The organism is Streptomyces sp. 7N604, assembly GCF_052245475.1.
Lineage (GTDB): Bacteria > Actinomycetota > Actinomycetes > Streptomycetales > Streptomycetaceae > Streptomyces.
Genome location: NZ_JBQQBX010000008.1, coordinates 114,085 through 171,755, shown reverse-complemented (window position 1 = coordinate 171,755; position 57,671 = coordinate 114,085). Strand labels below are relative to the sequence as shown.

Below are 57,671 nucleotides of genomic sequence, written 5' to 3'. Positions count from 1 at the left end.
GACCGAGCTGACCTTGTCCTTCGAGGACAGCGTCGAGATCAACGGCTCCGCCAAGGACGTGTACGACTTCATCAATGAGGCCCACCGGTGGAAGCAGCGGCTGCCGCACGTCGCCCACGTGGACCTGAGGGAGGACACCCCCGGGCTGCAGGTGCTGCGCATGGACACCCTGACCAAGGACGGCTCGTCGCACACCACCGAGTCGGTGCGGGTCTGCTTCCCGCACCACAAGATCGCCTACAAGCAGACCACGCTGCCCGGCCTGATGAAGCTGCACACCGGCTACTGGGAGCTGACGGAGGACGACAACGGCGTCACCACCGCCACCTCGCAGCACACGGTCGTACTCAACACCGAGAACATCACCAGGATCCTCGGCCCCGACGCGGGGGTCGCCCAGGCGCGTTCGTTCATCCGCAACGCGCTCGGCACCAACAGCCGGGCCACCCTCGGCCACGCCAAGGAATACGCGGAAGCGCGGCGCTGAACGATGTCCAGGCAGCCCACGACATCAAGCGCCGCGCTGGAGGCCGACCTTGACACGGACCTCGACGCCGACGTCATCGTCGTCGGTGCCGGCCCCGTCGGCCTGCTGCTCGGTGTCGAGCTGCGCACCGGCGGGGCCCGGGTGACCGTGCTGGAGCAACTGGCCGAGCCGACCACCGAGTCAAGGGCCTCGACGCTGCACGCCCGGACCATGGAGCTGCTCGACGAGCGCGGCCTGCTCGACCAGCTGGGCCCACCGCCGCCCGGCGGCACGGGCCACTTCGGCGGCATCCCGCTGGATCTCACCGTGGCCGACCCCGCCCACCCGCACGCCGGGCAGTGGAAGGCGCCGCAGACCCGGATCGAGGCAGTGCTGCACCGGAGGGCCGTGGCGCTGGGCGCCGAGGTGTGGCGCGGGCACCGGGTCACCGGCCTGGCCGAGCGGCCCGGCTGCGTCGAGGTGGAGGCCGTCGGGCCCGACCGGGTCCCGCTGCGGCTGCGCGCCGCCTTTGTGGTCGGCTGCGACGGAGAGAAGAGCACGGTGCGGCGCCTGGCCGGCTTCGACTTCCCCGGCGCGGACGCCACCAAGGAGCTGTTGCGGGCGGACGTCGCGGACATCGACATCCCGGGCCGCCGCTTCGAGCGGCACCCGCACGGACTGGCCATCGCCGCCCGTGGCCCGGACGGTACCACCCGGGTCATGGTGCACGAGTACGGCAGCACGCCCCGGCACCGCTCCGGAGAGCCGGACTTCGCCGAGGTGGCGGCGGCCTGGTGGCGCGTCACCGGTGAGGACATCGGGCACGGTGCCCCGGTGTGGGTCAACGCCTTCGGCAATGCCCGCCGCCAGGTCACCGAGTACCGCCGCGGCCGGGTGCTGCTGGCGGGGGACGCCGCGCACGTTCAGCTGCCCGTCGGCGGGCAGGCGCTCAACCTCGGCCTGCAGGACGCCGCCGACCTCGGCCGGAGGCTCGCCGCACAGTTCGGTGACCGGCCTGACGAGGCGCTGCTGGACGGATACCACGCCACCCGCCACCCGGCCGGGCAGCGCGCGCTGAACAACATCGAGGCACAGGCCCAGCTGCTGCTCGGCGGGCCCGAAGTGGACGCCCTGCGCGCCGTCTTCGCCGAACTGCTGCGGCTCGGCCCGGTGCCACGCCACCTCGCCGCGATGATCAGCGGCCTCGAGAACCCGTACCCAGCCCGGCCGCACGCCCCCGCCCGGCAGCACATCATCACCACCGCCACCACGCACAGGAGGACTACCATGGGCACGCTCACCGGCAAGACCGCGCTCGTCACGGGCTCCACCCGGGGCATCGGCCGGGCGACGGCGGTGCGGCTGGCGCGGGAGGGCGCACTGGTCGCCGTGCACGGCTCGAGCAGCCGCGAGGCCGCCGACGAGGTCGTTGCCTCGATCGAGAAGGACGGGGGCCGGGCGTTCGCCATCCAGGCCGAACTGGGCATCACCGGCGGCGTCCACGAGTTGTTCCTCGCGCTCGAACAGGGCCTTAAAGAGCGCACCGGTGCCACCGACCTGCACATCCTGGTCAACAATGCCGGGGTGATGGGCGGCGTGGCACCGGAGGACGTCACCCCAGAGCAGTTCGACCGGCTCTACGCGGTGAACGCCAAAGCCCCCTTCTTCATCCTGCAGCGCGCCCTGGGCAACATGCCCGACGGCAGCCGGATCATCAACATCTCCTCCGGGCTGACCCGCTTCGCCAACCCGCAGGAGGTGGCGTACGCGATGACCAAGGGAGCCATCGACCAGCTCACCCTCCACTTCGCCAAGCACCTCGGGCCCCGCAACATCACCGTGAACAGCGTCGGACCCGGCATCACCAACAACGGCACCCCGGTCTTCGACATCCCCGAGGCCGCGGCCCAGATGGCGGCGCTGTCCGCCTTCAACCGGGTCGGGGAGACCGACGACGTGGCCGCCGTGGTGGCGTTCCTGGCCGGCGACGACGCCCGCTGGATCACTGGCTCCTACCTGGACGCCAGCGGCGGCACGCTGCTCGGCGGCTAAGCGGTCAGACACCGGCGCCCGGAATCCCCCGCCGGAGCGCCGGCGGGCCGGCCGCGGCGTTCTCCCCGTACAACCGCCGCGGCCGGCCCATCTCGCTCTCGCCCGACCACACCCGACCTGCGCACACGGCGGTGGCCACCGATATGACAAGGACGCTGTCCCACTCGCACACCCCGCACATCGCGCCCGGGCCGCACCCCAGACTGTGGGTGCTGCTCTGCGTGCTCGCCGGCAACATGCTCCTTGACGCGCTCGAGGTGTCGGTGGTGCTCGTGGCACTGCCCACCATCGCCGACGACCTGGCGCTCTCCCTGTGGGACGTGCAGTGGGTGATGAGCGGCTTCGCCCTGGGCTTCGCGGCGCTGCTGCTCCTCGGCCCGCGCGTCACGGCCCGCTGGGGCAGGCGCCGCGTCTACCTCGCGGCCCTGCTGGTGTTCGCCGCCGCCTCACTCGTCGGCGGCCTGACCGACAGCGCGGCCCTGCTGATCACTACCCGGGTGGTCAAGGGCGTGTGCGCGGCGCTGACCGCCCCCACCGGTCTCGCCATCATCAGCACCACCTTCCCCGAGGGCCCACAACAGCGCCGGGCTGTGTCGGTCTACTCGCTCTTCGGCGCCGCCGGGTTCACCGCGGGACTGCTGCTCTCCGGCGTTCTGACCGGGGCCGACTGGCACTGGACCATTCTGTTCCCCGCCCCGGTGGCGCTGGTGCTGCTGCCCTTCGCGGCCCGGCTCATTCCCGAGGAGGCCAAGGACCAGGACGCCGCCGTGCGCCGCGCCGCACCGCCGCTGTTGAGGGCCGCGCTGCTGTGCAACGGTCCTCTGACCCGGTCGGCACTGGGGGCCGCCACACTCAACGGCACCTATCTGGGCCTGCTCCTGCTCACCACCTTCGTGCTGCAGAACGAGCACGGCTTCACGCCCTGGCAGACCGCGCTGGCCTTTCTGCCCGCCTGTCTGCCGCTGGCAGTCTCCGTGCTGTTCGCCGGGCGGATGGTGGCCCGGTTCGGCGCGCCCCGGCTGATCGCCCTGGGCGCCCTCGCCCCGGCGCTTGGCTACGGGTTCCAGCTGGTGCCGCTCGGCAAGGACGGCTACGCGACGGGGCTGCTGCCGACGCTGCTGCTGGTCGGCGCCGGGTTCGTGCTCGCCTTCGCCGCGCTGAACATGCAGGCCACCGCGAGTGTGTCCGCCGCGGACCGGGCGCTGGCCGTCCCGCTCTATCAGACCGGGGTGCAGCTGGGCGCGGTGCTGATGCTGTGCCTGGTCGCGGCGGTGCGCGAGACCTTCCCCGGCGAGCGCCCGGCATTGCTGCTCATCACCGCTGTCGGCGGCCTCGGGTTGCTCGTCGCAGTCAGTGGACTGCGCTCATCACACAGCACACGAAAGGGACCTTGACGATGACGACACTGAGCCAACGGGCCGCCACCACACGCGACGGCCGAACCCCGGCCCCCGACCTCGAGGCGCTGCGCAACGCCGACGTCGACGAGCGGATCCGGGTCATCGAGGACTTCATCTGCCAGGAGCTGACCCGCGTCCTGGACATACCGCCCGCCTACCGGGTCGACGCCCGGCGTCCGCTTCACACCCAGGGAGTGGGCTCGATCATTGGACTGCAGCTCAAACGGCTGCTCGAGCTGGCGCTCGACGTCGAGGTGGGCGTGCTACAGGTGCTGCGGACGGAGAGCGTGGCCGAGCTGGCCGCCAAGCTCGCCCTGCTGATGGAGGATCCGCTGGGAGGTCCCGGAGAGGAGGCCGCCCTCTCCGTCGGCGGTCTGCGATGAACCCAGGCTGGCCGGCGAAGGGCCGGCTCGACCTGTGGATGCTGCGGCAGCCGTGGACGGAGCTGCCCGGCGACCCGCTGGTGGTGTCCGACCTCGACGAGCGGGAAATGGCGCGCGCGGATTCGTTCTGCCGTGCCCATGACCGGCTGCTGTACCTGTCGGCGCACATCGCGCTGCGGCGGTTGCTCGCCTCGTATCTGCGGATCCCGCCGGGCGAGGTGCGCTTCACCCGCGAGCCCTGCCCCGGCTGCGGTGCGTCGCACGGCCGGCCCGCCGTGGCCGACTGTCCGGCCCCGCTGCACTTCTCGCTGTCGCACAGCAACGGGCTGGCGCTCTTCGGCGTGGCTACGGAGCCGGTCGGGGTGGACGTGGAGAAGTTCCCGGGCGAGGAGACCGTCGAGCTGTGCAGCCCGGCGCTGCACCCGGTCGAGCAGGCCGAGCTCCAACGCCACGCACGGCCGGACCGGCTGACGGCCTTCGGGCGGCTGTGGACCCGCAAGGAGGCGTACCTCAAGGGCATCGGGACCGGGCTCAGCCGTGACCTGACGGCCGACTACCTCGGCGAGGGCGGCACCGCGGCGCCGCCCTACCCGCCGGAGTGGACCGTGCGCAATGTGCCCTGCGGCTCCAGTCACACCATCCATGTCGCCGCCGCCGCGGTGCGCGGCGACGTGACCTGGCCCACCACCATCCGCTGGCTGCCCGCCGACTGCCTGTACGCCGAGGACGCTGGGGCCGTCATCGACGCGATCGCGTCGCCGCGCTGGACCGCACCGGCGCCCGCAACGCAGGCCGGCTTGCCGGCCTGATCTGACGGAAGGATCCAGACAGGGGAGTGCCGAGCATGACGCAAGAGCACCTGGACGAACTCAACGCGATCAAGGAAGAGGCCCGGCAGGGCCCGGACCCGGCGGCGACCGAACGTCAGCACGCCAAAAGCAAGCTCACCGCCCGTGAGCGGATCGAACTGCTACTGGACAAGGGGTCGTTCCAAGAGATCGAGCCGCTGCGGCGGCACCGGGCGACCGGCTTCGGGCTGGAGAACAAGAAGCCCTACACCGACGGCGTGGTCACCGGGTGGGGCACGGTGGACGGCCGGACCGTCTTCGTCTACGCGCACGACTTCCGGATCTTCGGCGGTGCGCTCGGCGAGGCGCACGCGGACAAGATCCACAAGCTGATGGACCGGGCCATCGCCGCCGGGGCACCGCTGGTGTCGCTGAACGACGGCGCGGGCGCGCGGATTCAGGAGGGTGTCACGGCACTCGCCGGATACGGCGGGATCTTCCGCCGCAACACCAGGGCGTCCGGGGTCATCCCGCAGATCAGCGTGATGCTGGGTCCGTGCGCGGGCGGGGCCGCGTACTCGCCCGCGCTGACGGACTTCGTGTTCATGGTCCGCGACACCTCGCAGATGTTCATCACCGGGCCCGACGTGGTCAAGGCGGTCACCGGCGAGGACATCACGCACAACGGGCTGGGCGGCGCCGACGTGCACGCCGACACCTCCGGCGTGGCCCACTTCGTCTACGACGACGAGGAGACCTGCCTGGAGGAGGTCCGCTACCTGCTGTCCCTCCTGCCGTCCAACAACCGCGAACTCCCGCCCGCCGTACCGGCCGACGACCTGGCCGACCGTCCCACCAAGGCGCTGCGGGAGCTGGTGCCGTTCGACGGGAACCGGCCGTACGACATCCGCCAGGTCATCGAGGAACTCGCCGACGACGGAGAACACTTCGAAGTCAGCGCCTCCTGGGCGGCCAACATCGTCTGCTCACTGGCCAGGCTGGACGGGCAGGTGGTGGGCTTCGTCGCCAACCAGCCGCTGTCCATGGCCGGGGTACTGGACATCAAATCCAGTGAAAAGGCCGCGCGCTTCGTGCAGTTCTGCGACGCGTTCAACATCCCCCTGGTCACCCTCGTCGACGTGCCCGGCTTCCTGCCCGGAGTCGATCAGGAGCACGAAGGGATCATCCGGCGTGGCGCGAAGCTGCTGTACGCGTACTGCAATGCGACGGTGCCGCGGATCTCGGTGGTGCTGCGCAAGGCGTACGGCGGCGCCTACATCGTGATGGACTCGCGGTCCATCGGCGCCGACATCGCGCTGGCCTGGCCGACGAACGAGATCGCGGTGATGGGCGCCGAGGGTGCCGCGAACGTCATCTTCCGCAAGCAGATCGCCGCGGCTGACGACCCCGAGGCGGTGCGCCAGCAGCGCATCAAGGAGTACAAGGCCGAGCTCATGCACCCGTACTACGCCGCAGAGCGCGGACTGGTCGACGATGTCATCGACCCCGGCGAGACGCGCGAGGTGCTGATCCGTTCGCTCGCGATGCTCCGCGCCAAGCATGCCGAGCTGCCGCACCGCAAGCACGGCAACCCGCCGCAGTGACAGGGGAGGTGGCCGTGGCACAGCACGCGACCGAGCCGGAAGAGCACCAGCTCATCCGCATCGCCAAGGGCAATCCGAACGCCACCGAACTCGCCGCGCTCACCGCGGTGCTCCTGGCCCGTACCGCCGCCGTCGGAGCCGACCCCGACGACCTCTCCCGCCCCCGGCGTGCGGTGGCCCACTGGGCGCGCCCGGAGCGGGAGCCCGGCTTCACCGGCCCGCGCACCTGGCAGCGCCGGGGCGACGGGGGACGGGATCGTGCTCCTTGACCTCAACCCGAGTTGAGCTCCTAGCGTTCCGACTGCGAGGAGATCCTCGCGGAAGGCCGCAGCTACAAGTCTTCGTTAAGTGAATTGCGGTGTCCTGAGTCGTGCCAAGAGACTGGCAATGGCATCGGGCGCATTAATTTCGAGTCCGTCATTTCTGCCCTCGTCGGGGCAGTCAGCAATCCGAACGGGAGGATTCGTGTTGCCGACCGCGGTGGGTTCCGGAACCGGGTCTGCTCTGCTTGAGGAGAAGATCCGGAAGCTCGTCGACCGTTCCGAGATCGCAGCCTTGATTGATCGCTATGTCGTGTTGCTGGACACGCAGGACGAGGCGGGATTCGACGATTCCTGGCCCCGCTCCATCTTTACCGAGAACGTCCGGCTGAGCTTCCCGATCGGTGATCACGAAGGCTTGGACGGAGTGGCTGAATTTCACTACCAGGCGAAGAGGAAATTCGACCGGACGCACCATCTCGCCTCGAACTATCTCATCGGTCTGGACGGAGACCGGGCCGGCGTCCGCTTCCACATGCTCGCCACCCATGTGCATCCGGGTGAGGGACCGCTGTTCGACATCGGCGGCCACTACGAGGGAGAGGCGGTGCGCACGGCTGAGGGCTGGCGCTTTCAGCGGTGGGCCTTCCATCTGACCTGGTCCGCAGGACCGAAGCCGTGACCGGGGCCCAGGGCGGCCCCCGACACCGTGAGGGTTGATCTTCCATGAACACCACTGCTCCACCCCTGGCCGGACGGCGGGAGTGGATCGGGCTGGCGGTGCTGGTCCTTCCAACCCTGCTCGTCTCCATGGATCTGACGGTGCTGCACCTGGCGGTGCCCGCACTGAGCGCTGACCTGCGCCCCAGCGGCACCCAACTGCTCTGGATCCTCGATGTCTACGGGTTCCTGATCGCCGGGTGGCTGATCACGATGGGGGCGCTCGGGGACCGGATCGGTCGGCGCAGGCTGCTCCTGGCCGGTGGTACCGCCTTCGCCGTCGCGTCGGTGCTCGCCGCGTTGTCGTCCAGCGCCGAGTTGCTCATCCTCTCCCGCGGGCTGCTGGGCATCGCGGGCGCGACCCTGATGCCCTCGACCCTGTCGCTGATCCGCCACATGTTCCCCGACTCCGCCCAGCGCGGTGTTGCCATCGGCACCTGGATGACCAGCTTCATGGTGGGTGGAGCGATCGGCCCCCTCGTCGGCGGCGCTTTGCTGGAGAGGTTCTGGTGGGGCTCGGCCTTCCTGCTGGGCGTACCCGTGATGATGCTGTTGCTGCTCCTGGGGCCCGTTCTCCTGCCCGAGTACCGCGCTCCCGAGGCGGGACGCCTGGATCTGGTGAGTGTGCTGCTGTCGCTGGCTGCCGTGCTGCCGGGCGTCTACGGAATCAAGCAGCTGGCCGAGCACGGCGTGGACTGGTCTGCCGGAGCCGCCTTCCTCGTCGGCCTCGCTCTCGGCGTGGTCTTTGTGCGGCGGCAGCGCGCGTTGCGTGACCCGCTCGTCGACCTGCGGCTGTTCTCCGATCGCACCTTCTCCACGGCTCTGACCACGCAAACCCTGGGCGTCTTCGCGATGGCGGGGACCCAGCTGTTCATCGGCCAGTACCTTCAGCTGGTGGTGGGGCTGTCCCCGCTGCAGGCCGGACTGTGGACGCTGCCGTCGACCGCCGCCGGGATCGTGGGCGCCATGCTGGCCCCCGCCGCCGTCCGCAGGATCCGTCCAGCCGCTGTGATGGGTATCGGTTTGCTGCTGTCGGCCGTCGGCTTCGCCGCCATGACGCAAGTGACTCCGGACTCCGGGCTCACGCTCCTTATCAGCGCCTTTGTGGTGCTCTCCGTCGGCCTTGGGCCGACGATGACCCTGACCACGGACATGATGGTGGGTTCGGCCCCTCCGGAGCGTGCGGGAGCGGCCTCAGCGATCTCGGAGACCGGCAGCGAGTTCGGTCTGTCCATGGGACTGGCCGTCATCGGGAGCGTCGGCACAGCCGTGTACGGGACCCAGGCCAACGACGCAGTACCGGAGGGCGTTCCGGCCCGGGCCGCCGAGGCGGCCAGGGAGACGCTCGGCGGTGCGGTCAATGCGGCCAGGACGCTGCCCGAGGGGCTCGCCGAGCAGTTGCTGGCCGGGACTCGGGCGGCCTTCACCAGCGGGCTGCACGCCACGGCCGCCATCGGATGCGCCATCGCCGTCGCTCTCGCAGCCGTTGCGGTGCCGCGGCTGCGCCACGTCCCAGCTACGGGGAAGGCCGCGGAGCCGGGTGAACCGACCGATGAGCCGGACGAGCCGGCCACATCCACACAACGCGCCACGACCTGACGGGGGCACACTCCCATGACCACGTTGTCCTTGGCCGCGGTGCGCCGCTGCCACGACGTACTCAACGCCCTGCACTCGACCGTCTACTTCACCCCCCATCTCGACAAAGAGCTCGTCGCGTACGGCATCGACGACCCCATGGCCGTCTACCTGGCCGGCCGGGCCGCCGCCCTGGGGCCTGTCGGGGCCGGGACGGTCACGGCGGCGTTCTACAGCTTTCGGCACGATCTCGTGGCCCGGCACATCCCGGGAGTGTGGCGGGCGGCTACGCCGGAGACCGTGTGGGCGGCCCGGCTGCGGGCTGTCGACCTGACCCTGCGTGACGCGCTGGGCGGTGACGTCGTCGCCGGGCCGCTGGTGACCGAGGCGGCGGAGCTGGCCCTGCGAGCCACCGAGGGATGCCGCCGGGAGGGACGCCCACTGTACTCCGCCCACGCGGATCAGCCGGTGCCCGATGAGCCGCACCTCGCCCTGTGGTTCGCGGCCACCCTGCTGCGCGAGCACCGCGGTGACGGTCACGTCACCGCACTCAGCGAGGCCGGGCTCGACGGCCTGGAGGCACTGGTCTCGCACACCGCCAGCGGCGACGGCATGCCCAAGGACGTGGTGATGACGAAGCGGGGCTGGTCCGAGCGGGACTGGAGCGCCGCCCAGCAGCGGCTGCGGCGCCAGGGCCTGATGGCCGCCGACGGAGCGCTGACGCCCGCCGGGCACCGCATGCGCCATGAACTGGAGGTGACCACGGACCGGCTCGACCGCGATCCGTACGACGCCCTGGGTGCCCAGCGGGTGGAACGGCTGACGCAGCTGGTCGGGCAGCTGGTCGACCAGGCCGCGGCCACCGGGGTCTTCCCGGCCCCGCTGCTGCCGTTCTTCACCGGTGGGGCGCAGACCGCGAGGGGAGAGGCGCCGTGAGGGTCCTGTTCACGATCATGCCGGCCCCGGCGCACCTGTACCCGATCGTCCCGATCGCCTGGGCACTGCAGAGCGCGGGGCACGAGGTGCGGATCGCATCGCACCCGGACATCGCCGAGGCGACCACCCGCGCTGGACTGACCGCCGTGCCCCTGGGGCCCGAGGCCGACTTGGCCTCCTCGGTCCGGTCCGCCGCGGACAACGCGGAGCTGGAACGCATCGTCGGCACCCTCGCCCTCGACCCCGCCGACCGCAATCTGTACACCGCCCTGCGCCACTACCTGATGGCCCCCTTCGCGCACTACTACCCGGCCCGCCTGCCGGCGTCGTCCGAGCCGGCCATGGTGGACGCGCTGGTGGACTTCGCGCGCTCCTGGCGCCCGGATCTGGTGCTCTGGGATCCGCTCTTCTTCCCCGCGCCCCTCGCGGCGCGTGCGTGCGGAGCCGCACACGCCAGGCTGCTGTGGGGGCTTGACCACTTCGGCTGGGCGAGGGAGCGGTTCGTCGAGCGGCTGAACGCGCCGGGCGTCGAGCCCCGCGAGGACCTGATGGCCGCGATGATGCAGCCAACGCTGCAGCGCCTGGGACAGGAATTCGCGGAAGAGCTGCTGGTCGGTCAGTGGACGGTCGACCCCACGCCGCCGCGGCTGCGGCTGCCGACCGAACTCGACCACGTGCCCGTCCGCTGGGTCCCCTACAACGGGGCGGCGGCGCTGCCGGGGTGGCTCCACGAGCGACCCACGCGGCCCCGGGTGTGCCTGACCCTCGGCGTGAGCGGACGGAAGTTCTTCGCCGACGATGCCGTACCGGTCGCCGAACTGCTGGACGCCGTAGGAGCGTTGGACATCGAGATGGTGGCCACCGTGGACGGCCGTCAGCTCGCCGACCGTGGCGCGGTGCCGGAGAACGTGCGCACCGTCGACTACCTACCGCTCAGTCTGCTGCTGCCCAGCTGCTCCGCCATCGTGCACCACGGCGGTGCGGGCACGTTCGTCGCCGCGGCCTTTGCGCGGGTTCCCCAACTGATCATCCCGAAGGAGGGCGGGGACTTCGTGGACCACGCCCGCTATGCCGCCGACTTCGGCGCCGGTCTCGTCGCCGAGCGCGCCGGGCTCACCGTTCCCCACCTGGTGAAGCAGGTCCTGCGGCTGGTGGACGAGCCCTCCTTCGCGGAGGGAGCGAACGCCCTGTACGCGGACCTGTCCGCGGTGCCGGGACCGGACGCACTCGTGCCGGAACTGGTGAAGCTGACCGAGAAGCACCGCTCGTAGCCCTCGCGCTGCCCGTCATCCACTGGAGGAAAAATCGTGTCCGACAAGCCCATCAAGCTCGCTGTGCTGATCGGCAGCGTACGGGGCGGACGCTTCGGCCCCACGGTCGCGCACTGGTTCGCCCGGCAGGCGCGGGAGCACGGCGACGTCACCGTCGATGTCATCGACCTGCTCGACCACCCGCTTCCCCTGCAGATGCCGCCCTTCGGTGGGGACCCCCAACCGGAGACGAAGGCCGTGCGCGACCAGCTGTCCGCGAAGCTGACCGAGGCCGACGCCTTCGCCGTGGTGACGCCCGAGTACAACCACACCACGTCTCCGGCACTGAGCAACGCCATCAACTGGTTCTTCGACGAGTGGGTGGCCAAGCCCGTCGGCCTGATCTCCTACGGGGGCATGGGCGGCGGGCTGCGAGCCACGGAGCACCTGCGCCAGATCTTCGCGGAGGTGCACGCGATGACTGTCCGGGATGTGCTGAGCTTCCACAACGCCTGGGAGAAGTTCGGCGAGGAGGGGCGGCTGTCGCCGGATGGCAGTGAGGGTGCGGCCAAGGCCCTCCTGGACCAGTTGGTGTGGTGGGCGGACGCGCTGCGTGAGGCGCGTGAGAGGACTCCGTACCGGCGCTGAGGCCCCGGCGTCCGGCCGAGCAGCGGCGGGCGCAACCTCCGGACGCCAGACATACAGGGCGGCGTGGTCAGGCCACGCCGCCCTGTCGTTTCTTCGGGAGACGCACAATGATCAACGTATTCCAGCCCAGTCTGGGCGATGAGGAACTCCAGGCCGTAGCGGAGGTGTTCGCCGGCAACTGGCTGGGGCACGGGCCGCGCACCAAGGCCTTCGAAGCGGAGTTCGCCGAGCACATCGGGGTCGAGCCCGAGCAGGTGCTGTTCATCAACTCCTGCACCGCGGGGCTCTTCCTCGCCACCGAGCTGCTCGAGCTCGGGCCGGGCGACGACGTGGTGCTGCCGTCGGTGAGCTTCGTCGCCGCCGCCAACGCCGTCGCCGCGACCGGCGCGCGCCCGGTGTTCTGCGATGTGGACCCGCGCACTCTCAACCCGACCGCCGACCACATCGACCGCGCCCTGACGCCGCGCACCAAAGCGGTGCTGGTGCTGCACTACGGCGGCTACCCGGGCGACATCGCCGCCATCGCCCGACTGTGCCGGGCGCGCGGGGTCACCCTGATCGAGGACGCCGCCTGCGCCGTGGCCTCCAGCGCCGACGGCACTGCCTGCGGTACGTTCGGCGACCTCGCAGTCTGGAGCTTCGACTCGATGAAGGTGCTGGTCACCGGGGATGGCGGGGCGCTCTACGTCCGCGACCCCGAACTGGCCTGCAGAGCAAGGCAGTTGGCCTACCACGGGCTCGAGCAGTCCAGCGGATTCGCTGCGGCGAAGGTGTCCCACCGCTGGTGGGAGCTGAACGTCCGGCACTTCGGGCGGCGCATCATCGGCAACGACGTCACCGCGGCCATCGGCAGTGTCCAGCTGCGGCGGCTGCCGGAGTCGGTGGCCCGGCGGCGCGCGGTCGCCGAGAGCTATGACAGGCTCCTCGCCGGCGCCGAGGGCGTCACGCTGCCCGCGCCGCTGCCGCCCGGCCACACCGCCTCGCATTACTTCTACTGGATCCAGCTCGACCCGGCCATCCGCGACCAGGTCGCCGCCGACCTGCTGGACCGCGGCATCTACACCACCTTCCGCTACCCGCCGCTGCACAAGGTCCCCGTCTACCGGGCGGACGGGGGCGAGCTGCCCGGCACCGACGAGGCGTCGGACTCCACGCTGCTGCTGCCGCTGCACCAGGGGCTGGACGACGCGGACGTACGGACCGTGGTCGACGAGCTACGCAAGTCCGTCGAGAACCGGCTGTCCGCCTTCCGCCGCACCCCCGGAGACGGGGCCTGAGCCATGCGGATCGAGGAGACGGCCGTCCCCGGGGCATACGTCGTCACACCGGACCAACTCCACGACCAGCGTGGCAACTTCTACGAGGGAATGCGCGCCGATGTCCTCGAGGAGGTCCTCGGGCACTCCTTCGTCCCCCGCCAGATCAACTACTCCACCTCAAGGCGTAACACGTTGCGCGGCATCCACGGGGTGGCCATCCCGCCGGGCCAGGCGAAGTACGTCACCTGCGTCCGGGGAGCGCTGCGCGACATCGTCGTCGAACTGCGCGTGGGATCCCCCGCCTTCGGACAGTACGCCGTCCACGAGCTGGACGCGGCCTCGGGGCGCGGCGTCTACGTCCCCGAGGGTGTCGGACACGGATTTCTGACGCTCACCGACGACACCTGCATCTGTTACGTGCTGACGAGCACCTATGTGCCCGGCACCCAGATCGACATCGACCCACTGGATCCCGATCTCGCACTTCCCTGGGGATTCACGGAGCCGCCGCTGCTGTCCGACAAGGACGCGAGGGCCCCCACTGTGGCCGAGGCCAAGTCGGCCGGAGTCCTGGCCCGCTGGGAGGGCGACGGCGTCACCCACTCCGTACCGCTGTGAGGAGAGAACCGTCATGAAGGCTCTGGTGCTGTCAGGCGGGTCTGGTACCCGGCTGCGCCCGTTCAGCTACTCCATGCCCAAACAGCTCATACCCATCGCCAACAAGCCCGTCCTGGAACACGTCCTGGACAACGTCCGCGCACTGGGCGTCACCGAGGCCGGCATCGTCGTCGGCGACCGGGGCCGACAGATCGCCGAGGTCATCGGTGACGGCTCGCGGCTCGGTTTGCGCGTCACCTACATCCCGCAGGCCGAGCCGCTGGGCCTGGCGCACTGCGTCACCCTGGCCAGGACCTTCCTCGGCGACGAGGACTTCGTGATGTACCTGGGGGACAACATGCTGCCCGAAGGGGTGGCCGACATCGCTCAGGACTTCACCGCCCGGCGGCCGGCCGCGCAGCTCGTCGTACAGAAGGTGGCCGATCCGCGGGCCTTCGGGGTGGCGGAGCTGGACGCCGCGGGGCAGGTGGAGCGGCTGGTGGAAAAGCCCCAGCAGCCGCGCAGCGATCTGGCCCTGCTCGGCGTGTACTTCTTCACCTCGGCCATCCACCGGGCAGTCGCCTCGATCCGCCCGAGCGCGCGCGGTGAGCTGGAGATCACCGACGCCATCCAGTGGCTGGTGACCCAGGGCGCCGAGGTCAGGGCGAGCGAGTACAGCGGCTACTGGAGGGACACCGGCCGCGCCGAGGACGTTCTTGAGTGCAACCGCAGGCTGCTCGCATCGCTGCGGCCCGGCATCGTCGGCGAGGTGGACTCCCGCAGCGAGCTCGACGGCCAGGTCCTCATCGAAGCCGGGGCGCGCGTGGTGCGTTCCCGGGTCGAGGGCCCGGCCATCGTGGGCGCGGGCTCGGTCGTCGAGGACAGCCACATCGGGCCCGGCACCTCCATCGGGCGCGATTGTGTGCTGCGCGACACCCGGCTGGCCGACTCCATCGTGCTCGACGGCGCGTCGATCGTGAACGTTCCGGGGCTGTACGGCTCGCTCATCGGCCGGAACGCCAGCGTCGGCACCTCAGCCCGGCACCGGCTCGTCGTCGGCGACCACACGCGGATCGAGGTGGCGGCATGAAGTTCCTGGTGACGGGCGGTGCGGGTTTCATCGGTTCGCACTACGTACGGACGCTGCTGGACGGCGGCTATCCGGGCTACGAGAGGACCCGGGTGACCGTCCTGGACAAGCTGAGCTACGCCGGGAACCGGGACAACCTCCCGGCCTCCCACCCCCGGCTGGAGTTCGTCCGCGGCGACATCTGCGATCTGCCGCTCCTGCTCGACCTGCTGCCGGGCCACGACGCGGTGGTGCACTTCGCCGCCGAATCCCACGTGGACCGTTCCCTGCAGTCCGCCGCCGAGTTCGTGCGCACGAACGCGGGCGGCACGCAGACGCTGCTGGACGCCTGCCTCGGGGCCGGCGTCGAACGGGTGGTGCACGTCTCCACGGACGAGGTGTACGGCTCCATCGAGGAGGGGTCGTGGACCGAGGAGTGGCCGCTTGCGCCCAACTCCCCCTATGCCGCCTCCAAGGCGGCCTCTGATCTGGTGGCCCGCGCGTACTGGCGCACCCATGGGCTCGATGTGTCGATCACCCGGTGCTCCAACAACTACGGCCCCTTCCAGCACCCCGAGAAGCTGATTCCGCTGTTCGTGACCAACCTCCTGGAAGGCGAGCGGGTGCCGCTGTACGGGGACGGACGCAACATCCGTGAGTGGTTGCACGTGGACGACCACTGCCAGGCCGTCCAGCTGGTGCTGACCAAGGGTCAGGCAGGCGAGATCTACAACATCGGCGGCGGCAACGATCAGACCAACCTCGCCGTCACCGAGCGGCTGCTCCAGCTGTGCGGCGCCGACTGGTCCATGGTCCGGCACGTCGCCGACCGCAAGGGACACGACCTGCGCTACTCGCTGGACGACACCAAGATCCGCGAACAGCTCGGCTACACACCGCGGATCCCCTTCGACCAGGGACTGGCCGGCACCGTCGACTGGTACCGCGACAACCCCGGCTGGTGGAAGGCCGTCAAGCACGGGAGCGCCGACCGCGAGGGCCGCGACGACGACAACGCAGGGGAGAGGTGACCGGACATGAGTGACCACAAGGCTCTGGTGCTGGACGAGACCCGCAAGCACCACCTGGACGTCCAGCGCGACGGTGGCTTCGTGCCCGGCGTCACCGAGATCTGGCCCTCCGGCGCGGTGCTGGACGCCGACGACCGGGCGGCGCTTGTGGAGGCGGCGCTGGACATGCGGATCGCCGCCGGGGACCGGTGCCGTAAGTTCGAGTCCCGGTTCGCCCGGCTGCTCAAGCGGCGCAAGGCCCACCTGACGAACTCCGGCTCATCGGCGAACCTGCTGGCCCTGACCGCCCTGACCTCCCACACGCTGGGCGACCGGCGGCTGAGGCCGGGGCAGGAGGTGATCACCGTCGCCGCGGGGTTCCCCACCACCGTGAACCCGATTGTGCAGAACGGCCTGATCCCGGTCTTCGTCGACGTGGAGCTGGGCATCTACAACACCACCGCCGACCGCGTCGCCCAGGCGATCGGACCCAAGACCGGCGCGATCATGATCGCGCACGCCCTCGGCAACCCCTTCGAGGTCGCCGAGATCGCCCAGCTCGCAAAGGACCACGGCCTGCTCTTCGTCGAGGACAACTGCGATGCCGTGGGCTCCACTTACGACGGCAGGCTCACCGGCACGTTCGGCGACCTGACCACGGTGAGCTTCTACCCCGCCCACCACCTGACGATGGGGGAGGGCGGCATCGTGCTCACCTCGGACCTGAAGCTGGCCCGGGTCGTGGAGTCACTTCGCGACTGGGGCCGGGACTGCTGGTGCGAGCCGGGCAAGAACAACACCTGCTTCAAGCGGTTCGACTACCAGATGGGCAAGCTGCCCAAGGGCTACGACCACAAGTACATCTTCTCCCACGTCGGCTACAACCTGAAGGCCACCGACCTGCAGGCCGCCCTGGGCCTGACCCAGCTGGACAAGCTGGACGGCTTCATCGCGGCCCGGAGGCGCAACTGGCGGCGGTTGCGTGAGGGCTTGGACGGGGTGCCGCACCTGCTGCTGCCTGAGCCGACGCCGCGCAGCGAGCCGAGCTGGTTCGGCTTCGTCATCACCGTTGACCCCGACGCGCCGTTCAGCAGGGCCGCGCTGGTGGACTTCCTGGAGAGCCGCAAGATCGGCACCCGTCGGCTCTTCGCGGGCAACCTCACCCGGCAGCCCGCCTATGTGGACCGGCCGCACCGGGTGGTGGGCGAGCTGACCAACAGCGATCTGATCACCGAGCAGACCTTCTGGGTGGGTGTCTACCCGGGGCTCACCGACGAAATGATCGACTACGTCGTCGACTCGGTGAAGGAGTTCGTGGGGAGGCACGGATGACCAGGGCCGCGTCCCTGCGCCCCCGCGAGGACATCGGGCTGCCCGGCCGTCTGACCCGCTCCGCGGCCGAACGGGACGCGGGCGTCCAGCTGCGCACCGAGGATGTCGCAAAGTGGCTGGCGCAGCGGGCCCGTGCGCACCGCTTCGCGGTGGAGCGGATCCCGTTCGACCAGCTCGATGGCTGGTTCTTCCAGGAGACGACCGGAAACCTGGTCCACCGAAGCGGGCGGTTCTTCACCGTGGAAGGGCTGCACGCGCGGGTGGACGGGGGGCAGGTGCGGGAGTGGCGGCAGCCGATCATCAAGCAGCCCGAAGTCGGCATCCTGGGCATCCTGGCCAAGGAGTTCGACGGGGTGCTGCACTTCCTGATGCAGGCGAAGATGGAGCCCGGCAACCGGAACCTTCTGCAACTCTCGCCGACCGTGCAAGCGACCCGGTCCAACTACACCAAGGTCCACCGCGGCGCGGACGTGAAGTACATCGACCACTTCACCGCACCGGGTTGCGGGCGGGTGCTGGCGGACGTGCTGCAGTCCGAGCACGGCTCCTGGTTCTTCCGGAAGTCCAACCGGAATATGCTCGTCGAAACGACCGACGACGTGCCGCTCGACCCGGACTTCTGCTGGCTGACCCTGGGCCAGATCGGCGAGCTGCTGCGCCGCGACAACGTGGTCAACATGGACGCCCGTACCGTGCTGGCCTGCGCACCGGCCGTGTACCCGGAGAGCGAGGCGCTGCACTCGGACACCGAGCTGCTGTCCTGGTTCACGGGGGAGCGGTCCCGGTACGAGGTGCGGATCGAACGCATCCCGCTCGCCCAGGTCGCCGGCTGGCAGCGGAACGCGTGGGCGATCGAGCACGAGGACGGGCGGTACTTCCGGGTGGTGGCCGTAGAGGTGGAGGCCGGGAACCGAGAAGTGTCCGGCTGGAGCCAGCCGCTGTTCGAGCCGGTCGAGAGGGGCGTGGCCGCCTTCCTCACCCGCCGGATCGACGGTGTGCCGCACGTGCTGGCGCACGCCCGGGTCGAGGGCGGCTTCCTGGACACCGTCGAGCTGGGGCCCACCGTCCAGTACGCGCCGGGCAACTACGCGCACCTGACCGGCGCTGACCGGCCGCCGTTCCTGGACTGGGTGCTGACGGCGGGGCCGGACCGGATCCGCTACGAGGCCGTCCACTCCGAGGAGGGCGGCCGCTTTCTCCATGCCGAGTCCCGCTACCTCGTCGTCGACGCCGACGACGAGGTAGCGGTCCCGCCCGGCTATCGCTGGGTTACGCCCGGCCAGCTCAACTCCCTGGCCCGGCACGGCCACTACGTCAACGTCCAGGCCCGCACGCTGCTCGCGTGCCTGAACGCACAGGCGGTGAGCTGCTGATGGCCACCTCGCCACGCCCCGTACGGATCGGGGTGCTGGGCTGCGCGGACATCGCCCGGCGCCGGATGCTCCCGGCCATGGCAGCGTGCCCGGACGTCGAGGTGGTCGCGGTCGCCAGCCGGGACCCCGGCCAGGCCGAGGAGACCGCCCGCCCCTACGGCTGCCGCGCGGTCTGCGGATACGAGGCCCTGCTCGCCGACGAGACGGTGGACGCGGTGTACGTGCCGCTGCCCGCCGCGCTGCACGCCGAGTGGGTCGAGGCGGCCCTGCAGGCGGACAAGCACGTGCTGGCCGAGAAGCCGCTGACCCTGGAACCGGCCAGGACCGCGAGCCTGTTCCAGTTGGCCGGCGAGCGCCGGGTGGCGCTGATGGAGAACGTCATGTTCGTCCATCACCACCAGCACGACGTGGTGCGCAAGCTCGTCGCCGAGGGTGCGATCGGTGAACTCCGCTCCTTCCACTCGGAGTTCACCGTTCCGCGGCGTGCCACGGACGACATCCGTTACGACCCCGGGCTGGGCGGCGGTGCGCTGTGGGACACCGGGGTCTACCCGGTGCGGGCTGCCATGCACCTGCTGGAGTCCGAGCTCGAGGTCGTCGGCGCCGTCCTCACCGCTCATCCGGACTTCGCCGTGGACACCGGGGGCGCGGCGTTGCTGCGCACCCGGGGAGGCGTCACCGCGCATCTCACCTTCGGTCTCGACCACGGCTACCGCTCCAGCTACACGATCTGCGGCAGCCGGGGCCGGATCACAGTGGACCGCGCGTTCACCTCGCCTGCCGGCCTTCGGCCCGCCATCCGGCTGGAGACCGGCACGGAGGTTCGCGAGCCCGTGCTCGCACCACACGACCAAGTGGCGGAAACGGTTGCGGCGTTCGCTCGGGCTGCACGCGCCGGTATGAGCCTGGGCCGACCGGAATGCCTGCGCCAGGCCATGCTCCTGGACCGCCTACGGCGGACCGCTGGGTCCAGCTGAGCGGGAGGCCGGTGTGGTGAACCTCCCGCCCCCGTGGCCTCGACGGCCACCTTGCCGCCCGGCCAGGTGCGCAGTTCCGGCATGCCGCGCCCGCTGGCCGGATCGGCCCACAGTGCCCCCGGGTTGGTGGCGGCGGCCGGTCAGCAGGGCTGGGCCGCCGGACGGATCAGAACAGCCAGGCCAACCCGGGCATCCGGACCACGACCTAGTCCCGCCCGAGGAAGATCGGGTTCGTCAGAGCCGCCATCGGTCCCGGCAGACCGCTCGCGCCGCCGTCCGCCGGAGCGTGCCGTATCTCCGCCCGCACATAGGCCGCATACGCAGGCGTCGTCCGCCACTCGACCGTCCCCGCGCCGGAGGCGGGCAGCGCAGTCGCGTAGAGCTGGCCCTGGTCCGTGATGAACCGGACCGAGCAGCCCGGGGTGCCGGAGACCTCCAGGCGCACCGTCACCTCGTCGTCGGCGTCCACCACGAGACGGCCGCCGATCCCCGCGTGCTTCCCCCGGCCCCCGCTCGCCTGGAAGGCCAGCTGGATCGCCGAGGACTCGGCGATCCAGCTGCGCCCGGCGCGGATGCCCTCCAGGATCGCGGGCCGCGAGAGGTCGTCGGCCAGGACGACCGTCTGCGGAAGGCCGACGACCTGGGGCTCGCGGTGCGCGTCGCTGTTGGCCATGGCGGGCAGCCAGCGGCCGCGCCCGCGGGCGGCGGCCACCAGGGTGTTGTCCCACTCGGCGATCGTCACCTCGTCGTCCGGGGTGAACGGCCCGTTCCACACCTCCACCGCATCGGCGTCGTTGAGGCCGAACTTCCAGTTGCAGCCGATGCACGTCGCGTGCGGATGCGCCGGGACCACCAGGCCGCCCGCCTCGCGGATCTTCCGGGAGAAACGGCCGAACGCGTTGTCCCGCGCGCGGTAGCGCCAGTCGATGAAGGTGCCGGGGTCGATGCCCAGCGCCACCACGTGGCCGTTCCGGGTCGTGACCTCCTCGCCGGTGAGGATGAGCAGGTCGTCGCCCCACAGACCCTGCCAGGCGCCATGGCCGGACGACGTGTTGTGCTCGGTCGTGGTGATGAAGTCCAGCCCCGCGGCCCGCGCCGCCGCCGCCACCTCGGCCGGGGTCCGCTTGCCATCCGAATGGACGGTGTGGAGGTGGCAGTCGCCCCGGTACCAGGCCCGGCCGCGCCCCTTCGCCCGCTGCGGCGGATAGACGGGCTTCGGGGTTTCTCCCCCGGCCTCCGGCAGGGGGGACCCCAGCTCGCCGTACCTCAGCGTGATCGTGACCTCGTAGTTCAGCCCCTGCGGCGCCACCGTGTACGGACCGAGGACGACATGCCAGGTGCCCGGCAGGACCGGGCCCGCGAGATAGGCGGGCGTCGCCTGCTCCGCACTGATGGCGAACTCCGAGCGGAACCCACCCGACCAGCCGCGGAAGCCCCGGCCGCCGAGATCCGTACCGCGCTCGTCGAAGATACCGATGTCACACGCGTTCCCCTGCGTGCCCGGCGGGACCGCCGGTTTGTCGTAGCTGTACGAGACCGCGATCTCGCGGACCCCGCACGGCACTTCGACGGGGAGATACACGAAGTCGGGCGAGCCCGTCGGCAGGTGACCGGTGACGGTCCTCGTCTCCTCACCGCCGCCGTCGCGCTCCTCGGCTCTGGCGAACGTCACAGTCCCGAGCGTAAGCGCCCCCGCCGCACCGGCGACAGCCGAGAGCCTCAGCACATCGCGTCGTTCCATGTGGATCCCCCCGGAGTCGGAAGTGCCGCTCGACACCGTTCTACGCGCCCGTGACACGGAGGAGAAGGCCTGTGGATAACTCGATGACGGCACGAGAACATACGCGTATGCGGATCTCGACGACCATCTTCCTCACCGACGAGACCATCACCCCCGTCCGACTCGCGCGCGAGCTCGAGCAGCGCGGATTCGCCGGGCTCTACGTCCCCGAGCACACCCACATCCCCGTCAGCCGCGAGACCCCGTACCCGCCCGGCGGCCCGCTGCCTCGCGAGTACGGCCGCACCCTCGACCCCCTCATTGCCCTCGGCCAGGCCGCGGCCGTCACCGAGCGGATCGCGCTCGGCACCGGCATCACCCTCGTCGCCCAGCACGACCCCATCGACCTCGCCAAACAGATCGCCACCCTCGACCACCTCTCCGGCGGCCGCTTCACCCTGGGCATCGGCTTCGGCTGGAACGTTGAGGAGGCCGCCGACCACGGCGTCGACTGGCGCAGCCGCCGCGAACTCGGCCGCGACCGGGTCGCCCTGATGCGGGCCCTGTGGGCGGACGAGCCGACGGCCTACGAGGGCGAGTTCGGGTCCGTACGTGCCAGCCACGCCCACCCCAAACCCGTACAGAAGCCGCGCAAGCGCAAGGGTGCGCCCCCGCTCACCGGCCCGCGCACCCTCATCGGCGGCGGCGCGGGGCCCAAGCTCTTCGCGCATATCGCCGAGTACGCGGACGGGTGGATGCCGATCGGCGGCCGCGGCCTCACCGAAACGGTTCCCGCGCTGCGGGAGGCCTGGGAGCAGGCCGGACGCGGTCCGGAAGGGCCGCAGGTCGTGCCGTACGCCGTCCACCCCTCGCCGGGGAAGCTGGCCCACTACCGCGACCTGGGCTTCGCGGAGGTGGTCCTCCAACTGCCGTCGGCGGACGAGGCGGAGGTCCTGCGCACGCTGGACGCGTACGCGCAGTACCTGTGAGCCGCCCCTCGCCGGCGCCCAGGGACTACGTCCCTTGGACCCGGCGAGGGCCGCCCTGGCGGAGGAGGATGGGGGAAGGCGGAGGGCGGATGCCGGATGGGGGAACGCCCACCGCAGGCGCGGGCGGTCGCGCCGCAGTCAGGCGTATTCCCGGCATACGGCGCGTACGGCCGTGACCATCTGCACACGGCCGTACGACCCGCGGAGCCGAGCACTGTCCGAGGGCGCTCGTATGCTCAGGGGATGACGACGAGCGCGCAGGGGTCCGAGGAGTCCGCACCGACCGCGAACGCCATGCGGCGGGCGCTGCGCCGTGCCCGCGACGGCGTGGCGCTGGACGTCGCCGAGGCCGCCGTGCTGCTCCAGGCCCGCGGCGACGACCTCCGGGACCTGTGTGCCTCCGCCGCCCGCGTGCGCGACGCCGGACTCGAAGCCGCGGGCCGCCCCGGCGTCATCACGTACTCGAAGAGCGTCTTCATTCCGCTCACCCGCCTGTGCCGGGACAAGTGCCACTACTGCACCTTCGCGACCGTCCCCGGCAAGCTGCGCCGGGCGGGCCATGGGATGTTCATGTCCCCGGACGAGGTCCTGGCCATCGCCCGGCGCGGCGCGGAACTGGGCTGCAAGGAAGCGCTGATCACCCTGGGGGACCGCCCCGAGGACCGCTGGCCCGAGGCCCGCGAGTGGCTGGAGGCGGAAGGGTACGACGACACCATCGCGTACGTCCGCGCGATGTCGATCCGCATCCTGGAGGAGACCGGGCTGCTGCCGCACCTCAACCCCGGCGCCATGACGTGGACGGACTTCCAGCGGCTCAAGCCCGTCGCCCCGTCGATGGGCATGATGCTGGAGACCACGGCGACACGGCTGTGGAGCGAGCCCGGCGGGCCGCACCACGGCTCCCCGGACAAGGAGCCGGCCGTCCGGCTGCGCGTCCTGGAGGACGCCGGGCGCAGCTCCGTCCCCTTCACCAGCGGGCTGCTGATCGGGATCGGGGAGACCTACCAGGAGCGCGCGGAGTCGCTGTTCGCGCTGCGCCGCGTCTCGCGCGCGTACCACGGCATCCAGGAACTCATCATGCAGAACTTCCGCGCCAAGCCGGACACGGCGATGCGCGGCATGCCGGACGCGGAACTGGACGAACTGGTCGCCGCCGTCGCCGTCGCCCGGCACATCATGGGCCCCTCCGGCTGCCTCCAGGCGCCGCCCAACCTGGTGGACGACGAATACGCGCGCCTCATCGGCGCCGGAATCGACGACTGGGGCGGCGTCTCCCCGATCACCCCGGACCACGTCAACCCCGAGCGCCCCTGGCCGCAGATCGACGAGCTCGCAGAACGCTCCGCCGCCGCGGGCTTCTCCTTGCGCGAACGCCTCGCCGTCTACCCGGAGTTCGTCCAGCGCGGCGAGCCCTGGCTGGACCCCCGCCTGCTGCCGCACGTGATCGCCCTGGCCGAGCCGGAGACCGGCCTCGCGCGCGAGGACGCCGTGGTGGAGGGCCACCCCTGGCAGGAGCCCGAGACTGCGTCGATGAGCCCTGACGGGCGTGGCTTCGTCTCGTCGGGCCGCACGGACCTGCACCACACCATCGACACCGAAGGCCGCACCGCCGACCGCCGCGACGACTTCGACGAGGTCTACGGGGACTGGGAGGCGCTGCGCGAGGCCGCGGCCCCCGGCATGGTCCCCTCCCGTATCGACGCGGATCTGAAGTCGGCCCTGGCCGTGGCAGCCGACGACCCGACCCGGCTCACCGACCCCGAAGCCCTCGCCCTCCTCCACGCCGAAGGCACAGCCCTGGACGCGCTCTGCCGGATCGCCGACGACGTGCGCCGCGCGGCCGTCGGCGACGAGGTGACCTACATCGTCACCCGCAACATCAACTTCACCAACGTCTGCTACACGGGCTGCCGCTTCTGCGCCTTCGCCCAGCGCCGTACCGACGCCGACGCCTACACCCTGTCCCTGGACCAGGTCGCCGACCGCGCCCAGCAAGCCTGGGACGTCGGCGCGGTCGAGGTCTGCATGCAAGGCGGGATCCACCCCGACCTGCCCGGCACCGCGTACTTCGACATCGCGCGCGCCGTGAAGGAGCGCGTCCCGGGCATGCATGTGCACGCCTTCTCACCCATGGAGGTCGTCAACGGCGCCACGCGCACGGGGATGTCCATCGGGGAGTGGCTGGCAGCCGCCAAGGAAGCGGGCCTGGACACCATCCCCGGCACTGCCGCGGAGATTCTCGACGACGAGGTCCGCTGGATCCTCACCAAGGGCAAGCTGCCCACGGCCGCCTGGGTCGAGGTCATCAAGACCGCCCACTCGCTGGGCATCCGCTCCTCCTCGACGATGATGTACGGCCACGTGGACCAGCCTCGTCACTGGCTCGGCCACCTCCGGCTGCTGGCCGAAATCCAGCAGGAGACGGGCGGTTTCACCGAGTTCGTCACCCTGCCCTTCGTCCACACCAACGCGCCCGTCTACCTGGCCGGCATCGCCCGCCCCGGCCCCACGACCCGCGACAACCGCGCCGTCACCGCCATGGCCCGCCTCCTCCTCCACCCGCACATCCGCAACATCCAGACCAGCTGGGTGAAGCTCGGCACGGAGGGCGCCGCCGAGATGCTGCGCTCCGGGGCCAACGACCTGGGCGGCACGCTCATGGAGGAGACCATCTCCCGTATGGCGGGCTCGAGTTACGGCTCGTACCGCTCGATCCGTGACCTGGCCGCCATCGCCGACGCGGCGGGCCGCCCGTCCCGTCCCAGGACGACCACGTACGGCGAGGTCCCGGCCCAGCGTCAGGAGGCGGCGATGACATCGGACGGGCACCTGCCGGAGCTGCTGCCGGTGCTGAGCGCCGAATAGCGGCTCTGCTCCCCGAGGGCTCTTCTGCCGCGGGTATGGCCTTCCCCGGCGCGCAGCCGTACTCTGACGCGCCGTCAGTTGTCCTTTGCCGGTGCCGTCCGTTCCGGTCCCGCCCGTCCGGTGCCGTCCGTCCGGTGCCGTCCGTCCGGGAGGCGACCATGCTGCTGCACGGGAAGACCGTGATCGTGTCCGGGGTCGGCGCGGGGCTCGGCCACCAGGTCGCCGCCGCCTGCGTACGGGACGGGGCGAATGCCGTGCTCGGCGCCCGCACGGAGGCCAACCTCGCCAAGTCCGCGGCGGAGATCGACCCTTCGGGCACGCGGACCGCATGGCTGGCCACGGACATCGGCGACGAGGGGCAGTGCGGTGCCCTGGCAGCGGTGGCGGCCGAGCGGTTCGGCGGGGTGGACGCCGTCGTCCATGTCGCCGCGCTCGACGCGTACTTCGGCGGCCTCGAGGACGCCGACTTCGCGACCTGGGCGAAGGTCGTCGACGTGAACCTGCTGGGGACGCTGCGGATGACGCGCGCATGCCTGCCCTCGATGAAGGAGCGGGGCGGCGGCTCGGTCGTCATCATCGGCACCCAGTCCTCGGTGGCCGCGCCTTCGCAGGTCCAGCAGGCGGCGTACGCGGCCTCGAAGGGGGCGCTGGTGTCCGCGATGTACTCGCTCGCCCGCGAGCTGGGCCCGCACCGCATCCGCGTCAACACCGTGCAGCCCGGCTGGATGTGGGGCCCGCCGGTGGAGGCGTACGTGCGGTTCACGGCGCACACCGAAGGTGTGCCCGAGGACGAGGTGCTCGGCCGGCTCACCGACCGGATGGCCCTGCCGGAGCTGGCGACGGACGGAGACGTGGCGGAGGCCGCGGTCTTCCTGGCCTCCGACCGGGCGCGCTCGATCACCGGCCAGTCGCTCCTGGTCAACGCCGGTGAACTGATGCGCTGACAGCTGACCTGAGACCTGTTCTCGCATCCGGTACGTGCGGCTGATGCGGCGGTCCGACGTGGGTCCGGCCAGAGTGGCTCTGATGCGTGCGTCCCTCCCCTCCTCCGCACGGGTTCCCGCGGCCCGTGCGGCCTCCCGGCGCGGTCGGCTGCCGGCGAAGTGCCCGCTCATCCTGTGTGCGCTGTCGCGCCGGGGACAACGCCCCGGAAAGTCAAGAGCAAGTAAATTCGTTCGACTTTCTGATCTGAGTTCACATTCATGACCACCAACGCCCTTGACCACCCGCCGGATCAAGCGGTTCAATCCCCGAAGTCCCCGCTCCCGTACGGGGCACCGCCCCGCGGACGTACCGGCGAAGTGCGCTCCCCGTTCACAAGGCGGACCCCTGGAGGGGGCATGAACAGTCTCGACTGGGCCGTGCTCATCGGCTACTTCGGCGTCATGGTCGCCATCGGCATCTGGTCGCACAGACGCGTCGGCGACGTCAGCGACTTCTTCACCGCGGGCGGCAAAATGCCATGGTGGCTCTCGGGCATCTCGCACCACATGTCGGGCTACAGCGCGGTGATGTTCACCGGCTACGCGGCCATCGCGTACGAGTGGGGCATCACCTCGTACGTCACCTGGTCCTTCCCGATCGCCATCGGCATCGCCATCGGTGCGAACCTCTTCGCGCCCCGGCTGAACCGGGTGCGCAGCAGGCTGCATGTCTCCTCGCCGCTCGAGTACCTGAAGAACCGATACAACCTGCCCACACAGCAGGCGCTCGCCTGGTCGGGCGTACTGCTGAAGATCGTGGACGTGGGAGCGAAGTGGGCTGCCATCGCGACCCTGCTGTCCGTCTTCACCGGTGTCTCCCTCAACCAGGGCATCCTGATCACCGGCGCGGTCACCGCCGTCTATTGCACGGTGGGCGGGCTCTGGGCGGACGCCCTCACCGAACTCGGCCAGTTCGTCATCCAGTTCCTCGCCGGCCTCGCGATGCTGGTGGCCGTCCTGGCCGAACTCGGCGGCGTGAGCGCGCTGTGGACCGTATGGGACGACCTGCCGGAGACGCACTCCGAGCCGACGGTCGGCCCGTACACCATGACCTTCCTGCTCGCGTACCTCTTCATCAAGACATTCGAATACAACGGCGGGATGTGGAACCAGGCGCAGCGCTACATGGCCACCGACTCTGCCGCCTCCGCCAAGCGGTCCGCGCGGCTGTCCGCAACCCTGTGGTTCATCTGGCCGCTCGTCCTGTTCTTCCCCATGTGGGTCGCCCCACTGCTCGTCAAGACGGACAAGCCTGCCGACTCGTACGCCCTGCTGAGCGAACAGCTGCTGCCCCACGGCCTGCTGGGTCTGGTCATCGTCGGTTTCTTCTCGCACACGATGGCCATGTGCTCCTCGGATGCGAACGCGATCGCGGCGGTCGTCACGCGCGACATCATGCCCGCTGTCTCGCGCAGCGTGCGGCTGTGGAGCAGCAGGACCGGGCTGCTGGCCGCCCGTTGGACGACGCTGCTCTTCCTCGGGCTCTCGATGGCCATCGCCACCCAGGTCAACTCGGGCTTCTTCGGCGACATCATCTCCGTCGTCATCAAGTGGGTGGCGGGGCTGATGGGTCCGATCGCGATCCCGCTGATGCTGGGCATGCTCCGGCCGTTCCGCAGGTCCGGGCCCACGGCGGCCCTGATCAGCTGGGCGATGGGCCTGGTGGCGTTCTACGTGCTGAACTACCAGGTGGACGGCGTGGAGCTGCAGTGGCAGGTCGCCGCGCCGCTGGCGGTCTCGCTCTTCCTCTACGTCGTGATCGGCTTCATCAGGCCCGAGGACACCCCGGAGCGGGACGAGATCCTCGCCAGGATCAACTCCGACGGTGGTGGTAGCGGCCAGGGAACGGCCGCGGCGGCCGTGCCGGCACCGGCGGCGGCAGGCGACACGACGGTCGTGGGGGAGCCGGCCGACTAGCAGGCTGGGCGCGGATCAGGCCCGCGGGTAGCGGGCGAGCCAGCCCGGGGAGGAGGCCGCCGGGCCGTGGAGCGCCGGGCCCTGGGTCATCTCCATGGCGAAGTCGTCCGCGATTTCCAGGATCGTGGACCGGCCCTCCAGCTCGGCGAGCCAGCCGGGCGGGAGGGCCGTTTCGCCGTGCAGCGTGCCGAGCAGGTTGCCGCAGATGGCGCCGGTGGAGTCGGAGTCCCCGCTGTGGTTGACGGCGAGGAGCAGGCCGTGGCGTATGTCCTCGGCGACCAGGGCGCAGTAGACGGCGATGGCGAGGGCTTCGTCCGCGGTCCAGCCCTCGCCGAGGGACTCGACGCGGGCCGCGGACGGCAGGCCCTGGCGTACGGCGCCGAGGGCCTGGCGCAGGGCGTCGGTGGTCTCCTGGTGGCCGGGGCGGGTGGCGAGCTGGCGCAGCGCGTGCTGGACGGCGCTGTCGAGGTCGTCGCCGCGGGCGAGGCTGTGGACGATGACGGAGAAGGCGCCGGCCGCGAGGTAGCCGGTGGGGTGGCCGTGGGTCTGGGCGGCGCACTCCACGGCGAGCTGGAAGACGAGCTGCGGCTCCCAGCCGACGAGCAGACCGAAGGGCGCGGAGCGCATGATGGCGCCGCAGCCCTTGGAGTCGGGATTCTTGGGTCTGTCCAGGGTGCCCATGACGTCGTCGGCGAGGCCGCTGAGGCAGGCGCGGCCCGGAGCGCGGCGGGCGTAGAGCCACTCCTCGCGGGCGAGCCAGCCGTCCTCCGCGCGGCGCTCGTCGGGGCCCCAGTCGTGCTGGGTGGCGGCCCAGCGGAGGTGGGCGCGGTGGATGTCGGTGGGCGGGTGCCAGGCGCCGGTGTCGCGGCGGACCTGGGCCCGTATGAGCCCGTCGACGGTGAAGAGGGTCATCTGGGTGTCGTCGGTGACGGCGCCCCGCCGCCCGTACGCGGGTACGTAGTCGGTGACGCCGTCCTGGCCGTACTTCGTACGGATGTCCTCGAGGGAGTCGAACTCGATGCCCGCGCCGAGCGCATCCCCGATCGCACCGCCGAGCAGACATCCGCGCACGCGGCTGCGGAAGTCCTGCTGCTCGGCGCGGCCCCACACGGCGGTCGCGGATGCGGCGGTTGCGGTCACGGGGGCGCCCCTTTCCGTGATCGATACTCGGCCCCTGATCTGGCTCTGCACTGTAATCGACCCCGGACGATCGATTCCGGTCCGCGCCGAAAGCCAAGGTCACAGCCCTGGGGCGGCGGTCGGCGGCCGGTGGCTCGGGGCGGGCGGCGGGACGGCGGGCGGCGGGCAGCCCCTCGTCCTTGCCCAGCATCAAGGCTGTGTCCGGCCGGGCTGGGGGCGTGTCCAGGCAGGGGCTGTGCCGCGTCAGCGCATGACTTTGGCCAGTCGCCGCAGCCCCTCCGCGATCTCGTCCGGCGTGTGCGTCGTGAACGACAGCCGCAGCGTCGCCGGGTCCGCCGGGCCGGCGTAGAAGGGGGCGCCCGGCACGTACGCCACGTCGTGCTCGACCGCCGTCCGCAGCAGCGCCGCCGCGTCGTGCCCCTCGGGCAGCGTCGCCCAGACGAACATCCCGCCCTCCGGCCTCGTCCACCGCGACCCCACCGGCAGCGCGTCCGGCAGCCCGGCCAGCAGGGCGTCCCGCCGCTTCCGGTACGCCCGCTGCACGCGCGCGAGGTGGGTGTCCAGGTCCGCCTCCGCGAGGTAGCGCGCGGCGGCCGCCTGGTCGACGGTCGAGGTGTGCAGATCGGCCGACTGCTTGGCCACGACGCACGCCCGGCGCAGCGCGGCCGGGGCGCGCAGCCAGCCGAGCCGCAGCCCCGGCGCCATGATCTTCGAGAAGCTGCCGAGCAGTGCCGTGCGGTCGGCGGCCTCCTCGTACGAGGAGATCCACGGCACCGGCTCACCGTCGTACCGCAGTTCCCCGTACGGGTCGTCCTCGACGATCCACAGCCCGCGCCGCGCCGCCACCTCCGCGACCGCGCGCCGGCGCGCGGCGGGCAGCGTGCGCCCGGTCGGGTTCTGGAAGGTCGGCACGAGATAGAGCAGCTTCGGCCGCTCCCGGTCCACCAGTTCCTCCAGCGCCGCCGGATCCAGGCCCTCGTCATCGCACGGCACCGGTACGACGCGGGCGCCCGCGAAGGCGAAGCACTGCAGGGCGGCGAGATAGCCGGGGTCCTCGGCCAGGACGACGTCCCCCGGCTCGAGCAGGGCGGTGGCCAGCAGCGTGAGCCCCTGCTGCGAGCCGCTGGTGATCAGCAACTGCTCCGCGTCCGTCGCGAGACCGCGGCCGGTCAGCCGGGCGGCGACGGCGGCGCGCAGGCCGGGCTCGCCTTCGGTGGTGGAGTACTGCAGGCTGCGCCGGGCGGAGTCCGCGCCGAGGACCTGCTGGAAGGCGGCGCACAGCCCCCCGGTGTCGAACAGCTCGGGCGCGGGCAGCCCGCCCGCGAAGGAGATCACCTCGGGGCGCGCGGTGAGCGCGAGGATCTCGCGCACCGGCGACCCGGCCACCGAGGTGGCGCGGGCGGCGAGACCGGGGACGGCGGCGCGCGGCGGCATGAGCGTGCTCCTTGGCTCGTACGGGGGTGGGGGTGCCGTGCACTGTACGGGAAAGGTGTAGCCGCCACCTTTCTGTTCCGCGATGCGGTCGGCACCCTCGGTCGTCCGTGATGTGGTCGGCGCCGCCGCACCCCTCCCCATCTGACGCAACGTCAGCTACACCTGTGGCATGACCGACGACATCACTGACGACACACGCAGCGGGGTCTACGCGGAGCTTGCCGCCGTCGGGCCGTACGGAGTCCACCCGGGCCACGCCCTGATCACCATGGTCGAGCCGCACCCGGGGTACGAGTACGCGTACAACCGCTGGTACGAGGACGACCACTTCATCGCCGGCGCCATGGCCATGCCCTGGATGTACGCCGGCCGCCGCTGGGTCGCCACCCGCGAACTCCAGCTGCTCCGCTACCCGGAGAAGTCGGCCGTCGCCGAGCCCGTCACCGCAGGCTGCTACATCACCGTCTACTGGATCACCGACGGCCGCTATGACGACCACATGCGGTGGACCGTCGCCATCAACAAGCGCCTCAACCGCGACGGCCGCGTCCACCAGGCCCGTACACACGTCTTCACGGCCTTCCAGGACCACGAGGCGACCGTTCACCGCGACGGCGCGGCAGGCCCGCGCGACTTTCACGCCCTCGACCACCCGTACGCCGGGCTCGTCGTCGAGGTGATCGACGCGGACGGCCCGGAGCAGCGCGGGGCCCTGCTGGAGTGGTTGCGCGCCAAGCACCTCCCGAAGCGGCTGAAGGGCTCGGCGGCGGCGATAGTGACGATCTTCCGTCCGACGCCGCTGCCGCTCGACCGGATGTCGTACGTGAAGCAGGTGGAGGGCGTGGACACCAGGCTGACCCTGCTGTGGTTCCTGGAGCGGGATCCGCGGGAGTGCTTCGCGGAGAGCTGCGCGGGCCTGGACGCGGAGGTCGCGGCCGCCGGCCTTGGCCGCGTCGAGCTGGTCGCCCCCTTCATTCCGACCGTCCCGGGGACCGACCGCTACGTCGACGAGCTGCGCTGACGCCGTACGCGACGCGAAGAAGCGGTGCGAAGCGGTGTGAAGTGGTGTGAAGGGGAGCGAGCAGGGCCGAGCCCCCTCGGCCGGGACGGCGACCAGTCGAGAGGGCTCTGGGGTGTTGCCGCGTGAGTTCTTGCGGATGCGCGGGATGCGCGGGAGCTGCGTGAGGCCGGTCAGCCGAGGTCGAACGCTCCCCGGCTCACCTCGGTCACGAATGCCGTCCAGGACTCCGGGGAGAAGGCCAGCGAGGGGCCCTCCGGGTCCTTGGAGTCGCGCACCGCGACGGTGAGTGGAGCGGGGGATTTCACCTCCACGCAGGCGCCGTTGCCGCCGGAGTACGACGATTTGATCCAGGTGTCCGCACAGCCTTGCCGAATTGCCATGTCTGCTCCGGTTCATGCCAGTTGGTGAGTTGTACGCCAAATCTTGTAAGGCGCCGGTGTGAAGTCCTGATCGACGCTACTCGCCAACATCGTCTTGCGCGGGGGCCGTTCACTCGACCGGATGGCTTACCGCGCGCAAATCTTCCGGAACGGCCCGGCTCGGGTGTACCTTGCGCTCTTTCACCGCCTCAGCGGGCGTACTCCTTGGCGGCCTCAGTGATGAACTCCCGTGTCTGGTTGGCGTTCAGCGCCTGTGCCCGCAGGTGCTCGTACATGACGCTGTAGCTCTGGACGTCGTTCGCCTTCTCCAGGTAGAGGTCGCTCGTCACGCCCTCCAGATACACCACGCTCGAATCGGCCGCGTCCGGGAACTCCAGGATCGCGTACTGTCCGTTCACACCCGGGTGCGCGCCCATCGAGAACGGCATGACCTGCACGGTCACATGCGGCAGCTGGGAGAGCTCGATCAGCGCCTCGAGCTGCTCGCGCATGACATCGCGGTTGCCGACGACCCGGCGCAGCGCCGACTCGTCGAGGACCGCCCACAGCCGCAGCGGGGACTCCTCCGCGTGGATCCGCTCCTGCCGCCTGAGCCGGACCTGCACCCGCTTGTCGATCTCGGTGGACGCCGCCTCGGGCAGCGCGCCCGTGATGAGCGCTTCCGCGTACGGCCGGGTCTGCAGCAGGCCGGGCACCATCTGCGGCTCGTAGACGCGCAGTGACGCCGCGTCCGTCTCCAGGCCGATGTAGACGCTGTACGGGATGTCGCCGAAGGCATGCCACCAGCCCTGCTGGCGGGAATCCTTGGCCATTTGCATCAACGAGTCGACGATCCGGTGGTCCTCGACCTCGTAGACCCCGCACAGATCGCGGACATCGCGCTGGCTGATGCTGCGGCGGCCGTTCTCGAGACGGCTGATCTTCGACTGGGAGACCAGCAGCCGCTCCGCCACCTCTTCGGCCGTCATGCCCTTGACCTCGCGGAGCCTGCGCAGCTCCTGACCCAACCGGCGTCGCCTGACCGTGGGATTGACGTTGGACGCCACGGGGACTCCACCTCCGACTTGTACCGCTGTTTGTCCAGCAGACTGCCACCTCTGACCATGGCGGCGCTGGGAAATGGCAACAGAGGGTCCCGGTCTGAGCACAGGCCGCTATACGGCGGGCTTGCAAGGGACTTGACACGGGGTGGTGCCGCAGGTTTGGCGGCGGGGATGTGCGTGGCCCGTGCCGGGCTGTGCGAGGGCTTGCGGGCGTACGCGGCGGGGCTTGGGGGCTAGGCGGCCGGGCTTGGAGGCGTACGTGAACGCGCGCACCGCGTACGTGAAAGCGCGCGGGGTGGCTGGACCGGCCGTCGTCCGGGCGGCCTGGCCCGTCACCCCGCGCGCGTGGTGCGGCTCCCGAACCGGGTCATGGGGGACTGCGGTGCGGTCGGGTGGAGTTGTGTGCTCCCTGGTGCTGTTCGGTTGTCTTTCAGCCGTGTCGGCCGTGTCAGCCATGTGTCAGGCGCGCCTTCCAGCGGTGCCTTTCAGTGGGCCACGGCGCGGGCCATGCCGCCGCGGCGTGTCTGCACCGGGACGCCCGCGGGCTCACCCGCACGTCCCCGCGCAGGTGTGCGCCGAGGCTGTGCGGCCACGCCGTTCTGCACGTCCATCACGGCGTGCGCGACCAGGCCGCCCATCGGGTCGTGCCTGATCAGGTCCCGGAGCCGGGAGCGGGAGGACCGCCCCTCGTTGCCGGGGTAGAGGTGCTTGCCGAGCCCGACCGCGTGGGCCAGGGCGGCGAGCGCCGCGGTCCGCGGGTCCGGCGGTACGCCGGTGCGGATCGCACTGTCCAGCCGGGCCCTGATCTCCCGGCTGATCGCCGTATCCGTCGCCTGGTAGCGAGTCGTCGGCAGTACCCCGCACATCTGGCCGGCAACGGCGTGCACCATGCCGCACCGCTCCAGATGCGTGAGATACGTCTGGCGCAGCCCCAGCCGGGGCCCGCCGATCCAGTGGACAGCGCGAACCGGGCTGCCGCGTCGGCGCAACAGCTCGAGTGCGGAGTCCAGGGTTGGATCTCCTGTCGGCCGTGGCAGCACCACGGCGATACGATCCCCGTCTGGGGCTATCCGCCCGGCCAAGGCCAGCTCTACTAGCTGGGCCCCGGCAAGGCCGAGGTCGAGCGACTGCGGCTGCGCCGTGGTTCCCGTGGCCGGGTCCAAGGCGAGCAGCAATAGCTCCTCCGGAATTGTTCTGCGGCTCTTGCCCATCCATGCCTCCCCGCGTGGATGAATGACAGGGTGACCCCTCTCACACTTATCTGTCGAGAGCGCCTGGGTGGTTCGTACGGGAACCGGTAGGTATGTCGTTCTCGTCTTGCCCGTGGGCAGCGTGTGAACAGCACGTGAGCGCCGTCCGGCGAGAAAGCCGCGAACGACGGCGGCAGCGTGGCGGCGCGGGGCACTCGCGGCCGGGCAGGAAACTGGTAGAGCGGATGGGCAGCGGCAGCGGGACGGGGCGGCATGGAGAGGCGCCCGCGTCCCGCGCGACGTACGAAGGAGGCATCGGTGGCGGGCGAGTCCCCCGGCAAGTCGGAGCAGCGGAAGTCGTCGGGGGAGGCGGCTCGAGGCGAAGGCGGGAGCGAGCGCGAGCTCGGGCCCGAGAGTGAACGCGATCCGCGCCTCGCCGTCTTCGGCGGCTCATCCCCGTCCACCACGGACAGCCCGGACGAGGTCCCGGAAGGGGGTCCGGACGAGGGCCTGGACGACGGCCCGGACGAGAGCCTGGACGAGGATCCCGACGACGGCCCGGACGAGATCCTGAACGAGGCCCTCGACGAGGGCTCGGACAAGGCCCCGGACGAAGGCCCGGCGGATGCACGGGATGAGGCTCCGGCGGACGAGGAGTCCGCGGGTGGGGATGCCGCTGGGGACGCCGCCGCCACGTCTGGCGCGGGCGACGACCAGGGCAACTCGCGCCTGAGGGCGGCGGTCGCGGCCTGGGTGGCTAGCGCCGACGCGGACGCCGACGCGGACGGGGACGGGGATGCGGACGCGGGTACGGACGCGGACGCCGACGCCGACGCCGACGCGGCACCGTCTGGGAGGGAGGAGCGCGAGGCGGAGGTGGCCGCGAAGGTGGCCGGCGACTCCGCGGCGGGCGACTCCGCACCGGACGAGTCGGCGGCCGACCGCTCCGGCAAGCCCGACACGGACCTCCCGAAGCGCCGCCCCGCAGACCGCCCGACGACGGCCGTCGGCACATACCGCGAGCCGACCGAGGAGCCGACTGAGCCGACGGAGCCGACCGCGAACGAGCCGGGGTCCGAGGCAGCCCGGGACGCCTCCGCCGACGCCTCGACGAAGCCGCCGGAGGCATTGGAGGACGCATCGGAGGCCGGTACGAGCGAGGGCGCCCGTACGAGCGGCACCGATACGAGCGAGGGCGCCGGTAAGCCGGAGGGCGCTGCGGCGAAGAACCCGGTGGATCAGCCCACCGGCGTTTTCAGGGCCGTACAGCCGTCGGGCGGAAGGGAACCCTCCGGCTCGGCTGAGGACGTGCCAGAGAGGCCCGTGGAGGCCCAGGCGGAGGCGTCGCCGAGTGCTTCGGGCAAGGCTGCGGAGGATGAGACGCCCTCAGAGCCGGGCAAGGGGGCCGGTACGCCGGAGGATGCGGCGCCGAAGAAGCCCGTGGATCAACCGACCACCACCTTCAAGGCCGTGCGGCCCGAGACCCGGGAATCGGGCGGCGGTGACGCCGGGAGCGACAAGGCGCCTGCCGCGCGCGCCGAAAAGCCCGTCGACCAGCCGACCACGGCTCTCAAGACCCTTCGTCCGGGCGGCGGTGCGCGGGGCGGCCGCGCCGGTGAGCGTGAGGCCGAGCGGACCAGCCGGTTCGTACCGCTGAAGTCCGACGACCTGGCGCAGCGCAAGCCGCGGTCCGCGGTCGGCACGGCCGAGGCGACGGAAGCGAAGGCGACGGAAGCGAAGGAGGCGGAGAAGGCCAAGGACGCGAAGGAGGCGGAAAAGGCGACCGAGGCGAAGGCCGGGTCCGCGTCCGCCGCGCTCGCCAAGCCCACCGAGGCCCCCGCGCCGGCCAAGTCTCCCGCGCCCGCCAAGCCCGACACCCCCGCCGTCCCCCCGCAGCCCACCGGCGCGCCCCCGAAGCCCAGCGCAGCGCCCTCGCTTCCCGAGTCCGAGCGGACCAAGCAGCAACCGCTGCCCGACCCCGCTCCGCTCGAGTTGCTCGCGCAGCTGACGAACACCCCGCCGCCGCCGGAGACTCCGCTCCGGACGATCGTGTGGCGGATCAAGATCTGGACGCCGCTCGCCGTGCTGCTGGCGGTCATCCTCGCCACCGTGCAGGCACTGCGGCCGCTGCCCGAGCCGACGCTGGACCTGACGGCGCGCACCACCTACGAGTTCGACGGCGCGAAGCCGTCGATGCCGTGGCCCGCCACGGGCCAGGCGGCCGTCGGGGTCGACGGTCTCGGCAGCTTCGGAACGTTCGGCGAGCAGAAGCCGGTGCCGATCGCGAGCGTGGCCAAGACCATGACCGCGTACGTCATCCTCAAGGACCACCCGCTCAAGAAGGGCACTCACGGCGACACCATCCCGGTCGACAAGAAGGCCGAGGACGACGCGAAGCTCGGCGCCCAGAACGAGTCGGTCGTGGAGACCGAGGAGGGCGAGACGCTCACCGAGTACGAGGCACTCCAAGCCATCATGATCGCATCCGCGAACAACGTGGCCCGGCTGCTGGCGCGCTGGGACGCGAACGGCTCGGAGAAGGCGTTCGTCGAGAAGATGAACGACGCCGCCAAGGACCTGGGCATGAAGAACACCACGTACACCGACCCGAGCGGCCTCGACGCGACGACCGTGAGCACGGCCGAGGACCAGGTCAAGCTGGGCAGGAAGGTGATGCAGGACCCGGTGTTCCGGGAGATCGTGGCCCAGCCCTCCTACAAGGACCGCAACGGCACGGTCCAGCAGAACTGGAACCGTCTCGTGCCCTTCCACGGCGTGGGCATCAAGACCGGTACGAGCACGGCCGCGCAGGGCAATCTCCTCTTTGCGGCCGAGAAGAGGGTCGGCGGCACCACGCAGCTGATCATCGGCGCCGTGCTGCGGCAGCCCCCGGCCCCCTCGGACAACTCGATCCTGACCGGGGCCGTCGATGCGAGCAAGCCGCTGATCACCGCGGCGGGCGACGCCCTCACCTCCCGCAAGGTCGTCAAGAAGGGCGACGTCGTGGGGCAGGTCGACGACGGCCTCGGCGGCACGACTCCGGTCGTCGCGACCAAGGACGTCTCGGCGGTCGGCTGGACGGGCCTGACCGTGGACATCGCCCTGACCGACAACGGGAAGACGGTTCCGCACGTGGCGAAGGCCGGCACCGAGGTCGGCACGATGACCGTGGGCAACGGTCTCGGCCAGGTGAAGGTGCCGATCGCGCTCCAGAAGGACCTGGTCGAGCCGGGCTTGGGGGACAAGCTGACCCGCATTCTCTGACCGGCCCGCCAACAGCCCCGGCTCACGCGCGCGTGAGCCGGGGCTGTTGCCATCCCGCGACATTTCGCACGGCAACCTCCCCACCACCCCGGCGGTCCTACGAGTGTCAGGACCAAATGTGGGGAGAGCAGCAGATGAGAGTAGTGATGGGGGCAGTGCGCCGCCGCGCCGCAGCGGCGCTCGGAGTCGTCGGAATGGTGGTTCCGCTGTCGGTCGCGCTGAGCAGCGCGCCTGCGCAGGCGGCGTCCTGCACGACGAGCACAGGGCCCTACCAGAAGCAGGTCGAGAAGTTCCTCGGCCGGCCGGTGGACGGCAGGCAGTCGGCCGCCGACTGCACGGCGATACGCGCGTTCCAGACCAAGCACGGCATAACCCCGAACATCGGCTACGCCGGGCCCGTCACCTGGGGCGTGATGAACCTGATGAACCAGCAGAAGGCCGCCGGGAGCAACCCGAACAGGGCCGGGAAGTGCCCCACCAACAAGGGCCGCATCGCCTGCGTCGACCTGACCCGGCAGCTGAGCTGGATCCAGGACGGCAAGACCCTGAAGTACGGCCCTGTGCCAGTGCGTACGGGGCGCGACGGGTACGAGACCAGGACCGGCGCGAAGAAGATCTACTACCGCAACATCGACCACTGGTCGACGCTCTACGACGTCGCCATGCCGTACAGCCAGTTCTTCGACGGCGGGCAGGCTTTCCACTCCATCAGCGGCAGCGTCTGGTCGCCTCCCGGCTCGCACGGCTGCGTGAACATGCGCAGCGCGGACGCGAAGAAGTACTGGGGCATGCTGAAGAACGGCGACGACGTCTTCGTCTACGGCCGCAAGCCCGGCACCTGAGCCCGACCCCTGGGCTCGGACCTGAGCCCGGTCCACAGACTCGACATCCCGGTCCGGCCCAAGGGGTTCCATACCTGAGCCCGGCCCCCGGGCTCGGCGCCGACAGCCTGGCAACCTCCCCGTCCGAACGGCCGTCTATAAGGGCGCCAGGTGCGTGCCGTGCACGCCATGGCGCCGCGCCGAGCCGGGGGCGGCTGATCTCCCGTGCTAGCGTCGCGAGCGCGCGGCGTGCGCTCGGGGAAGTACGCCGGGACAGACGGGGAGAGCCGTAGTGACCACCGTGGATTCGACGCGCGCCGGCGGCGACGGCGGCGGCGCCGAGGGGCGGATATCCGTGCCCGGCCAGCGTCGGAGTGGCGCCGACGGCGTAACCGTCCTTGCCAACGGCACTGCCCTCGGGGGCGGCACCAAGGATCGCGGCTCCAACTCCCGGAACTCCCGGCCACGCGCGCGTACGGGTGACCGCAGCGGTGGCCGCGGCCCGCTGCGCCGCCGTATCGCCGCGCACCCCGTCCTCGTCACCCTCGCCGTCGCCGCGGTGCTCCACGTCGTCTGGGTCGAGATCTTCGCGAACAGCGGCGGCGACCTGGCAGCCCAGGACGCGTGGGCGGAGTTCGTCGGCCGTCACCCCGACTCCGCCTACAACCTGGCCTGGTACGGCGGGATGCACCCCGTCTCGTACAGCGTCGTGTCGCCGTACCTCATGCACGTCCTCGGCGTGCGCACCACGATGATGATCGCGGGCACCGTCTCCAGCGGCCTGCTCGCGCTCATCCTCGCCCACAACCCGGGAGTCAGGCGCCCGCTCCCGCCCGCCCTCGCGGGCGCCTTCGCGTTCACCTGCAACGCCATTTCGGGCCGGGTGACGTTCGGCCTCGGCACCATGTTCGCGCTCGGCGCCGTCGCGGCCGTCTTCACCTGGCCGCGCGACACCGCCTGGCGCACCCGCCCCCGGATGTACCTGCGTGCCTCCGCGGCCGCGCTGCTCGCCGGACTCGCGACCGCGGGGAGTCCCGTCGCGGGTCTCTTCCTGGGGATCCTGGCCGTGGCGCTGTTCCTGGACAAGCGCCGCCTGGCCGCCTACTCCCTCGGCGTCACGCCCGCCGTCGTCGTCGGCCTGTCCGCCTGGCTGTTCCCGTTCTCCGGCACGCAGCCGATGGACTTCGGCACGGTCGTGCTGCCGGTCGTGTTCGGCGTGGCCGCGGTGCTGCTGGTGCCCCGGCAGTGGCGGACGGTACGGATCGCGGCCGCCGTCTACGCGCTCGGTGTGCTGCTCACCTGGATCGTCGACTCCCAGATCGGCAGCAACGTCACCCGCCTCGCGCTCGTCTTCGCCGGAGTCGTTTTCCTCGCCGCGCTGCCCTGGACGGCCCCCCGCTCGCACCGCTGGTACGCGCTCTGCCTCGCCTTCGCCGCCGTCACGGCCTGGCAGACCATCAAGACGGTCGACGACGTGGTCAACACCACCCCCGCCGCGTCCTGGGCGCGCGAACTCGCCCCGCTGGTCGACCGGCTGCAGCGGCTCGACGCCGAGGGCGGCCGGGTCGAGGTGGTCCCGGTCCGCAGCCACCGTGAGGCCTCGGCCCTCGCCCCGTACGTCAACCTCGCCCGCGGCTGGAACCGGCAGGCCGACCGCGAGCGCAACCCGCTCTTCTACGAGGAGGGGCTGCTCACCGCGGACAGCTACCACGCCTGGCTGAAGCGCTGGGCGGTGCGCTATGTGGTGCTGCCGGACGACGTGCCGGACACGGGGGGCGAGGACGAGGCCGAGCTCGTCAAGTCGGTCCCGCCGTACCTGAAGGAAGTGTGGTCGGACGCCAACTGGAAGGTCTACCGGATCGCGGACCCGACGCCGATGGCCGACCCGCCCGCCACCGTCAGGCGCGCCGACGCCGGCGAGCTGATCGTCACCGTGCGATCCGCGGGACCGGTCCTCATCCGCATCCCTTACTCGCCCTGGCTCGGTCTCGTCGACAGCAAGGGCAAGAGCGTCGAGCCGCCGGATCCGTACGCGACGGGCGACGGCTTCGTGAACCTCCACGGCTGCCTGACGAAGCAGGTCGTGGAGGTCGCCAAGGGCGAGCCCGAGGACGAGTGGACGGTGCTGCACGCCCCCCGGGCCGGTACGTACCGGATCGCCGCGCCATACCAGCTGCCGCGCGGGACACCCTGCCCGGACGTGGGCTGACGCCCCGCCGGTACCCGCACTCGGCACCCACCGGCACCCACACCATCGCGCCCCCCGAACCCCCGCAGCCACGTTATCCACAGCCCTGGCCAACCTGCGCGAGAACCAACACACTTGGCTGTGCGTCATGAAGGGGCAACGGATCGTGCACGCCGGCGAGGGCGGGGCCGAAGGACGGGGGCAGCGCAGCAGTGGACATCCGGATCAGTGTCGAGGGCAGTGCGGACCGGGGGAGAGAGCTCACCGGCATTTCGGGGTGGCTCAAGGACGACGAGTCCTTCACCGAGCACTGGAAGTTCACTGCGGAACCGGCGCCCGGCAGAGCGGGCGCGTTCGAGGACCTGGTGGTCGCTCTGGCCGCGCATGTGGCCGGGTCGGCGCTCGAGGAGCCGGTGCGGGCGATGGTCACCGCCCTGATGGGCTGGCTGCGCAGCCGGGTGCGGCTGAGCCGGGGCAACCGGACGGTCGTGGTGGTACGGGTCCCGGGCCGGGCGCCGGTCCGCATCACCGAGCAGCACCTCACCGCGGACCACGTCCCCGAGCTCGTCGAGCGGGTCAGGGAGGCGTTGGAGGCCGGATCCACCGGCGGTGCGTGAGCCGTGACCTTCCATGTGCCGGCCCGGGATGGGTCCCGGGCCATCCTCGTCGGCATCCCGGACGTGGCGGCGCCCGGCTTCGAGGAGCTGAGGTACGTCGACCGCAATCTGGCGGATCTCCGGGACGCGCTGTCCCACCCGGAACGCGGAATTCTGGAGAAGGACGCGATCACCGTCCTGCCGCCGTCCGAGGGGGATGAGCCGTCGCCCGGCAGAAAGGAGTTACTCGAAGCCCTGCGGAGCGCGGGCCGGGAGACCGCCGACTTGCTGCTGGTCTATTTCGTGGGCCACGGTTACCGCGCCCCGCTCAACAACCAGCTGTATCTGATGACGCGGAACGCGCACCTCGATGACCTCGTGGGCACCGCCGTCGCGTGGACCGATGTCCTGGAGAAGCTCGGCGGCATGCACTTCAAGCGGGCGGTCTTCATCCTCGACTGCTGCAACTCCGGGGTGGCCGCGGAGGGCGGCGGCGTCGGCACGAGCGGGCATTACATCCTGACTTCCGCCCTGCCGACGAAGACCCAGCCCCTGGACAGCGTGGAGTGCGGCCGGAGCCGCTTCACGCACGAGATCATCTGCGCCATGGAGTCCCTGCGGCCGGACTCCGAGCAGCTGACGATGCAGGGGCTGTACGACGGGCTGTACGACGTGATGTCCCGCTGGAACGAAGACGTGGACTTCGGCGACGGCTGGGGGCCGAAGGGCCGCAGCGGCGGTGACGGTCCCGGCATCGTGATCGCCCTTCCTGCGGCCGTCCCCGTTCCGCCGCCGCAGCGGCCGCGCCTGCCGCCCCCACCTCCGCCGCCGCCCCCGCTCCCGCCCTGGCTGCAGTGGCTGCAGTGGCTGAAGGACCGCTGGAAGACCGTGCCGGCCGTCGCCGTCGCGCTGGCCCTGGCCGTCGTGACCGGGGCGTACCTGACAAGCCGTGACGGCGGCGGCACCGCGTCGGAATGCCCACCGCCGCTGGAGCTGCGGCTGATGGCCGGCACCGAGACGCGGGACGCCGCCCAGCGGGCCGTGACCGCGTACATGAAGGACGGCGCCGACCGCGAGCGGCTCGGCGGCGACGACCATGCGCCCGCGGACTGCCGACGGGCCAACTTCACCGTCTACGACGCCGGAACGGGCGACACGGTCGACGCCTTCGGGGCGACTCCCGCCTGGGCGGGGCGCGTCGGCGACGAGTCCGGCCCCACACCCATGAGTTCCTCCTCGGGGGACGGAGCCGACAGCCCTTGCATGGAGGCATCGGGCAGCGCCGGTGTCCAGCGGACGGCCGAGCAGGACGAGGCCGCGGCCGAGCTGTGCTTCGATCCGCTGCAGGACGTCGGGCCGCAGCCCGACCTCGTACTGCCCGGTTCGACCACCGAACTCGGCCGCATCCAGGCGCAGCTGAAGCGGACGCCCGGACCGGCCACGGTCAAGGACCTGGGGCCCGTGGGCTATTCGCCGCTGGTCCTCGCGGTCCCCGCCTCGCTGGAGGAGAAGCTCGAGGAGCAGGGCGTATCGCGCACCGGCAGCACCTGGGAGCAGCTGCTGGAGGCCATGGACAAGGCCGCGCCCGGCATGCCGCTGCTGCGCCCCGACCCGGACACCTCCGGCACGGGCCTGCTGCACACGGTCGCCCTGTACGAGGCGCACGACGGTGTCCTCGCGGGCGGCGCGAAGGGGAAATCCGACGCCGTGGAGCGGAGACTGCGGAAGAACCTGCCGGACACCGCACCCGCGGCCGACGCCGACGGGCTGCTCTGCGCGCTCTACAAGGGTGAGGTGAAGGACACGCGGCTGGGTGAGGCGGCAGCCCTCGTCTCGGAGAAGGCGGTCGCGGATTTCAACCTGGGCAAGCGGCGCGACTCCGCCTGCGACAACAGCAAGCCCGCGGACCGGAAGTCCCGGTTCCTCGCGTACTACCCGAAGGGGGTGCCCGCGCTCGACATGCCGCTGGCCGAGGTGCGTTGGGGCGGGGGCCGGGACCGTGAGCTGCGCGAGGCGGCGATCGAGCACTTCCGTGCCTGGCTGACGGGCGAAGAGGGCCGCAGGGTGTTCCTGGGCGATCTGGTCCGCGGCGCCGGTGCGGGCGGCAACAGCCCGCGCCTGCCGAGCGGTCAGGCCTCGGAGGACACCGAGGCCAGCGGGATCCTGAAGGACGTCCCCGTGGTGACCGATACGGCCGGCGGGTCCACCGCCGACGACGTGGTCGCCGACTACACCAGGACCCGCACGCCGGGCCAGGTGCTCTTCCTCGTGGACGTCTCCGGGTCGATGGCCGAGGGCGGCAAGCGGGCGCTGGCGGCGACCGCACTGCGCCGCTCGCTCCAGCGCCTCGGCTCGCAGGACTCATACGGGATCTGGTCGTACCCGAAGTCGGCGACCGAGCCGGCCGAGGCACGCGTGGTGATCGAGCCCGGCACGCCGGGCGACACCCGGGCCAAGGCGCTGACCTGGGCGGACGCCCTGCCCAAGCAGTCGATGGTCCCCAAGGGCGCCGCGGTCTACGAGGTCCTGACGCGCGCGATGCGCGAGATGCACGCGCAGGACCGGCCGCTGATCGTGCTGATCACGGATGGGGACAACCGGCCGCAAGGAGGCAGAGGCACGAACGAGCAGGCGGCGATGCGGGACGAGCAGCGGCGGGGCCGCAGCGCCGGCGTACTCGTCCTCTCCGTGGCGCCCGACGGCTGCACCACGGCGATCAGCGAGTTCAAGAACCCGCCGCGCGCCGGCTGCTTCTCCGGCCGGCCGGACGAGGCGGCGGAGCGGCTCGCCGAGCAGGTGGCGAACGAGGTGCAGGGAGGCACGGGCGATGAGGGGCGGTAGGCGTGCGGTCGTTGGGGTGGCCGCCGTTGTGGCGTTGCTGTCCGCGGCGTGCACTTCGGGCGGGGACGCGGCGCCGGATCCGGGGCCGTCCCCCGGACGGGAGCGGGTCCTGAGGGTGGCGACGGCCTCCGATGTCTCACAGGGGCCGGTTCGGCAGGACCTGATCGAGGCGTGGGACGAGCAGGAGCCGGACGTCCGGGTCGAGATCGTCAAGCTGCCGAGCGCGGCGGACGACGCGCGCAGCCAGCTGGTCGCGGCCCTGCAGTCGGGCAGTGCGGACTACGACGTGGTGAACATCGACGTCGTCTACACCGCGGAGTTCGCGGCCGGCAAGCTCATCAGGCCGCTGGACGAGGGCCTGCTCGACGGCATGTGGGACCAGGTGAAGAAGACCGCGCAGTACGACGGCAGGACCTGGGCCGTCCCCTTCAACACGGACGCGGGCCTGCTCTACTACCGCAAGGACATCTGGAAGGACGAGAGACGGCGGCCTCCGGTCTCCTGGTCCGAGCTGGAATCCAGCGCGGTGGATGTGAAGGACTCCAGGCAGGTGAAGAAGACGTTCCCGTACGGCTACGCGACCCAGCTCGACGCGTACGAGGGGCTGACGGTCAACGCTCAGGAGGCGATCTGGGCCCGGGGTGGCGAACTCATCGACGGCGAGGGCACGGTGCGTGCGGGGACACCGGAGACAGAGAAAGGGCTGAACGACCTCGTGGACCGCTACGAGGAGATCATGCCGCCGCAGGCGAAGTGGGCCGACGAGCGCGACAGCCTGGAGATGTTCCGGGACGGGAAGGTCGCCTTCATGCGCAACTGGCCGTACGTCTACAACGTGTTGTCGGCGGACGGCTCCAAGGTCGAGGGGAAGTTCGGGGTCGCGCCGCTGCCCGGGGTGGGGGTGCGCGAGAAGTCGGTGCTCGGCGGCCAGAACCTCGCGATAACGGAGCGCAGCGAGCACCCGGAGGACGCCCGTCGGCTCCTGGCCTATCTCGCGGGGCCCGCGCAGCAGCGCTGCCTGCTGGAGGCGGGATTCGCGCCGGTGCTGAGGGAGTCGTACGAGCCGGGCGGCGCCGACTGCTCGCTGCCCGGTGCCAAGTCGCCCGGTGCGGGCGGGGAGGGCGGCCGGGAGGGCTCCGGCTCCCCTGAGCGGGACGCGGACGGCCTTCCCGTCTATACAAGACCATTGAAGCGCGCGCTGTCCGATGCCAGTCCGCGGCCGGTGACTCCGTACTACGCGGCCTTCACCGAGCTGGTGCAGACGAAGGTCCACCAGATGCTCAACGACCGTGGAGACGACGACGGTTCGGTCGCGGCCGAGCTGGGCGACGAGCTGAAGGAGGTGGTGCGGGGCCGCTGATACGCACTGATCCGCCCGTCTCTGGATCTTCTGCGCCAGTCCCCCGATCTTCTGCCGCCACACCACTACCCCTGGTCAGCACCCTCATGCATAGTGGTCCCGCCTCAAATCCATGAAACCTCAATTAGTACGGACCAGAGGGACCTTCGATGGCTTGTGCGCGGTGCGGCGGTCACGAGAAAACGCTGTCCGGGAGGCCGTGCGCATGCCGGTTCCTGTCGGCGCCCCGGGTGCCGGAGCCGGAGCCGTGGGTCATCCGCGAGACGCTGTACGGCCGTTGGACGACGCTCTCCGGGGGCCGCAAGACGCTCGTCGCCGCAGGTGCGCTCCTCGCGGTCTCCGGACTGGTCGGGGTGGGGGCCCTCCTCGTCTCCTCCTCCCTCTTCTCCGGCTCCGGCACCCGGACTGACCAGGCGGAGGACACAGAGATACGGAACGCCCCGAAGCCGAGCCTGATCCTGCCGACCGGCGGTTCCTCCGAGCCCCGCCCGTCCACCACCGGCTCCGCGTCCCCGAGCCGCTCGCCCGAGCCCACGGCCCGTACGCGGACCCCCTCCGCCGAGCCGTCCAGGAAGCCCGCGGACGGGGACGGGGACGGGGACTCCGTCACGTACGCCGCCTGGGCCGGGCACGGCTGCGACTCCCCGGCCAAGGGCGGCTACCAGGAGATCGGCCGCTACTACGACGGCGTCGAGGGCTGGTACACCGTCGACTCCGGCGGCTACGACGAGGGGGCGTGCGACGGCTCCTTCGCCGCCGTGCCCATGTCGGGCAGCCGGACGGACGACCACGACAACCGGGCGCTGTGGTGGTGGTCGGTGGGCGGCGACTCCGACAAGTGCGCGGTCGGGGTGTACGTGCCCTGGAGCTCCGACGCCCGCGACGTGGGGGGCGACCCGACGACGTACGAGGTGCTCTCCGACCCGGACGACCGGGACTCGGCGTACGCGAGCTTCGAGATCGACCAGGCCGCCAGCCTCGGGCTGCTGGTCAACGCGGGCACGTACACGGTGAAGGACGGCCGGATCGCGGTGAAGATGCTCGACCGCGGCCAGGACTGGGACGCGCACGGACCGACGTACGCCCACCACGCGGCGGGGCAGATGAAGGTCACCTGCAGGTGACCCGCTGATCGCCCTGAGCCCGCACCTGGCCTGCCCTCATCCGGCCTGCCTTGCCCGGCGACCGGGGCGGGGGAGGGCAGGCCGGGGCGAAGATCCACCGGACTAGCCGTCCGCGTCGAGTGCCCCCTCCTCCCGGAGCTGTTGTGCCTGCACCTCCGAGGGCGGGTACGGATCGTAGTCCGACGGCCGCGGCGGCTCCGGGCCGTCAGGACCGACGCGGATCAGCTGCTGGACGCGCACCACGCGGAAGCGGCGCCCGAGCACCCTGATCTCGTTGCCCCGCCTGGCGTCGAGCCGGTCGGCCGCCTGGGCGAACTGCGCCTGCTCGACCTCGTCCAACCGCAGGATGCGCGGCCCCATTTCACGGAAGTAGAAGGCGAGGGTGTCGCGGGCGCTCTGCGGGGTCGGGCAGGACGCGGCCATCGGCTGCCACCGGCCGTCGACCTCCTCGGCGACGGCGAACTCGGTGGGCAGCAAGGCCCCTTTGGGGTGGGTCTCCAGCGCCCGGAGGGAGTCGGCCCGTACGGCGTGCGGAACATCGGCGGCCTTGTAGACCAGAGGCAGCAGCTCCAGCCTGAGCAGCCCGTCGGTCAGGCCGGTCGCGGTGGCGGGGTCGACGATGAACCCCTGCGCGCGCTGCGACGCCCCGTGGCTGTCGCCGCCGGGCTCCGTGTCGGGATCGGTGGGGCGCGGCGGCTCGGGCCCGTCCGGGCCCATCCGGGTGAACTGATCCCCGCGGATCACCCGGAACCGCTGACCGGCGACGACCAGTTCATTCACGGCTTCCCAGTCCAGCCGCAGCGCCGCCGCCAAGAACTCGTCGCACACGGCGCCGTACCCCGTCTCCTCGGCCTCCTTGGCGAGCAGGCGGAAATGCGAGCCCAGCGAATCCCGCGCCATCTGCGGAAATCCGTCCCCCAGGCTCAGAATCCTCCACCGCCCCTCGATCTCCTCCGCGCAGCCGAACACCGGCCCGATGCCCGCCACTTCGGGGAAGGCCTCCACGGCTTCCGGGGCGTCGTGCCCGGTGACGGCCGGCACGGGGTCGTTCCCCTTCGTCACTTTGATGACCAGATGCTCAGGTACGTGGGGTACTTGCTCAGCGTCATGAGTCATGCACTCAGTGTGCGCGTGGGTCGGTTCGTCCGCAGCACTTCCCGCAACTGGCCCCGCATGTCCGGGCGATTGGGCCCGTAGCGGGCGGCCGACGTGCTATGGCCGGAGTGTTTCCCGGTCAGCGCCCCGGGACGGTCCCGCGCAGCACGAACGGCGGACGCCCCGGACCACGCTCGGTCCGGGGCGTCCGCCGCCGGTGTTCAGGTGCCGCTTTCAGATGCAGGTGTTCCGGGCGTTCAGGTACCGGTGTTCAGGTGCCGGCGTCAGTGCGCGAGGGCCGGAGCCGTCGCGTCCGCGCCCGCTCCCGCGTCCCCGTCCTCGGAGGAGCTCGCGACCGGCCCGCTGCCGCCCTGTCCCCGGGTGTTGATGAAGGTGAAGGCGATCACCGCGGACAGCACCAGGATGCCGACCGCCCACCAGATGGCGGTGGTGTAGCCGTGCACCATCGACTGCAGCTGCAGCGCCTTGAGGGACGCCGGGCCCGTGGCCCCCGCCGCGTGCGAGGTGGCGTACGCGGTGGTGGCGCTCGCCGCGATGGTGTTCAGCAGCGCCGTGCCGATCGCGCCGCCCACCTGCTGCGAGGTGTTGACCATCGCGGAGGCGACGCCCGCGTCGCGCGGCTCGACGCCGTACGTCGCCAGGCTCATCGCGGGCATGAACGCCGTACCCATGCCGAGGCCGAGCATCAGCTGCGCGGGCAGGATCAGCCCGGCGTACGAGGTGCCGACCTCCAGCTGGGTCAGCAGCAGCATGCCGGTCCCCGCGACCAGGAAGCCCGGCGCCATGAGAAAGCGCGGCGGGACGCGGTTCATCAGCCGGGCGCCGATCTGCGTGGAGCCGGTGATCATTCCCGCGATCATCGGGAGGAAGGCGAAGCCGGTGGTGATGGGCGTGTACCCCTTCACGACCTGGAGGTAGTAGGTGAGGAAGAGGAACAGGCCGAACATCGCGATGATGGCCAGGCCCAGCGACGCGTAGACGCCGCCGCGGTTCCGCTCGGTCACCACGCGCAGCGGCAGCAGCGGGGCCCTGACCTTCGACTCGACCAGCGCGAAGCCGGCGAGCAGCACGGCGGACGCGACGAAGAGAGCGATGGTGACGCTGTCGCTCCAGCCGTCGGACTCGGCGCGCGTGAACCCGTACACCAGCGAGACCAGGCCCAGCGTGGCCAGGACCACGCCCGGGATGTCGAGCCGGGAAGGGTTGCGGCTGCCCTCGGGCTCGCGGATGACGAAGTACGCGCCGGCCGCGGCGATCACGGCGAAGGGGATGTTGACGAAGAAGGTCCAGCGCCAGTCCATGTACTCGGTGAGCACGCCGCCGAGGATCAGGCCGACGGCGCCGCCGCCGCCCGCGATGGCGCCGTAGATGCCGAAAGCCTTGGCCCGCTCCTTGGCCTCGGTGAACATCACCGCGAGCAGCGAGAGCGCGGCCGGGGCGAGCAGGGCGCCGAAGACACCCTGGAGGGCGCGGGAGCCGAGCAGCATGGCGGGGTTGGCCGCGGCGCCGCCGAGCGCGGAGGCGGCCGCGAAGCCGAGCAGGCCGACGACGAACGTGCGCTTGCGTCCCCACAGATCGGCGATCCGTCCGCCGAAGAGCAGGAGGCCGCCGAAGGCGAGGGCGTACGCGGTGATGACCCACTGCCGGTTGCCGTCGGATATGCCGAGATCCGTCTGGGCCGAGGGCAGGGCGATGTTCACGATGGTCGCGTCGAGGACGACCATCAGCTGGGCTATCGCGATGAAGACCAGCGCTCTCCAGCGTCTGGGATCGGGCTGCGGAAGTTCGGGAGAGGTGGCTGAACGGGCGGAATCTGGCATGACGGTGCCTATCTAGCGATACGGAATGGTCAAAACCGGGCTCAGAAGAAGTCGGTGAGGTCGAGGTCTTGCCTCGAAGACCGAAGTGCGCTGTAGATGCGGGGCGTATGGCTCAGGGGCGAATGAGCTTACGGACGAATGGGCTTGAGGACGAATGAGTTTTTACGGGGTGAATGGGTTTTATGGTGCGTATGAGCTTCGGGGCATACGGGCTCTACGGCCGGGTCCTGGCGACCGCCCTCACCGACGCTGTCGAAGATCCTCCAACGTGGCTGCGGAGCCGGGGAGTTCGGAACGCGCCGGGGCCCGCAGCCCGTCCAGGAGCAGCTGCAGATGGCGGTGGACGAACTGGTCGAAGGCGACGCAGTCGTTGCCCGGCAGCGGCCGGGTCAGCTGGGTGATCGCCACCATCAGGTCACCGACGTCGATGTCGGTGCGGAGCTGCCCGGCGGAGCGCGCCCGCGCCATCAGCGCCTCGATGATGCGCCCCAGGCGGTCGCGGGCCTCCAGGCGTTCGGGGTGGTTCTTGTCGTTGCCGCTCTGGGAGAGCAGCGGGCACAGCGCGCCGATCCGCTCGTCGGCCGCCGCGTGCGCGAAGCGCCGCAGCGCCTCGAAGGCGTCGGGCTCCTCGGCGAGGGCCGCCTCCGCCTGGGTGGCGATCCGGTCCATGACGTGCAGGCTGACGCGGTGGATCAGTTCGCGGCGGTCCGCGAAGTGCCGGTAGAGCGTGGCGTTGCCGACGCCGGCGCGGCGCGCGACCTCGTCCAGCGGCACCTCTGCCCCGTACTCGACGAACATCTCGCGTGCGGCGGTGATGATCCGCTCGCGGTTGCGCAGGGCGTCCGCCCGCAGCCGGGGCTCCGGGTTCTTCAGGGTCGTGCTGGCCACGGCGGCGCTCCTCTCCCCCGTCTATTGGTGTTCTCGTGTCTCTGGTGTTCTCCGGGAACGGGGAAAGCCTCCCCGGTTCGTTCGACACAGGCGTAAACGGGGAAGGGCTCCCCGGATATTTCCCCTCTGGAATGTGACCTGCATCACCTTCCGTACGGGCTTCCCCGCGGGCGTCGTGGGGGCTTGCGTGCGGGCTTCCGTGCAGGCGTCGTGTGGGCGTCGTGTGGGCCCGTACGAGCCGCGCGCCAGTAACCCTCCCGGCCCGCCGACTAACGCTCCGCAGCCGAACTGCCCCCGAACAGCGCACAAACTCCCCCCGTCCGGCCGCATCCGGCGCGCGTCCGATCGGGCGGCCGCCGCACGGTGATCGGACCAGCGCAGCCGCGGAGAGGTACGGCTGCCAGGACGGAAGGCGGAAGCATGAAGCCCACCCGCCCCCGAATACGCGAGTCCCGCGCACGCAGATCACACAGCGGATCCCAGAGCGGGGCCCGGGACTCGCAGAGCAGGCCCCACATACGCTCCGCATACCTGGGCCACCTCGGCCACCTGGGTCATCCGGGCCACCCGGACCGTCAGGGCCGGCCGGGCCGGAGAATCCGCGGGCCCCGCCGCGGCACCGCGCTCCTCACCGTCGGAGCCCTCGCCCTCACGGCCCCCACCGCCGCCACGGCCACTGCCTCCCTCGGCGCCTCCGGACCCACCCCCGTCTCCCGTGCCCAGCCCGGCGCCCCCTGTTCCCCGCCCCCCGTCCCGGGCGTGCAGATGTCGGAAGGGCTCCCGACGCCGACCGGCCACGCCCCCAGCACCGGTACGCTCCGGGCCCTCAATCTCATGGTCGACTTCCCCGACGCGGTGGGCGAGGGCAGCGCAGAGGCGCGGCTCGGGGAGTTCTTCCCGAAGACCTCCGACTGGTACGCGACCAGCTCGTACGGCGCTCTCTCGTACGAGGCGCAGGCCCCGGTCCAGGAGTGGCTGCGGATGCCCCGGTCCTTCAGCGCGTACGGCATCGACCGCGGAGTCGGCTACGAGCCGGGCTACCGGCAGCTCGTACGGGACATCGCAGCCGCCGCCGACGGCCGGGTCGACTTCGCCGCGTACGACCTGATCAACGTCCTCATCACGCCCAACGCCGGGCCCTCGGCCCTGGACAGTGTGCTGTCCGTGACCTTCGCCGGGCTCCGGGACGCACCGAAGGCGGACGGCGTCCCGCTCAGCCACATGTCGTTCGTCTACAGCCGTCAGGACGACGGCTCGTCGGCCGCCCCCGAGAACGCGTACCGGGTGCTCCCGCACGAGAACGCCCACGCGCTCGGCCTCCCCGACCTCTACACCCCGCAGGGCGGCGCGAAGGCCGGGCACTGGGACCTCATGTCCGAGGACTGGGGCGCCAACAACGACTTCCTGGCCTGGCACAAGCGCAAGCTGGGCTGGCTCGGCGCCGAACAGGTCGCCTGCGCCGACGGCAGCGGCACGACCGAGCACACGCTGAGCCCGCTGGCCCGGCCGGACGGCACGAAGCTCCTGTACGTACCGGTCTCGGACCGCACCGGCTACGGCATCGAGGCCCGCACCCAGGAGGGCAACGACGCCGCCGTCTGCCGCCCCGGTGTCCTCGTCTACTGGCTGGACACGGGGATCAGCAGCGGCGAGGGCCCGGTCACGGTACGCGACAGCCGTCCCCGCAGCGGCGGCTGCGCCCACCGGCCGAATGTGAACGCCGAGCTGTCGGACGCGGCGTACGGGGTGGGCCAGAAGCTGTCGGACAGGAGGACCGGCGTCACGATCGAGATCACGGACCGGGACCCGGCGGGCAACTACCGGGTGAAGGTCACCCGGCCGTGACGGCTGGGGGCTAGGCGTCCCGGCGAGGGGGCAGGCGTCGCGACGAGCGGCGTCTCGCGTCGCGGCGACGTGGGTCTCCAACAGGTCTCCAACGGGTCTCCGTGGTCTCCGTGGGTCTCCGTCGCGACGGTCGGGGATCCACGCCGCGTTCGAGACGGCATCAGAAGCGGTCGGGCGCTCCCGGGACGCGCGGCGGGGTCGTCCCCGGCCGCCGATCGCCCGCGTCCCGGTTCCGGTCGCTCGTCGCCCGGCAGGTCACGTCCCCGGCCGGAAGCTCACCGGTGCTCAGATAGGCGTTGACCGCGCGGTTCGCGCATGCCCGGGGGTCCTCGGAGTAGACACCGTGTCCCTCGCCGCCCGCGACGTACACCATGCGCGAGCCCTTCAGGGCACGGTGCATGCCGCGGCCGCTGGACAGGGGCGTCTGCGAATCCCACTGATTCTGGACGGTGAGCACGCCCACGGTGTTGTCCACGGTCGTGACCGGCTCGGCGGCCTTGTTCCAGAACGCGCAGGGCATGATGTTGGAGGCGAAGTCGCCGAACAGCGGGTACCTGGCCTTCTCCCGGATCGCGTCGCGCCGGTACTGCTCGGGGTCGCGCGGCCAAGCCGAGGTGTCGCCGCACACGACAGAGAAGAAGGCGGCGAGGCTGTTGTCCTTCGGCACCTCGTCGTCCGGACCGGCCGGGGCGGAGGAGTTACGGTCGCCCGTCCTGCCGTCGGCGGCTTTCTTCAGGTCGGCGACCACCTTGGCCGCGCTCCGGGGACTGAAGAAAACGCCTCGCATGGTGCGGATGTCGTCGCCGGTGAGCTTCTCGCCCTCGTACTCGATCGGCTCGCGGTCGGCCAGGGCGACCAGGTCCCAGAAGGTCTTCCTGACCTCTGCGGGGGTGTCGCCGAGCCGGTAGACGCTGTCGCGCCGGGCGGTCCACTCGGTCCACCGAGTGAACGCCGGCTCGGCCCCTGAGGCCCACACCTGGACCATGCCGCGCCAGACCCTGCCGGGATCGACTGCGCTGTCCAGCACAAAGCGGTCGGCACGGTCGGGGAACATCTGCGTGTAGACGGCGCCCAGGTAGGTCCCGTAGGACGTGCCCAGATAGGAGATCTTCTTCTCACCCAGCACGCTGCGGATCACGTCCATGTCGCGGACGGTGTTCCGGGTGGTGATGTGCTGAAGCCTGTCGCCGGCCCTGGCGCGGCACTTCTTGGCAACGGTGCGTGCCCACGCGACGTTTCGGCCGAACGTGTCGGGCTGGTACGGCCGTAGCCAGTTCTGTTCCTCGGTGGACAGACCGCAGGTGATCGGGCTGCTCCGGCCGACGCCACGCGGATCGAATCCGATGAGATCGTACTGATCGCGGACGGCCTCGGGCAGCATGCTCTTCTTCACCAACGGCTGGGAGAGCCCTTCGCCACCGGGGCCGCCGGGATTGAACAGCATCACGCCGTGCCGCTTGCCGGCGACACTCGTCCTGATGCGGGAGACAGCCAGGTTGATCTTCTTGCCGGCGGGGCGCCGGTAGTCGAGCGGGACCTTGATCGTTGCGCACTGGTACTCGGCGGGCGACGAGCTGTCGCAGCGGTGCCAGGCGGGCTTCTGCTGGTGATATCGCTCCAGCGGTTCGGCAGCAGCGGCCCGCGCCGGAGCGAGCCCAGGGACCAGCGTCGCCATGACCCCCGCCGCGAGCAGGGGCGCTATGCGTCGTATCCGCACGATAGCCGTTCCTTCCGATCTGGATTCGGTACGGAACGACCCTTTCGTTTCAAGGGATTTGGGCGAATCCCTCTCCGGGGCAGGGTTGTGTGCGACTCGCGGTGTAGGAGGGGTAGGACAAGTGGGGGAGATCCCTGAGAACGTGGTAGCCCTGCGTACGTACGGGGGCCCGGACCGCACGGGACTGATGGCCCTTCAGCAGCGCCAGCCCCAGCCCTCGGGCGGCGGCGAGGCGGGGCCTCGCGCAGGCGGAGGCGTGCGCGGAGACACTCCCGGCCCGACGGTGGTGATCGTGACCATCGACGGACCGCGTTCACTGACGCGCTCGGCCCGCTCACCCACCGTGGCCGGCTCACCGCCCGGACGCCGATCCGCTAACCTGTCGGACGAGCGCCTCGCAAAGCAAGGTCCTTCAGAGTGCCTGCATGCCTTGCGAGCTCCGCTCGCACAAGCCCCGCCTCCGTAGCTCAGGGGATAGAGCACCGCTCTCCTAAAGCGGGTGTCGCAGGTTCGAATCCTGCCGGGGGCACCAGGTCTGACCAGGCACTTTGTGTCTGGCCGACACGCCGCGGGGCCGGTAGTGCCATCCTTCGGGCCATCACTACCGTCCTGCGGCATGTCGAAGACTCCCAGCGAGCACTGTCAGCGCGGCAGCATCCGCCCTCGCAGAGGCGGCTTCCAGGTCCGGGTCTACGCCGGACGCGACCCCCTCACGAAGCAGCGCCTCTACCTGACCAAGGTCGAGCCGACGATGGCCGAGGCGGCGACCGGCACTGGACCGGGCTGTCCGCTGGGACTACGTCGCAATGAACGTCGCGGCTCTCGCTGAGCCGCCCGCGCAACCGAAGCCGAACCCGGATCCCCCGGCCCCCGAGGAGGCCGCCCGCAACCTCAACGAGGCATGGGCGCGGGATCTCGACTGGGGCACCTTCCTGTTCCTGACGATGGTGTCCGGCTCACGGCGCGGAGAGATGTGCGCACTGCGCTGGCGCGACATCGACTTCACGAACATGGTGATGCACGTCATCCACTCCAACCGCCGACGAAAGATCAAGGACACCAAGACCCATCAACGCCGACGCCAGTCCATCGACGACGTCATCAGGGCCGTACTGCTCGCGCACCGCGAGCGTGCCGTGAAACGCTGCCGTGCGCTCGGTGGCGAATTGGCCGACGACGCCTTCGTGTTCTCGCTCGAACCCGACGGCTCCGAGCCGCTGCTGCCCGCGAGCGTCAGCCAGCGGTACCGCCGCCTCGCACTGAAACTGAAGATCCACACACCGCGCATCAAAGACTTGCGCACTTACAACGTCACCGAGTTGTTGGGTGCAGGTGCCGATGTACGAACTGTGGTGGCCGCGTTGGGCACGGCGGGCGCGGCGCGACCACGTTGCGGTTCTACGCCGCCTTCCTCCCGTCCTCTGACCGCCGCGTGGTCGCCACCCTCACGGAGCGGCTTCCACTGCCCGCGAGCATCTCCACGGACCGGCCACTCGTGACAGTCGTCAACGGGCTGGCACCCGCGTGCCCCTGCGGAAAGCAGACGGACTGGGTGTCCGTGCGGGTCGTCGCCGACGGAATCGACGCTCTCTGAGGAATGTGGAAGTGAAATCAAGGCCCGTCCGGAGACCGCAGACATCGCTCCTCAGCGCACCGTCCACCCGCCGATCGTGGCCGCGGCCAACCGCGCGAACCGGTGCCGCGGGAAAAGGTCGCGCAAGAGCTCAGAGCCTCAATCAACAACGGAGCACTGGCCCCAGGCGAGCTCTTCCCCACCGTCGCCGACATCGCCAGGACGTACGGAGTCTCACCAGCGACCGCGCATCGCAGCTTCACACAGTTGAGGCAAGAGGGGCTGATCAGCGTCAGTCGCGGCCGACGCCGCCGTCGCCTGCCGCGTCCTGTTCCGCGAACCTCTCACCAAGGTCATGGGCGCGGGCATCGGCCTCATCGTCGTCGTCCTGTTCATCGAGCTCGGTGCCGCCCACTGAGCCTATCGACCACAACAGCGAGGTCAGCCAAGGCGGGCGGCGGCGGACGGCCGCCGCCGCCCGCCGGGAGAACATCGCCCGCTTGGGTCGACTTCGTCGCCGAGAGCTTGCTCCGCTCCGCGGAACAGGCCCGCGAAGTCCTCTCCATCCGGTCCGGGGCGGCCCCGGACGACACCACTTCGCGCCTGGCCCCCCGGGTAACCGGACACCCAACTCCCCACCGAGACCTGGCACGTCACACCACCTCTGCGACGGATAGCATCACGTGTCCCTGCCCTCCACCCATGCCCCTGGAGTTCCCCATGAACCGCACCCCTGGCCTCCCCCTCTCCCGCCGCGGCCTCATACGCACCGGCGCCGGCGCCTCGCTCGCCGCGCTCGGGCTCGGCGCCGGCGCGCAGACCGCCTCAGCCGACGTGGCCACCACCAAGCGGTTCGATCTCACGCAGCCGTCGTACGACCTATTCCGGTCCAAGGACACGCACGGTCCGCGGGTCCAGCAGAGCTTCGCCTTCGACTGGGTGAACAAGTTCCTGTTCGTGGCAACCAAGCGGAGTGGAAGCACCGAGTCCGCCGGTGACCTGTGCATCAACAAGATGGACTTCGACGGGAACTACATCTCGTACATGCACCTCAATGGCTTCGGCCACGGCGTCGCCTTCGCCGCGCTGCCGGACGGTTCCGGCACCGAGCTGTGGATCGAGTGCGCCGCGAACACCGCCGGGTTCGGCACCGCGCTCGCCCCCATCCGTTACACCGCCAACACCACCCTGGGCTCGCCGGCTGCCTCGGCCGCCTACCGGCCGATCTCCGGGGCCACCGAGTACACCTGCTCCGTCGACCCGGTCTACCAGCGCATGATCGTGCGCTACCACACCAGCGCCGGCAAGCGCATCGCCGTGTACCCCCTCTCCGCCTTCGAGACGCGCAGCTTCGGCTCGCCGCTGGTCGACTTCAAGCAGCCGACGATCTCCGGCACTCCGCAGGGCTACACCCTCTACGGCTCGTACATGTACTACCTGACGGGTGACGCGTACCCCGGCGACGGCACCCCCACCGGCGACGGCAACACCTACGTCACCAGCATCGACATCAACACGGGCACCGTGAAGCAGGGCCCCGTCCTCACCAAGGCCGGCTCCACCCTCCACCACCGCGAGCCCGAGGGCCTGGCGATCTACCGCACCGACGCCGGCGAGGCCCGCCTCTTCATCGGCTTCGCCACCGGCCTGGAGGGCGACCGGCGCTCCAGCATCTTCTACAAGAACGCGCTGGTCTGAGCCATGTCCGCCCGGCGGCCGGTCGTCGGCCGCCGGGCACCAACCCCCGGTCGGACGTCCTAGGCGACCGGCAGTCGTCCGAATATCTCCGTCGCGGCACCCGACGACACCGGACCCGACAACCCACTTGCCTAATGAACAGGCGGCGCCGTCGAGCCGCCCGAGCAGCACGAGGCGCTCGACGAGGCCGCGCTGCGTTCCTCGTGGGTAAGCACGGTCTCAGGCGCACTGAACGACAGGCGAGTTTGAGCGCAAGCACGGCTTTCCTCTGGGGCCAACCATGTCCGCCTGGCCAACCACGATGATCAAGAGGCGGCTCGTGATCTGGGCCGCGAGAACCTCGCCAATGACCTGGTCACCTTCTACGGCCGTGGAGATCGCCGTGCTGAACCGATACCACTTGCCGGAGAAGGACATGTGTCCCCTTTTGCCTGGA

General features: G+C 70.9%; 46 protein-coding genes, 1 tRNA gene and 1 pseudogene (1 of these 48 running past the window's edge). 37 read left to right on the top strand and 11 right to left on the bottom strand.

The genetic code is table 11. From position 1 onward, the window contains the following. The 19 genes from ACTWP8_RS11385 to ACTWP8_RS11295 form a co-directional block, all read left to right on the top strand. A protein-coding gene (locus tag ACTWP8_RS11385; protein WP_443322005.1) for an aromatase/cyclase crosses the window boundary here: on the top strand, positions 1–487 show its 3' portion. Its footprint begins 452 nt before the window's first position; only the last 487 of its 939 coding nucleotides appear in the window; its start codon lies off the left edge, out of view; it ends in the stop codon at positions 485–487. Positions 488–490: 3 nt separating this feature from the next. Further along, entirely contained in the window at positions 491–2,518 is a 2,028-nt protein-coding gene (locus ACTWP8_RS11380; RefSeq protein ID WP_443322004.1) for an SDR family oxidoreductase, read from the top strand. Positions 2,519–2,661: 143 nt separating this feature from the next. Further along, on the top strand, positions 2,662–3,912 hold the full coding sequence (locus ACTWP8_RS11375) for an MFS transporter (protein WP_443322003.1): 1,251 nt from the start codon (positions 2,662–2,664) through the stop codon (positions 3,910–3,912). A gap of 2 nt (positions 3,913–3,914) precedes the next feature. After that, the gene (locus ACTWP8_RS11370; RefSeq protein ID WP_443322002.1) at positions 3,915–4,301 is read left to right on the top strand and encodes an acyl carrier protein; all 387 of its coding nucleotides are present in this window, start codon (positions 3,915–3,917) and stop codon (positions 4,299–4,301) included. Next, positions 4,298–5,110, top strand: a complete 813-nt coding sequence (locus ACTWP8_RS11365; protein ID WP_443322001.1) for a 4'-phosphopantetheinyl transferase family protein — start codon at positions 4,298–4,300, stop codon at positions 5,108–5,110. The genes ACTWP8_RS11370 and ACTWP8_RS11365 overlap by 4 nt, the downstream gene beginning before the upstream one ends. 35 nt (positions 5,111–5,145) lie before the next feature. Continuing rightward, complete coding sequence (locus ACTWP8_RS11360) at positions 5,146–6,693, top strand: acyl-CoA carboxylase subunit beta (protein WP_443322000.1); 1,548 nt, start codon at positions 5,146–5,148, stop codon at positions 6,691–6,693. 14 nt (positions 6,694–6,707) lie between these two features. Continuing rightward, the gene (locus ACTWP8_RS11355; protein ID WP_443314287.1) at positions 6,708–6,962 is read left to right on the top strand and encodes an acyl-CoA carboxylase epsilon subunit; all 255 of its coding nucleotides are present in this window, start codon (positions 6,708–6,710) and stop codon (positions 6,960–6,962) included. 196 nt (positions 6,963–7,158) lie between these two features. Next, complete coding sequence (locus tag ACTWP8_RS11350) at positions 7,159–7,635, top strand: nuclear transport factor 2 family protein (RefSeq protein WP_443321999.1); 477 nt, start codon at positions 7,159–7,161, stop codon at positions 7,633–7,635. Between the two features lie 44 nt (positions 7,636–7,679). Further along, positions 7,680–9,272: an MFS transporter gene (locus ACTWP8_RS11345; protein ID WP_443321998.1), complete on the top strand. Its 1,593-nt coding sequence runs from the start codon at positions 7,680–7,682 to the stop codon at positions 9,270–9,272. Between the two features lie 15 nt (positions 9,273–9,287). Beyond that, a complete protein-coding gene (locus tag ACTWP8_RS11340) occupies positions 9,288–10,187 on the top strand; it encodes an SCO6745 family protein (protein WP_443321997.1) in 900 nt (299 codons plus the stop codon). Next, positions 10,184–11,458: an activator-dependent family glycosyltransferase gene (locus tag ACTWP8_RS11335; protein WP_443321996.1), complete on the top strand. Its 1,275-nt coding sequence runs from the start codon at positions 10,184–10,186 to the stop codon at positions 11,456–11,458. The genes ACTWP8_RS11340 and ACTWP8_RS11335 overlap by 4 nt, the downstream gene beginning before the upstream one ends. Positions 11,459–11,494: 36 nt before the next feature. After that, positions 11,495–12,085: an NADPH-dependent FMN reductase gene (locus ACTWP8_RS11330; protein ID WP_443321995.1), complete on the top strand. Its 591-nt coding sequence runs from the start codon at positions 11,495–11,497 to the stop codon at positions 12,083–12,085. Positions 12,086–12,192: 107 nt separating this feature from the next. Then, a complete protein-coding gene (locus tag ACTWP8_RS11325) occupies positions 12,193–13,362 on the top strand; it encodes a DegT/DnrJ/EryC1/StrS family aminotransferase (RefSeq protein WP_443321994.1) in 1,170 nt (389 codons plus the stop codon). Between the two features lie 3 nt (positions 13,363–13,365). Next, entirely contained in the window at positions 13,366–13,962 is a 597-nt protein-coding gene (locus ACTWP8_RS11320) for a dTDP-4-dehydrorhamnose 3,5-epimerase family protein (RefSeq protein ID WP_443321993.1), read from the top strand. Positions 13,963–13,975: 13 nt separating this feature from the next. After that, entirely contained in the window at positions 13,976–15,031 is a 1,056-nt protein-coding gene (locus tag ACTWP8_RS11315) for a glucose-1-phosphate thymidylyltransferase (RefSeq protein WP_443321992.1), read from the top strand. Beyond that, positions 15,028–16,041: a dTDP-glucose 4,6-dehydratase gene (gene rfbB, locus ACTWP8_RS11310; RefSeq protein WP_443321991.1), complete on the top strand. Its 1,014-nt coding sequence runs from the start codon at positions 15,028–15,030 to the stop codon at positions 16,039–16,041. The genes ACTWP8_RS11315 and rfbB overlap by 4 nt, the downstream gene beginning before the upstream one ends. Before the next feature lie 6 nt (positions 16,042–16,047). Then, positions 16,048–17,352, top strand: coding sequence for a lipopolysaccharide biosynthesis protein RfbH (rfbH, locus tag ACTWP8_RS11305; protein ID WP_443321990.1), 1,305 nt, complete (start codon positions 16,048–16,050; stop codon positions 17,350–17,352). Further along, on the top strand, positions 17,349–18,725 hold the full coding sequence (locus ACTWP8_RS11300; RefSeq protein WP_443321989.1) for an NDP-hexose 2,3-dehydratase family protein: 1,377 nt from the start codon (positions 17,349–17,351) through the stop codon (positions 18,723–18,725). The genes rfbH and ACTWP8_RS11300 overlap by 4 nt, the downstream gene beginning before the upstream one ends. After that, on the top strand, positions 18,725–19,702 hold the full coding sequence (locus tag ACTWP8_RS11295) for a Gfo/Idh/MocA family protein (RefSeq protein ID WP_443322067.1): 978 nt from the start codon (positions 18,725–18,727) through the stop codon (positions 19,700–19,702). Before ACTWP8_RS11300 ends, ACTWP8_RS11295 begins: the two co-directional genes overlap by 1 nt. Positions 19,703–19,907: 205 nt before the next feature. Here the strand turns inward: ACTWP8_RS11295 and ACTWP8_RS11290 are convergent, their stop codons facing one another. After that, a complete protein-coding gene (locus ACTWP8_RS11290; protein WP_443321988.1) occupies positions 19,908–21,443 on the bottom strand; it encodes a CehA/McbA family metallohydrolase in 1,536 nt (511 codons plus the stop codon). Between the two features lie 107 nt (positions 21,444–21,550). Between ACTWP8_RS11290 and ACTWP8_RS11285 the strand changes: the two genes are divergently transcribed. From ACTWP8_RS11285 to ACTWP8_RS11270, 4 genes are all read left to right on the top strand, one after another. After that, a complete protein-coding gene (locus ACTWP8_RS11285; RefSeq protein ID WP_443321987.1) occupies positions 21,551–22,411 on the top strand; it encodes an LLM class F420-dependent oxidoreductase in 861 nt (286 codons plus the stop codon). Between the two features lie 243 nt (positions 22,412–22,654). Continuing rightward, complete coding sequence (locus tag ACTWP8_RS11280; RefSeq protein WP_443321986.1) at positions 22,655–25,276, top strand: bifunctional FO biosynthesis protein CofGH; 2,622 nt, start codon at positions 22,655–22,657, stop codon at positions 25,274–25,276. Between the two features lie 158 nt (positions 25,277–25,434). Continuing rightward, the gene (locus ACTWP8_RS11275; protein ID WP_443321985.1) at positions 25,435–26,220 is read left to right on the top strand and encodes an SDR family oxidoreductase; all 786 of its coding nucleotides are present in this window, start codon (positions 25,435–25,437) and stop codon (positions 26,218–26,220) included. Positions 26,221–26,616: 396 nt separating this feature from the next. After that, positions 26,617–28,176 carry a sodium:solute symporter family protein gene (locus ACTWP8_RS11270; protein WP_443321984.1) on the top strand — a complete coding sequence of 520 codons (1,560 nt, stop codon included), beginning with the start codon at positions 26,617–26,619 and terminating at the stop codon, positions 28,174–28,176. Positions 28,177–28,191: 15 nt separating this feature from the next. Here ACTWP8_RS11270 and ACTWP8_RS11265 read toward each other — a convergent pair whose 3' ends face one another. Then, a complete protein-coding gene (locus ACTWP8_RS11265) occupies positions 28,192–29,316 on the bottom strand; it encodes an ADP-ribosylglycohydrolase family protein (protein ID WP_443321983.1) in 1,125 nt (374 codons plus the stop codon). A gap of 243 nt (positions 29,317–29,559) precedes the next feature. Beyond that, positions 29,560–30,750, bottom strand: coding sequence for an aminotransferase-like domain-containing protein (locus tag ACTWP8_RS11260; RefSeq protein ID WP_443321982.1), 1,191 nt, complete (start codon positions 30,748–30,750; stop codon positions 29,560–29,562). 169 nt (positions 30,751–30,919) lie between these two features. Between ACTWP8_RS11260 and ACTWP8_RS11255 the strand changes: the two genes are divergently transcribed. Next, positions 30,920–31,771, top strand: a complete 852-nt coding sequence (locus ACTWP8_RS11255; protein WP_443321981.1) for a hypothetical protein — start codon at positions 30,920–30,922, stop codon at positions 31,769–31,771. A 170-nt stretch (positions 31,772–31,941) separates the two neighbouring features. Here ACTWP8_RS11255 and ACTWP8_RS11250 read toward each other — a convergent pair whose 3' ends face one another. The 3 genes from ACTWP8_RS11250 to ACTWP8_RS11240 form a co-directional block, all read right to left on the bottom strand. Next, positions 31,942–32,151 (bottom strand): DUF397 domain-containing protein, encoded by a 210-nt coding sequence (locus ACTWP8_RS11250; protein ID WP_443321980.1) that lies wholly within the window; start codon positions 32,149–32,151, stop codon positions 31,942–31,944. A 188-nt stretch (positions 32,152–32,339) separates the two neighbouring features. Further along, positions 32,340–33,197, bottom strand: coding sequence for a helix-turn-helix domain-containing protein (locus ACTWP8_RS11245; protein ID WP_443314265.1), 858 nt, complete (start codon positions 33,195–33,197; stop codon positions 32,340–32,342). Positions 33,198–33,679: 482 nt separating this feature from the next. After that, complete coding sequence (locus ACTWP8_RS11240; RefSeq protein WP_443314264.1) at positions 33,680–34,405, bottom strand: GOLPH3/VPS74 family protein; 726 nt, start codon at positions 34,403–34,405, stop codon at positions 33,680–33,682. A 297-nt stretch (positions 34,406–34,702) separates the two neighbouring features. Between ACTWP8_RS11240 and ACTWP8_RS11235 the strand changes: the two genes are divergently transcribed. The 7 genes from ACTWP8_RS11235 to ACTWP8_RS11205 all read left to right on the top strand — a co-directional run bounded on the left by ACTWP8_RS11235 (position 34,703) and on the right by ACTWP8_RS11205 (position 46,578). Then, entirely contained in the window at positions 34,703–37,648 is a 2,946-nt protein-coding gene (locus tag ACTWP8_RS11235) for a D-alanyl-D-alanine carboxypeptidase (protein WP_443321979.1), read from the top strand. A gap of 146 nt (positions 37,649–37,794) precedes the next feature. Then, on the top strand, positions 37,795–38,490 hold the full coding sequence (locus ACTWP8_RS11230) for a L,D-transpeptidase family protein (RefSeq protein WP_443322066.1): 696 nt from the start codon (positions 37,795–37,797) through the stop codon (positions 38,488–38,490). Between the two features lie 271 nt (positions 38,491–38,761). Next, entirely contained in the window at positions 38,762–40,678 is a 1,917-nt protein-coding gene (locus ACTWP8_RS11225; protein ID WP_443321978.1) for an MFS transporter, read from the top strand. Positions 40,679–40,869: 191 nt separating this feature from the next. Continuing rightward, positions 40,870–41,274: an effector-associated constant component EACC1 gene (locus ACTWP8_RS11220; RefSeq protein WP_443321977.1), complete on the top strand. Its 405-nt coding sequence runs from the start codon at positions 40,870–40,872 to the stop codon at positions 41,272–41,274. Positions 41,275–41,277: 3 nt separating this feature from the next. After that, positions 41,278–44,094, top strand: coding sequence for a substrate-binding domain-containing protein (locus ACTWP8_RS11215; RefSeq protein ID WP_443321976.1), 2,817 nt, complete (start codon positions 41,278–41,280; stop codon positions 44,092–44,094). A gap of 16 nt (positions 44,095–44,110) precedes the next feature. Beyond that, on the top strand, positions 44,111–45,454 hold the full coding sequence (locus ACTWP8_RS11210; RefSeq protein ID WP_443321975.1) for an extracellular solute-binding protein: 1,344 nt from the start codon (positions 44,111–44,113) through the stop codon (positions 45,452–45,454). A gap of 230 nt (positions 45,455–45,684) precedes the next feature. Then, the gene (locus ACTWP8_RS11205; RefSeq protein WP_443321974.1) at positions 45,685–46,578 is read left to right on the top strand and encodes an adhesin; all 894 of its coding nucleotides are present in this window, start codon (positions 45,685–45,687) and stop codon (positions 46,576–46,578) included. 102 nt (positions 46,579–46,680) lie between these two features. Here ACTWP8_RS11205 and ACTWP8_RS11200 read toward each other — a convergent pair whose 3' ends face one another. The 3 genes from ACTWP8_RS11200 to ACTWP8_RS11190 all read right to left on the bottom strand — a co-directional run bounded on the left by ACTWP8_RS11200 (position 46,681) and on the right by ACTWP8_RS11190 (position 50,402). Then, positions 46,681–47,694, bottom strand: a complete 1,014-nt coding sequence (locus ACTWP8_RS11200; RefSeq protein ID WP_443321973.1) for a DUF5954 family protein — start codon at positions 47,692–47,694, stop codon at positions 46,681–46,683. A 263-nt stretch (positions 47,695–47,957) separates the two neighbouring features. After that, positions 47,958–49,514 carry an MFS transporter gene (locus tag ACTWP8_RS11195; protein ID WP_443321972.1) on the bottom strand — a complete coding sequence of 519 codons (1,557 nt, stop codon included), beginning with the start codon at positions 49,512–49,514 and terminating at the stop codon, positions 47,958–47,960. Between the two features lie 240 nt (positions 49,515–49,754). Further along, on the bottom strand, positions 49,755–50,402 hold the full coding sequence (locus tag ACTWP8_RS11190) for a TetR/AcrR family transcriptional regulator (RefSeq protein WP_443321971.1): 648 nt from the start codon (positions 50,400–50,402) through the stop codon (positions 49,755–49,757). A 759-nt stretch (positions 50,403–51,161) separates the two neighbouring features. Between ACTWP8_RS11190 and ACTWP8_RS11185 the strand changes: the two genes are divergently transcribed. After that, a complete protein-coding gene (locus ACTWP8_RS11185) occupies positions 51,162–52,247 on the top strand; it encodes a M6 family metalloprotease domain-containing protein (protein WP_443321970.1) in 1,086 nt (361 codons plus the stop codon). A 160-nt stretch (positions 52,248–52,407) separates the two neighbouring features. On the opposite strand, the gene ACTWP8_RS11180 is transcribed toward ACTWP8_RS11185, so the two are convergent. Beyond that, positions 52,408–53,964 (bottom strand): alpha/beta hydrolase, encoded by a 1,557-nt coding sequence (locus ACTWP8_RS11180; protein ID WP_443321969.1) that lies wholly within the window; start codon positions 53,962–53,964, stop codon positions 52,408–52,410. A gap of 456 nt (positions 53,965–54,420) precedes the next feature. On the opposite strand from ACTWP8_RS11180, the gene ACTWP8_RS11175 reads away from it, so the two are divergent. From ACTWP8_RS11175 to ACTWP8_RS11160, 4 genes and pseudogenes are all read left to right on the top strand, one after another. Continuing rightward, positions 54,421–54,496, top strand: a tRNA-Arg gene (locus ACTWP8_RS11175). 84 nt (positions 54,497–54,580) lie between these two features. Beyond that, positions 54,581–54,793, top strand: a complete 213-nt coding sequence (locus ACTWP8_RS11170; protein ID WP_443321968.1) for a hypothetical protein — start codon at positions 54,581–54,583, stop codon at positions 54,791–54,793. Further along, positions 54,771–55,463 (top strand): tyrosine-type recombinase/integrase, encoded by a 693-nt coding sequence (locus tag ACTWP8_RS11165; protein WP_443321967.1) that lies wholly within the window; start codon positions 54,771–54,773, stop codon positions 55,461–55,463. Before ACTWP8_RS11170 ends, ACTWP8_RS11165 begins: the two co-directional genes overlap by 23 nt. A gap of 197 nt (positions 55,464–55,660) precedes the next feature. Next, positions 55,661–55,783: pseudogene (locus tag ACTWP8_RS11160) on the top strand (GntR family transcriptional regulator); the annotation flags it as partial. A 46-nt stretch (positions 55,784–55,829) separates the two neighbouring features. Here the strand turns inward: ACTWP8_RS11160 and ACTWP8_RS11155 are convergent. Then, on the bottom strand, positions 55,830–55,952 hold the full coding sequence (locus ACTWP8_RS11155) for a hypothetical protein (RefSeq protein WP_443322071.1): 123 nt from the start codon (positions 55,950–55,952) through the stop codon (positions 55,830–55,832). Between the two features lie 305 nt (positions 55,953–56,257). On the opposite strand from ACTWP8_RS11155, the gene ACTWP8_RS11150 reads away from it, so the two are divergent. Further along, positions 56,258–57,235, top strand: coding sequence for a phage baseplate protein (locus tag ACTWP8_RS11150; RefSeq protein WP_443322065.1), 978 nt, complete (start codon positions 56,258–56,260; stop codon positions 57,233–57,235). Positions 57,236–57,671 lie beyond the last annotated feature (436 nt).

What these genes read in the sequence shown, in the direction of transcription:
- ACTWP8_RS11195 (WP_443321972.1), bottom strand. Translation starts at nt 49,514, where the DNA reads ATGCCAGATTCCGCCCGTTCAGCCACCTCTCCCGAACTTCCGCAGCCC.
- ACTWP8_RS11290 (WP_443321988.1), bottom strand. Translation starts at nt 21,443, where the DNA reads ATGGAACGACGCGATGTGCTGAGGCTCTCGGCTGTCGCCGGTGCGGCG.
- ACTWP8_RS11345 (WP_443321998.1), top strand. Translation starts at nt 7,680, where the DNA reads ATGAACACCACTGCTCCACCCCTGGCCGGACGGCGGGAGTGGATCGGG.
- ACTWP8_RS11260 (WP_443321982.1), bottom strand. Translation starts at nt 30,750, where the DNA reads ATGCCGCCGCGCGCCGCCGTCCCCGGTCTCGCCGCCCGCGCCACCTCG.
- ACTWP8_RS11300 (WP_443321989.1), top strand. Translation starts at nt 17,349, where the DNA reads ATGACCAGGGCCGCGTCCCTGCGCCCCCGCGAGGACATCGGGCTGCCC.
- ACTWP8_RS11325 (WP_443321994.1), top strand. Translation starts at nt 12,193, where the DNA reads ATGATCAACGTATTCCAGCCCAGTCTGGGCGATGAGGAACTCCAGGCC.
- ACTWP8_RS11230 (WP_443322066.1), top strand. Translation starts at nt 37,795, where the DNA reads ATGGGGGCAGTGCGCCGCCGCGCCGCAGCGGCGCTCGGAGTCGTCGGA.
- ACTWP8_RS11275 (WP_443321985.1), top strand. Translation starts at nt 25,435, where the DNA reads ATGCTGCTGCACGGGAAGACCGTGATCGTGTCCGGGGTCGGCGCGGGG.
- rfbB (WP_443321991.1), top strand. Translation starts at nt 15,028, where the DNA reads ATGAAGTTCCTGGTGACGGGCGGTGCGGGTTTCATCGGTTCGCACTAC.
- ACTWP8_RS11370 (WP_443322002.1), top strand. Translation starts at nt 3,915, where the DNA reads ATGACGACACTGAGCCAACGGGCCGCCACCACACGCGACGGCCGAACC.
- ACTWP8_RS11340 (WP_443321997.1), top strand. Translation starts at nt 9,288, where the DNA reads ATGACCACGTTGTCCTTGGCCGCGGTGCGCCGCTGCCACGACGTACTC.
- ACTWP8_RS11200 (WP_443321973.1), bottom strand. Translation starts at nt 47,694, where the DNA reads ATGACTCATGACGCTGAGCAAGTACCCCACGTACCTGAGCATCTGGTC.
- rfbH (WP_443321990.1), top strand. Translation starts at nt 16,048, where the DNA reads ATGAGTGACCACAAGGCTCTGGTGCTGGACGAGACCCGCAAGCACCAC.
- ACTWP8_RS11295 (WP_443322067.1), top strand. Translation starts at nt 18,725, where the DNA reads ATGGCCACCTCGCCACGCCCCGTACGGATCGGGGTGCTGGGCTGCGCG.
- ACTWP8_RS11150 (WP_443322065.1), top strand. Translation starts at nt 56,258, where the DNA reads ATGAACCGCACCCCTGGCCTCCCCCTCTCCCGCCGCGGCCTCATACGC.
- ACTWP8_RS11280 (WP_443321986.1), top strand. Translation starts at nt 22,655, where the DNA reads ATGACGACGAGCGCGCAGGGGTCCGAGGAGTCCGCACCGACCGCGAAC.
- ACTWP8_RS11380 (WP_443322004.1), top strand. Translation starts at nt 491, where the DNA reads ATGTCCAGGCAGCCCACGACATCAAGCGCCGCGCTGGAGGCCGACCTT.
- ACTWP8_RS11270 (WP_443321984.1), top strand. Translation starts at nt 26,617, where the DNA reads ATGAACAGTCTCGACTGGGCCGTGCTCATCGGCTACTTCGGCGTCATG.
- ACTWP8_RS11375 (WP_443322003.1), top strand. Translation starts at nt 2,662, where the DNA reads ATGACAAGGACGCTGTCCCACTCGCACACCCCGCACATCGCGCCCGGG.
- ACTWP8_RS11315 (WP_443321992.1), top strand. Translation starts at nt 13,976, where the DNA reads ATGAAGGCTCTGGTGCTGTCAGGCGGGTCTGGTACCCGGCTGCGCCCG.
- ACTWP8_RS11255 (WP_443321981.1), top strand. Translation starts at nt 30,920, where the DNA reads ATGACCGACGACATCACTGACGACACACGCAGCGGGGTCTACGCGGAG.
- ACTWP8_RS11360 (WP_443322000.1), top strand. Translation starts at nt 5,146, where the DNA reads ATGACGCAAGAGCACCTGGACGAACTCAACGCGATCAAGGAAGAGGCC.
- ACTWP8_RS11320 (WP_443321993.1), top strand. Translation starts at nt 13,366, where the DNA reads ATGCGGATCGAGGAGACGGCCGTCCCCGGGGCATACGTCGTCACACCG.
- ACTWP8_RS11365 (WP_443322001.1), top strand. Translation starts at nt 4,298, where the DNA reads ATGAACCCAGGCTGGCCGGCGAAGGGCCGGCTCGACCTGTGGATGCTG.
- ACTWP8_RS11240 (WP_443314264.1), bottom strand. Translation starts at nt 34,405, where the DNA reads ATGGGCAAGAGCCGCAGAACAATTCCGGAGGAGCTATTGCTGCTCGCC.
- ACTWP8_RS11285 (WP_443321987.1), top strand. Translation starts at nt 21,551, where the DNA reads ATGCGGATCTCGACGACCATCTTCCTCACCGACGAGACCATCACCCCC.
- ACTWP8_RS11250 (WP_443321980.1), bottom strand. Translation starts at nt 32,151, where the DNA reads ATGGCAATTCGGCAAGGCTGTGCGGACACCTGGATCAAATCGTCGTAC.
- ACTWP8_RS11165 (WP_443321967.1), top strand. Translation starts at nt 54,771, where the DNA reads ATGAACGTCGCGGCTCTCGCTGAGCCGCCCGCGCAACCGAAGCCGAAC.
- ACTWP8_RS11170 (WP_443321968.1), top strand. Translation starts at nt 54,581, where the DNA reads ATGTCGAAGACTCCCAGCGAGCACTGTCAGCGCGGCAGCATCCGCCCT.